The organism is Paraburkholderia sp. FW306-2-2C-D06C (assembly GCF_058781505.1).
The window spans coordinates 1-57,671 of record NZ_JBYSWU010000046.1 but is presented as its reverse complement, the minus strand read 5'-3'; the positions used below and the strand labels follow the sequence as shown (position 1 = coordinate 57,671).

The 57,671-nt window shown below is 62.4% G+C and carries 42 protein-coding genes and 4 pseudogenes (1 of these 46 running past the window's edge); 19 read left to right on the top strand and 27 right to left on the bottom strand.

Annotation, left to right across the window (positions count from 1 at the left end):
- The 4 genes from uvrA to AC3WLT_RS27825 all read right to left on the bottom strand — a co-directional run.
- A protein-coding gene (gene uvrA, locus AC3WLT_RS27840; protein WP_492594882.1) for an excinuclease ABC subunit UvrA crosses the window boundary here: on the bottom strand, positions 1 to 3,479 show its 5' portion. It extends 2,413 nt beyond the left edge of the window; only the first 3,479 of its 5,892 coding nucleotides appear in the window; its start codon is at positions 3,477 to 3,479; its stop codon lies off the left edge, out of view.
- A 367-nt stretch (positions 3,480 to 3,846) separates the two neighbouring features.
- Positions 3,847 to 5,385 carry a cysteate racemase gene (gene cuyB / locus AC3WLT_RS27835; protein WP_492594881.1) on the bottom strand — a complete coding sequence of 513 codons (1,539 nt, stop codon included), beginning with the start codon at positions 5,383 to 5,385 and terminating at the stop codon, positions 3,847 to 3,849.
- Positions 5,386 to 5,513: 128 nt separating this feature from the next.
- Complete coding sequence (locus tag AC3WLT_RS27830) at positions 5,514 to 5,828, bottom strand: single-stranded DNA-binding protein (RefSeq protein WP_492594880.1); 315 nt, start codon at positions 5,826 to 5,828, stop codon at positions 5,514 to 5,516.
- A 289-nt stretch (positions 5,829 to 6,117) separates the two neighbouring features.
- Positions 6,118 to 7,014, bottom strand: coding sequence for a LysR family transcriptional regulator (locus tag AC3WLT_RS27825; RefSeq protein ID WP_492594879.1), 897 nt, complete (start codon positions 7,012 to 7,014; stop codon positions 6,118 to 6,120).
- A gap of 150 nt (positions 7,015 to 7,164) precedes the next feature.
- Between AC3WLT_RS27825 and AC3WLT_RS27820 the strand changes: the two genes are divergently transcribed.
- Together AC3WLT_RS27820 and AC3WLT_RS27815 are read left to right on the top strand one after the other, a co-directional pair.
- Entirely contained in the window at positions 7,165 to 7,908 is a 744-nt protein-coding gene (locus AC3WLT_RS27820; protein ID WP_492594878.1) for an SDR family oxidoreductase, read from the top strand.
- A gap of 84 nt (positions 7,909 to 7,992) precedes the next feature.
- A complete protein-coding gene (locus AC3WLT_RS27815) occupies positions 7,993 to 8,229 on the top strand; it encodes a hypothetical protein (protein WP_492594877.1) in 237 nt (78 codons plus the stop codon).
- Between the two features lie 38 nt (positions 8,230 to 8,267).
- On the opposite strand, the gene AC3WLT_RS27810 is transcribed toward AC3WLT_RS27815, so the two are convergent.
- From AC3WLT_RS27810 to AC3WLT_RS27795, 4 genes are all read right to left on the bottom strand, one after another.
- On the bottom strand, positions 8,268 to 9,293 hold the full coding sequence (locus AC3WLT_RS27810) for an aldo/keto reductase (protein ID WP_492594876.1): 1,026 nt from the start codon (positions 9,291 to 9,293) through the stop codon (positions 8,268 to 8,270).
- A 141-nt stretch (positions 9,294 to 9,434) separates the two neighbouring features.
- Positions 9,435 to 11,168, bottom strand: coding sequence for a tetratricopeptide repeat protein (locus AC3WLT_RS27805; RefSeq protein WP_492594875.1), 1,734 nt, complete (start codon positions 11,166 to 11,168; stop codon positions 9,435 to 9,437).
- A 213-nt stretch (positions 11,169 to 11,381) separates the two neighbouring features.
- Entirely contained in the window at positions 11,382 to 11,951 is a 570-nt protein-coding gene (locus tag AC3WLT_RS27800) for a DUF4142 domain-containing protein (RefSeq protein ID WP_492594874.1), read from the bottom strand.
- A gap of 232 nt (positions 11,952 to 12,183) precedes the next feature.
- Complete coding sequence (locus AC3WLT_RS27795; protein WP_492594873.1) at positions 12,184 to 13,095, bottom strand: LysR family transcriptional regulator; 912 nt, start codon at positions 13,093 to 13,095, stop codon at positions 12,184 to 12,186.
- A gap of 99 nt (positions 13,096 to 13,194) precedes the next feature.
- Between AC3WLT_RS27795 and AC3WLT_RS27790 the strand changes: the two genes are divergently transcribed.
- From AC3WLT_RS27790 to AC3WLT_RS27775, 4 genes are all read left to right on the top strand, one after another.
- A complete protein-coding gene (locus AC3WLT_RS27790; protein WP_492594872.1) occupies positions 13,195 to 14,499 on the top strand; it encodes a CitMHS family transporter in 1,305 nt (434 codons plus the stop codon).
- A gap of 23 nt (positions 14,500 to 14,522) precedes the next feature.
- Entirely contained in the window at positions 14,523 to 15,881 is a 1,359-nt protein-coding gene (locus AC3WLT_RS27785; protein ID WP_492594890.1) for an acyclic terpene utilization AtuA family protein, read from the top strand.
- Position 15,882: 1 nt separating this feature from the next.
- Positions 15,883 to 16,191, top strand: coding sequence for an AtuA-related protein (locus AC3WLT_RS27780; RefSeq protein WP_492594871.1), 309 nt, complete (start codon positions 15,883 to 15,885; stop codon positions 16,189 to 16,191).
- A gap of 144 nt (positions 16,192 to 16,335) precedes the next feature.
- Complete coding sequence (locus AC3WLT_RS27775; protein WP_492594870.1) at positions 16,336 to 17,133, top strand: hypothetical protein; 798 nt, start codon at positions 16,336 to 16,338, stop codon at positions 17,131 to 17,133.
- A 48-nt stretch (positions 17,134 to 17,181) separates the two neighbouring features.
- On the opposite strand, the gene AC3WLT_RS27770 is transcribed toward AC3WLT_RS27775, so the two are convergent.
- The 15 genes and pseudogenes from AC3WLT_RS27770 to AC3WLT_RS27700 form a co-directional block, all read right to left on the bottom strand.
- A complete protein-coding gene (locus tag AC3WLT_RS27770; RefSeq protein WP_492594869.1) occupies positions 17,182 to 18,264 on the bottom strand; it encodes an asparaginase in 1,083 nt (360 codons plus the stop codon).
- Positions 18,265 to 18,390: 126 nt separating this feature from the next.
- Positions 18,391 to 18,672 (bottom strand): annotated as a pseudogene (locus tag AC3WLT_RS27765) (LysR family transcriptional regulator); the annotation flags it as partial.
- Between the two features lie 57 nt (positions 18,673 to 18,729).
- Positions 18,730 to 19,353 (bottom strand): pyridoxamine 5'-phosphate oxidase family protein, encoded by a 624-nt coding sequence (locus tag AC3WLT_RS27760; RefSeq protein WP_492594868.1) that lies wholly within the window; start codon positions 19,351 to 19,353, stop codon positions 18,730 to 18,732.
- A gap of 205 nt (positions 19,354 to 19,558) precedes the next feature.
- Positions 19,559 to 20,170: a type VI secretion system lipoprotein TssJ gene (gene tssJ / locus AC3WLT_RS27755; RefSeq protein ID WP_492594867.1), complete on the bottom strand. Its 612-nt coding sequence runs from the start codon at positions 20,168 to 20,170 to the stop codon at positions 19,559 to 19,561.
- Between the two features lie 54 nt (positions 20,171 to 20,224).
- Positions 20,225 to 21,205 carry a type VI secretion system baseplate subunit TssG gene (gene tssG / locus AC3WLT_RS27750; protein WP_492594889.1) on the bottom strand — a complete coding sequence of 327 codons (981 nt, stop codon included), beginning with the start codon at positions 21,203 to 21,205 and terminating at the stop codon, positions 20,225 to 20,227.
- Positions 21,206 to 21,294: 89 nt separating this feature from the next.
- Positions 21,295 to 23,118: a type VI secretion system baseplate subunit TssF gene (tssF, locus tag AC3WLT_RS27745; RefSeq protein WP_492594866.1), complete on the bottom strand. Its 1,824-nt coding sequence runs from the start codon at positions 23,116 to 23,118 to the stop codon at positions 21,295 to 21,297.
- A gap of 43 nt (positions 23,119 to 23,161) precedes the next feature.
- Positions 23,162 to 24,739, bottom strand: coding sequence for a type VI secretion system protein TssA (gene tssA / locus AC3WLT_RS27740; RefSeq protein WP_492594865.1), 1,578 nt, complete (start codon positions 24,737 to 24,739; stop codon positions 23,162 to 23,164).
- Positions 24,740 to 24,744: 5 nt separating this feature from the next.
- On the bottom strand, positions 24,745 to 25,824 hold the full coding sequence (locus tag AC3WLT_RS27735) for an AcrVA2 family anti-CRISPR protein (protein ID WP_492594864.1): 1,080 nt from the start codon (positions 25,822 to 25,824) through the stop codon (positions 24,745 to 24,747).
- Between the two features lie 20 nt (positions 25,825 to 25,844).
- On the bottom strand, positions 25,845 to 29,495 hold the full coding sequence (locus AC3WLT_RS27730; RefSeq protein ID WP_492594863.1) for an ImcF-related family protein: 3,651 nt from the start codon (positions 29,493 to 29,495) through the stop codon (positions 25,845 to 25,847).
- 91 nt (positions 29,496 to 29,586) lie between these two features.
- Entirely contained in the window at positions 29,587 to 29,877 is a 291-nt protein-coding gene (locus AC3WLT_RS27725; RefSeq protein ID WP_492594862.1) for a PAAR domain-containing protein, read from the bottom strand.
- Positions 29,878 to 30,413: 536 nt separating this feature from the next.
- Positions 30,414 to 31,607 carry a T6SS immunity protein Tli4 family protein gene (locus AC3WLT_RS27720; RefSeq protein ID WP_492594861.1) on the bottom strand — a complete coding sequence of 398 codons (1,194 nt, stop codon included), beginning with the start codon at positions 31,605 to 31,607 and terminating at the stop codon, positions 30,414 to 30,416.
- A gap of 26 nt (positions 31,608 to 31,633) precedes the next feature.
- Positions 31,634 to 32,647, bottom strand: a complete 1,014-nt coding sequence (locus AC3WLT_RS27715; protein ID WP_492594860.1) for a T6SS immunity protein Tli4 family protein — start codon at positions 32,645 to 32,647, stop codon at positions 31,634 to 31,636.
- Positions 32,648 to 32,745: 98 nt separating this feature from the next.
- On the bottom strand, positions 32,746 to 34,626 hold the full coding sequence (locus AC3WLT_RS27710; RefSeq protein ID WP_492594859.1) for an esterase/lipase family protein: 1,881 nt from the start codon (positions 34,624 to 34,626) through the stop codon (positions 32,746 to 32,748).
- An 8-nt stretch (positions 34,627 to 34,634) separates the two neighbouring features.
- Positions 34,635 to 35,981 carry a hypothetical protein gene (locus tag AC3WLT_RS27705; protein WP_492594858.1) on the bottom strand — a complete coding sequence of 449 codons (1,347 nt, stop codon included), beginning with the start codon at positions 35,979 to 35,981 and terminating at the stop codon, positions 34,635 to 34,637.
- 93 nt (positions 35,982 to 36,074) lie between these two features.
- Complete coding sequence (locus AC3WLT_RS27700) at positions 36,075 to 38,558, bottom strand: type VI secretion system Vgr family protein (protein WP_492594888.1); 2,484 nt, start codon at positions 38,556 to 38,558, stop codon at positions 36,075 to 36,077.
- Positions 38,559 to 38,854: 296 nt separating this feature from the next.
- On the opposite strand from AC3WLT_RS27700, the gene tssB reads away from it, so the two are divergent.
- From tssB to tssE, 8 genes are all read left to right on the top strand, one after another.
- On the top strand, positions 38,855 to 39,376 hold the full coding sequence (gene tssB / locus AC3WLT_RS27695; RefSeq protein ID WP_492594857.1) for a type VI secretion system contractile sheath small subunit: 522 nt from the start codon (positions 38,855 to 38,857) through the stop codon (positions 39,374 to 39,376).
- Positions 39,377 to 39,403: 27 nt separating this feature from the next.
- On the top strand, positions 39,404 to 40,951 hold the full coding sequence (gene tssC, locus AC3WLT_RS27690; RefSeq protein ID WP_492594856.1) for a type VI secretion system contractile sheath large subunit: 1,548 nt from the start codon (positions 39,404 to 39,406) through the stop codon (positions 40,949 to 40,951).
- Between the two features lie 125 nt (positions 40,952 to 41,076).
- Entirely contained in the window at positions 41,077 to 42,423 is a 1,347-nt protein-coding gene (tssK, locus tag AC3WLT_RS27685; RefSeq protein ID WP_492594855.1) for a type VI secretion system baseplate subunit TssK, read from the top strand.
- Positions 42,420 to 43,097, top strand: a complete 678-nt coding sequence (locus tag AC3WLT_RS27680) for a DotU/TssL family secretion system protein (protein WP_492594854.1) — start codon at positions 42,420 to 42,422, stop codon at positions 43,095 to 43,097. The genes tssK and AC3WLT_RS27680 overlap by 4 nt, the downstream gene beginning before the upstream one ends.
- An 11-nt stretch (positions 43,098 to 43,108) precedes the next feature.
- Entirely contained in the window at positions 43,109 to 44,866 is a 1,758-nt protein-coding gene (locus AC3WLT_RS27675) for an OmpA family protein (RefSeq protein ID WP_492594853.1), read from the top strand.
- A gap of 13 nt (positions 44,867 to 44,879) precedes the next feature.
- Entirely contained in the window at positions 44,880 to 45,365 is a 486-nt protein-coding gene (locus AC3WLT_RS27670; protein ID WP_492594852.1) for an Hcp family type VI secretion system effector, read from the top strand.
- A gap of 221 nt (positions 45,366 to 45,586) precedes the next feature.
- Positions 45,587 to 48,331, top strand: a complete 2,745-nt coding sequence (tssH, locus tag AC3WLT_RS27665; protein ID WP_492594851.1) for a type VI secretion system ATPase TssH — start codon at positions 45,587 to 45,589, stop codon at positions 48,329 to 48,331.
- A complete protein-coding gene (gene tssE, locus AC3WLT_RS27660; protein WP_492594850.1) occupies positions 48,328 to 48,762 on the top strand; it encodes a type VI secretion system baseplate subunit TssE in 435 nt (144 codons plus the stop codon). The genes tssH and tssE overlap by 4 nt, the downstream gene beginning before the upstream one ends.
- A gap of 21 nt (positions 48,763 to 48,783) precedes the next feature.
- Here tssE and AC3WLT_RS27655 read toward each other — a convergent pair.
- Both AC3WLT_RS27655 and AC3WLT_RS27650 read right to left on the bottom strand, forming a co-directional pair.
- Positions 48,784 to 48,903 (bottom strand): annotated as a pseudogene (locus tag AC3WLT_RS27655) (serine dehydratase beta chain); the annotation flags it as partial.
- An 85-nt stretch (positions 48,904 to 48,988) separates the two neighbouring features.
- Positions 48,989 to 49,288 (bottom strand): annotated as a pseudogene (locus AC3WLT_RS27650) (DUF3100 domain-containing protein); the annotation flags it as partial.
- A gap of 61 nt (positions 49,289 to 49,349) precedes the next feature.
- Between AC3WLT_RS27650 and epsC the strand changes: the two are divergent.
- Positions 49,350 to 50,882 (top strand): serine O-acetyltransferase EpsC, encoded by a 1,533-nt coding sequence (epsC, locus tag AC3WLT_RS27645; RefSeq protein WP_492594849.1) that lies wholly within the window; start codon positions 49,350 to 49,352, stop codon positions 50,880 to 50,882.
- A 417-nt stretch (positions 50,883 to 51,299) separates the two neighbouring features.
- Here the strand turns inward: epsC and AC3WLT_RS27640 are convergent, their stop codons facing one another.
- Entirely contained in the window at positions 51,300 to 51,530 is a 231-nt protein-coding gene (locus AC3WLT_RS27640) for a hypothetical protein (RefSeq protein ID WP_492594848.1), read from the bottom strand.
- Positions 51,531 to 52,001: 471 nt separating this feature from the next.
- Between AC3WLT_RS27640 and AC3WLT_RS27635 the strand changes: the two genes are divergently transcribed.
- Complete coding sequence (locus AC3WLT_RS27635; RefSeq protein ID WP_492594847.1) at positions 52,002 to 52,148, top strand: hypothetical protein; 147 nt, start codon at positions 52,002 to 52,004, stop codon at positions 52,146 to 52,148.
- 488 nt (positions 52,149 to 52,636) lie between these two features.
- Here AC3WLT_RS27635 and AC3WLT_RS27630 read toward each other — a convergent pair.
- Positions 52,637 to 53,393: pseudogene (locus AC3WLT_RS27630) on the bottom strand (IS110 family transposase); the annotation flags it as partial.
- A 589-nt stretch (positions 53,394 to 53,982) separates the two neighbouring features.
- On the opposite strand from AC3WLT_RS27630, the gene AC3WLT_RS27625 reads away from it, so the two are divergent.
- From AC3WLT_RS27625 to AC3WLT_RS27615, 3 genes are all read left to right on the top strand, one after another.
- Entirely contained in the window at positions 53,983 to 54,486 is a 504-nt protein-coding gene (locus AC3WLT_RS27625) for a hypothetical protein (protein ID WP_492594846.1), read from the top strand.
- A 617-nt stretch (positions 54,487 to 55,103) separates the two neighbouring features.
- Entirely contained in the window at positions 55,104 to 55,466 is a 363-nt protein-coding gene (locus tag AC3WLT_RS27620) for a hypothetical protein (RefSeq protein ID WP_492594845.1), read from the top strand.
- A gap of 72 nt (positions 55,467 to 55,538) precedes the next feature.
- Entirely contained in the window at positions 55,539 to 57,458 is a 1,920-nt protein-coding gene (locus AC3WLT_RS27615) for an AAA family ATPase (protein WP_492594844.1), read from the top strand.
- Positions 57,459 to 57,671 lie beyond the last annotated feature (213 nt).

The following is a 57,671-nucleotide window of genomic DNA, read 5'->3' as shown; positions in this document are numbered from 1 at the left end:
TGATCGCGCAGCAGCTGCGCGGCAATCGACTCGACACTCTGCGACGTGACCGGCGTGCCGTCGTGAATGCAATGTTGCAGACCGAGCTTCACATACAGCAGACGCAGGAAGTGCCACACTTCCGACGTGGTCGCCACGGTACTCTTGCGGCCGCCGCGCGACAAACGCTGCTCGATCGCGACAGTGGGCGGAATGCCGTACACCGCGTCGACTTCGGGGCGGCCGGCCGGCTGCACGATCGACCGCGCGTACGCGTTCAGCGATTCGAGGTAACGGCGCTGCCCTTCGTGGAACAGAATGTCGAAGGCGAGCGTGGATTTGCCCGAACCGGACACGCCGGTGATCACGTTGAACTTGCCGTGCGGAATATCGACGTCGAGCGCCTTCAGATTGTGCTCGCGCGCATTGACGATGCGCACCACGTCCTCGCCTTCGATCGCCCGGCGCGCACGCGCTGCACTCAGCGCCTTTTGCAACGGAATACCTTGTGGCGACGGCTCGGCCGCGGCGCTCATCGCGCGGTCGTATTGCAGCAGTGCCTCGCCGGTATGCGATTGACCGCAATGCTTGACGTCTTCGGGCGTGCCCGCGCACAGCACCCGGCCGCCGCCGTCCCCGCCTTCGGGGCCGAGATCGATCAGCCAGTCGGCCGCGCGGATCACGTCGAGATTGTGCTCGATCACGATCAGCGAATGGCCGCTTGCGAGCAGCTTGCCGAACGCCTGCATCAGCTTGGCGATGTCGTCGAAATGCAGGCCGGTGGTCGGCTCGTCGAACATGAACAGACGTTTCGCGACCGCCTGTTTTGCGCTGCGCGCGGTGCGCGCCTGCGCCGATTCCGCGAGAAAACCGGCGAGCTTGAGCCGCTGCGCCTCGCCGCCGGACAGCGTCGGCACAGGCTGGCCGAGCTTCACGTATTCGAGGCCCACGTCGACGATGGGCTGCAGCACGCGCAACACTTCGGCGTCCTCCGCGAAGTAGGCGGTGGCTTCGCTCACCGTCAGTTCCAGCACGTCGGCAATGCTCAGGGCGCGCGCCGGCTCGCCTCGCTCGATCTTCACTTCGAGCAGTTCGGCGCGATAACGGCGGCCGTCGCAATCCGGACAGCGCAAATACACGTCGCTCAGGAACTGCATTTCGATGTGCTCGAAGCCCGAACCGCCGCAGGTCGGGCAACGTCCTTCGCCCGAGTTGAAGCTGAACATGCCGGGGCCGTAACCGCGTTGCTTCGCAAGCGGCGCCTTGGCGAACAGCTTGCGGATTTCGTCGAACGCGCCGACGTAACTGGCGGGATTCGAGCGCGCGGTCTTGCCGATCGGCGACTGGTCGACGAATACGACGTCTGTGACCTGACCGGCGCCCGTCAGGCTCCTGAACGCGCCGGGCGATTCAGTGGCGAGACCGAAGTGCCGTGCCATGGCCGGATACAAAACGTCCTGCAGCAAGGTGGATTTGCCGGAACCCGACACGCCCGTCACGCAGACGAAGCGTTGCAACGGAATCTCAACCGTGACATCGCGCAGATTATGTTCGGTCGCGCCCTCGAGCACGATGCGCGGCGTGCCTGCATCCACCGGACGCTGCGACCAGTGCGCCGCGTCCGCCACGTGCCGGCGCCCGCCCAGGTACTCGCCGGTCAGCGTGCCGGACGAACGGATCGCCTCGGGCGAGCCGTCGTAAATGATCGAGCCGCCGCGTTCGCCCGGCCCCGGGCCCATGTCGATCAGGCGGTCCGCCGCGAGCATCACCGACGGATCGTGTTCGACCACCACCAGCGTATTGCCCGCATCGCGCAGCCGGTGCATTGCTTCGACGATCCGGTTCAGATCGCGCGGATGCAGGCCGATGCTCGGCTCGTCGAGCACGAACAGCGTTTTGGTGAGCGATGTGCCGAGCGCCGTGGTGAGGTTGATCCGCTGCACCTCGCCGCCCGACAGCGTGCGGCTTTGCCGGTCGAGCGTCAGATAGCCCAGACCGACGTCGCACAGATACTTGAGGCGCGTACGCACTTCGGCGAGCAGCAGCTTGAGCGCGTCGTCGAGCAATGCGCTCGGCAGGCTGATCTCGTCGAAGAAACGCCGGATGCGCTCGATCGGCAGCAGCATCAGATCGTGCACGGTCAGACCCGGCAACGCCTCGAGTTGCGCGCGCTGCCAGTCGACGCCGCGCGGCATGAAGCGCCGTTCGGGCGCGAGCACCGAGTCGGCATTCGCTCGGGTGCCGAGGCGCCACAACAGCGACTCCGTTTTCAGACGCGCGCCGCCGCAGGTTTCGCACGGCGTATAGCTGCGGTACTTCGACAGCAGCACGCGAATGTGCATCTTGTACGCTTTCGATTCGAGATATTCGAAGAAGCGTTTGACGCCGTACCAATGGCTTTGCCACTTGCCGTTCCAGTCTGGCGAACCGTTGATGACCCAGTCGCGCTCGGCATCCGTCAGTTCGCCCCACGGCGTGCCGCGCCGGATATCGGCTTTCGCCGCGTAGCGCATCAGATCGTCCTGGCACTCCTTCCAGGCCGGCGTCTGCATTGGCTTGATCGCGCCTTCGCGCAGCGTCTTGCGCGCGTCGGGGATGACGAGACCGAGATCGACGCCGATTACCCGGCCGAAACCGCGGCAGACTTCGCACGCGCCGTAAGCCGAGTTGAACGAGAACAGCGCCGGTTGCGGGTCGGCGTAACGCAGGTCGCTTTCGGGATTGTGCAGACCGGTGGAAAACCGCCAGATTTGCGGCTCCGCTTCGTTAGCCTCCGGCGCTGCCGGCGCTTGCGGCAGCACGTAGAGGTTGACGCGGCCACCGCCGCGTTTGAGCGACGCCTCGATCGCTTCGACCACCCGCTGCTTGTCGACCTGGCGCAAACGGAAGCGGTCGGCCACCACGTCCAGCAGCTTGCGCTTGCCGGTGGGCGAATCGACTTCGCGCTGCGCCTGCACCCGCGTGTAGCCGCTCGCGGACAGCCATTGCTCGACTTCCTGCTCCGACGCGGACTCCGGCAACTCTACCGGGAACGTGACGACCAGCCGCGGATCGTGCTCCGCGGTGCGCGCCAGCAGATCGGCGTAAATCGTTTCCGGCGAGTCGTGGCGCACCTGCTGCGCGGTCTTGCGATCGAACAGCTCGGCCGCCCGCGCGTAGAGCAGCTTCAGGTGGTCGTTGAGTTCGGTCATCGTGCCGACCGTGGAGCGCGAGCTGCGCACCGGATTGGTCTGGTCGATCGCGATGGCGGGCGGCACGCCGTCGACACGGTCGACTTGCGGCCGGTCCATGCGGTCGAGAAACTGCCGGGCGTAAGCGCTGAAGGTTTCGACGTAGCGCCGCTGCCCTTCCGCGTACAGCGTGTCGAACACGAGACTCGATTTGCCGGAACCGGACGGGCCGGTGACGACCGTCATTTCGCCGGTTCGCACGTCGAGATCGACGTTCTTCAGGTTGTGCTGACGCGCGCCGCGAATCTTGATAATGCCGTTAGATGCCAATTTATCCGACCGTCTGAATGAGTGGGCCACCTCTCACGGACGCCTCGCGACCGCGCAAGTTCGGGGCACCCCGGCCGCGCGGGACGACACGCGGAGGGCCGGGCTGCAACGGGATACTATACTGTATATTTATACAGTTTTCCATGACGCGGCACGGCCTCGCTGCGGCACCGCTTCCGACAATGACAGGCGACGCCGGAGGCGCGCCGTCTGGCCGGTCAGCGTGGGGGCAACATGGGTTGGGAGCGATTTGAAAGGGTGGCGCAAAGCCGTGAGAGGTGGCGCTCCGGCCGCGGCCGTACCGCCGCCGCGGGTGAAGCGATCGAACGCACTGCGAATTCATATCCTGCGCATCCGCAAGCCCGATCTAGCCGTAGACGCTCGCCATGCTGAACCGGTCCACCGTGAGGGCCGCCGAATTGACCAGAGTATCGGCCGGCGCATCGGCACCCGAACCATCAGCTGCCCTATTGCCGCCCAGCGCATAAGCCACACAGCGTCTCGCCAGCACCTCGGCGGGATCGATCAGCCGCACCACCAGTCCGCCGGGCCGCGCCAGCGTCGAGCCGCGCAGCAGCAGCGGCAGTTCGGTGCAGCCCAGCACGATCACCTGCACGCCTTGCGCGACCAGATCGTCGACCGCGGCGGCGACGTCGTCGCTGCACTCGCCCGACGTATGGCCGGCCTTGGCGCCATGGCGCCCGTAGACCGCGTTCATCAGCCGCGCCTGTGCCGCCGCGGACGGCACGACCTGCACGAGGCCGCGCACCTCGAGCGCTTTCTCGTAGACGCGGCTTGCGAGCGTGCCTGAAGTCGCCAGCATGCCGACTTCACGCAGGGTCGGGAACGACTCGCGCAGATAATCGACGGTACAGGTCGGCATATTGACGATCGGGATGTTCAGCGCAGGCTGGATCCGCTCGACAAACGCATGCGCGGTATTGCACGGAATCGCGATGATATCCGCGCCGCCCTCTTCGAGCGTCTTGCACGCCGCATAGAGGGCGAGTGTCGGATCGTCGCCGTTGCCGAGCAGGGCTTCGGTACGATCCGGAATCTGCGGATTCTGCTCGACCATGACCTTGATATGGTCCTGATCGCGCGCAGCCGGCGTGTTGCGCACCAGCTTCGCCATGAAATCGACGGTCGCCGCGGGTCCGACACCGCCCAGCACGCCCACCTTGAAGCGCCGCTGCGGCTGCGGGAATTGCGCCGCCGCGACGTAGCGCGCGTAGACCAGATTGGCGTCGACCAGCGGCACGTCCAGCGTGCCGAGCGCGCGCGCGACCATGGCGATTTCGGCGAGCCCGGGCAGGATGATTTGCGCGCCTTGCGCGACGAGGTCCGCGCAGGCCGCCCGCAGCAACTCGACTGGCCGGCCGTAGAGACGACCGCTATTGATGCCGTCGTCGCCATACACCGCGCTGGTGACGCGATCCACGCCGTGTTCATCGCGCGGATGCAGCACGTCGAATTGCGCGGCGTCGAAATAGCGCTCGAAAAGGCCGTTGCCGCGTATGTACTCGGAAGTAAGGACACCGACACGCCGAACCGACGGAAAGGCTTGCCGCACATGCAGCGAAAGCGCCAGCATGATGTCGGCGATCGGGAGGGACGCGTTCGCCGTCAGCTCGTCGATGAAGGTATGACTGAGGAAGCAGGGCAATACGATGGCATCGACTCCACGTTTTTCGAAGGTACGGATCGTGTCGAATACGTGGAGTTTGAATGCGGCGTTCGCCGCGTCGATCAAGGCCGAGCCATGCCACGGCTGTTGCTCGAGCACAAGGTCGAATCGTCCTGCGGCGCGCGAACGGCGCCAGGCGGCGGTCATCTTGCTCAATACGTCGGCGCTCGCCAGCGGCGCCGCACCGGTCACGATGCCCAGCGAACGATAGCGTTGCATGATGACCCCCGTCAGCTTGGTTGGCTTTGATATTAGGCCGCTTTTGCGCGGTTTGAAGATGACATTATGGGGTTGTGGTTTGACATGGGGTTAATGTTGATTCTTTCCTTTGGCAGCGGCAAAAAACATCAACCCTCGTCATCTCGCGAACCATAAGCCGCCAGCACCTTGTGTGCAACCATATCCATAGCCGGCTTGACCAGGCCATTCTTGTCAGTCCAGACCTTGGGCGTCAACGCCCCACTCAGCGCAACGCTATCGGCATCGCTCAGCGCCAGCAGTCCACGTTGGACATCGTCATCAAACGCAATCACATTGACGAAAATCGTATCGCCGTCATTGGTGGCAGCCCGCACCTTGCAGGTCACAAACCGCTTGCCATTTTGCCCCGTGCGAATCTGTGCCTCGCCGTACAACCGCCCGCCCACCAGTCCATCGATCATTGCCCTGCTCCTCTTATCCGCTCACCGTGCAAAAAGCAATATCGCCGGCACGGCACGTATGATCCCACTATAAACAGCGCCGCCGGCGCACAACAAGAAACCCGCCGCGCGTCAAACGCCAACAACCCTATCCACACCCCGCACCAATCGCCTGGCCAGGCGGGGCTGCCGCAACTGCTCGAGCCACCACCGCAACGCGCGCCCTTCCTGATCGCCGCGCCACGCGACATACATCACATGCGCACCACCGGCATCAGCAGTTCGAATAAATGGGACTTTTAGTAGACGGTCAATCCGCGCCGGCGGCTTCGAAGATATCGCGCAGCCACTGCGCAAACACCCGCACGCGCGACGACAACTGGCGGTTCTGCGGATAGAGCACCGACACCGGCATCGGCGGCGGCGGAAAATCCGCCAGGACGACCTTCAGCCGCCCTGAGGCCAGTTCTGCCGCCACACGGTATAGCGGCACCTGCACGATGCCGAGGCCGGCCACCGCCGAGCCGGTGTAGAGATCGGCGCCGGTCACCGACACCGCCGCCGGCAGATACACCGCCCTCTCGCGGCCGTCGACGGTGAATTCGAGCGGCACCGGTTTGCCGGTCGCGCTCGACAGGTAGTTGACCGCCCGGTGCATGGACAGCTCCGCTGGATCGGCAGGCTCGCCGTGGGCCGCGAGATAGGCCGGGCTCGCCACTGTCACTTGCGGCAGTTGCGCGACGCGCCGCCCCACCATCGACGAATCCTGCAAATTACCCGCCCGCAGCACACAATCGATCCCCTCGCGCACCAGATCGACCAGCCGGTCGTCTTCGCCGATCGTCAGCTCGATCTCGGGAAACTGCGCAAGGAACGCCGGCAGCGCCGGCACGACGAAGTGCCGCGCCAGTGTGCTTTGCAAATTCACCCGCAACAAGCCCTTCGGCGCGATGTTCGTGAACGAGCCCTCAGCCTCCTCCATATCGGCGATGAGCCGCACGCAGCGCCGGTAATACGCCTCGCCGTCATGCGTGAGGCGCACCGAGCGCGTGGTGCGCTCCAGCAGCCGCGCGCCGAGCCGCCGTTCCATGCGTTTCATCAGATTGGTGACGGTGGCGCGCGGAATCTGCAGATCGTCTGACGCCCGCGTGAAGCTCTGCCGCTCGGCAATCCGCACGAACACCCGCATTTCCTCGAAACGATCCATGTTCAACGCCTGTACGACGGGTCCGCCGGGAGGCCGCCGGGTAATTATTAAAGCAAATGGAATAATGATAGCAAGTGTAACCAGATTATCTCTAACAAGAAAACGTCCATGATTCGTCTCACCCACTCACCACACGGAAGGAAACGAATCATGAACACGATCAAAAACGCTCAAGTCGCCATCGTGACCGGCGCATCCCGCGGCATCGGCGCAGCTGTTGCGCAACGGCTCGCCAAAGACGGTTTCGCAGTCGCCGTCAACTACGCATCGAGCTCGACGGAAGCCGACGCACTGGTCGCCGAACTCAAGGCTGCCGGCGCCAGGGCGATCGCAGTGAAGGCCGACGTCTCGAAGCCCGACGAGGTACGCCGCCTGTTCGAAACCACCGAACAGCAACTCGGCAAGGTGGACGTACTGGTCAACAACGCCGGTGTTCTCAAGACCGTGCCGCTCGCCGACACCAGCGACGCGCTGTACGACCAGACCTTCGACATCAACGTGCGCGGCACCTTCAACACCTTGCGTGAAGCCGCGGCCCGAATCAACGACGGCGGGCGCATCGTCAACTTCTCGAGCACCACGCTCGCGTTGAACATGCCTGGCTATGCGGTCTACAACGGCACGAAGGCCGCCGTCGAAGCGTTCACGCATGTGTTCGCCAAGGAACTGCGCGGCCGCAACATCACCGTCAACGCCGTTGCGCCGGGCCCGATCGCCACGTCGCTGTTCCTCGACGGCAAGACCGAAGAGCAGATCCAGACCTTCGCGAAGATGCCGCCGCTGCAACGCCTTGGCCAGCCGGACGATATCGCGTCGGTGGTGTCGTTTCTCGCCGGTCCCGACGCCGGCTGGGTCAACGGCCAGATCCTGCGCGCCAACGGCGGCGTCGCGTGAAGTGCTCGAAGTGTCGGAGCGCGTACGCATCGACTTCGCCCGGCGGATCGGCATGGCCGATTTGCTGGAAGCAAAGATCAAGCGTTGAGCGCGATAGCTGGGACGCCGAGCTGGGAGCGCCAAACCGGTGACGCCGAACCGGGAGCGCCGAGCTGGGAGCGTCAAGCCGGTGACGCCGAAGCGGGGGCGCCCAAGGCGATGCACGAACCTTGGCGTTTCCACGCGATGCTCGCGCAGGGCTTTGCGTTCGACGCGCATCTCGACGCCGGCCGCCGCTACTACGGCGAACTATTCGCCGCTCCGGCCGAACTCGTGAAATGACGTCGGGCCGGAGCGCGTTGGCGCTTATTGCAAAGCGCTTAAACAGGCTTCGGATTGCGCTCGGCAAATCCTTCCTGATGCCAGTACGGATAAGCCGGACGCACGGCGCTGGCGGCATCGAGTTTGGCCACCTGCTCGGGCGTCAGATTCCAGCCGACCGCGCCGAGATTCTGCCGCAACTGCTCCTCGTTGCGCGCGCCGATCAGCACCGTGGATACCGTCGGACGCTGCAACAGCCAGTTCAGCGCGATTTGCGGCACCGTCTTGCCGGTTTCGGCGGCGACCTCGTCGATCGCATCGAGCACGCGGAACAGATACTCGTCCGGTACCGGCGGGCCCATGTCGGCGGTCTTATGCAGACGGCTCGTATCCGGCAGCGGCTGGCCGCGCTTGAGCTTGCCGGTGAGCCGGCCCCAGCCGAGCGGGCTCCACACCACCGCGCCCACGCCTTGATCGACGCCGAGCGGCATCAGCTCCCACTCGTAATCGCGGCCGACGAGCGAGTAGTACGTCTGATTCGCGACATAGCGCGGATAGCCGTAGCGATCCGCGATGTCCTGCGATTTCATCAAATGCCAGCCGGAGAAATTCGACACGCCGGTGTAGCGGATCTTGCCGGCGCGCACGAGATCGTCGAGCGTGGACAGGACTTCGGCGATCGGCGTCTTCGCGTCGAAGCCGTGCAACTGGAACAGGTCGATGTAGTCCGTTTGCAGGCGCCTGAGCGCCGCATCGACCGCCTGAACCAGATGAAAGCGCGATGAGCCGACATGGTTCGGATCATCGTCGAAGCGGAAGGTCGCCTTGGTCGAGATGATCGCTTTGTCGCGCTTGCCCTTGAGCGCTTCGCCGAGCACCGACTCGGAAGCGCCTTTCGAATAGATGTCGGCACTATCGAACAGGGTGACGCCCGCGTCGAAGCAGATGTCGATCAAACGGCGCGCCTCGGCCACGTCGGTGGCGCCCCACGCTTCGAAGAATTCGCCCTTGCCGCCGAAGGTGCCCGTGCCGAAACTCAGCACCGGCACCGTGAAACCGGACGCGCCCAAATGTCTGTATTCCATTGAAGAATCTCCATGGCATAGCCGTCGATACGTCGATAAACGGACATTCAGTCTACGCGCGTCTGCGCCAACGCGTCGGGCTCGCCGTGCGGTAACGCCCCCAACCTTTCGATCCTCCGTGAAGGATCGGTATTCGAGTTTTTATCTTTGGTCGACCGCCGGCACGGCCGGCGTACTCAATGCGGCCAGCGCGTCGCGCGCGGCCCGAATCACGCTGTCCCAATCGCCCAGGGCGGGCTGCCGGAACAGGGTCGCGCGCGGATACCACGGCGTATCCGTGCGCTCGAGCATCCAGCGCCAGCATGTGTCGAAGCGATTCAGAATCCATACGGGCTTGTCCAGCGCACCGGCCAGATGCGCGGTGGACGTGTCCACCGAAATCACCAGGTCGAGGTTCGCCACCAGTGCCGCGGTATCGGCGAAATCATCGAGTTCCCCGGTGTAGTCGACGACGCGGTGAGCCGATTCGTTGGCGGGCAGTTGCTGCGTCGCCGGACCTTTTTGCAGGCTGAAGAACCGCACGTTCGGCACGTCGAGAATCGGTGCGAGCCGCTCGAACGTGATCGAGCGGCGCGCGTCGTTCTTGCGGAGTTCGGCGACATGCGGCCGATTTCCGCCGGCCCAGACGAGTCCGACTTTCAGGCGGCCGTCCGCGTGTGCTTCGATACGGTCATGCCACAAGCGGGCGGCCTGGGCGTCGGCGAATAGATAGGGCGTCTGCGACGGAATGCTCGCGATGCCGGTTCTGAATGCGAGCGGCAGACTCAGCAACGGGCAGTGACAATCGAACGGCGGCAGCGCCTGGCCGGATTCGACCCATTGACCCACGCCATCGAGTGTGGACATGAGCCGCATCAACTCCGGCGGCACTTCGAGCACGACCTTGGCGCCGAGCTTCGACACCAGCGCGGCATAGCGGCAAAACTGCAGCGTGTCGCCCAGGCCCTGCTCCCCGTGCAGGAGAATGGTTTTGCCGTCGAGCGAAAAATCGCCCAGCCAGAGGGGTTCGGCAAAGCGGCGCTTGCTTTCCTTGATCCGGCTGCGTTCCCAACGCCACTCGTACTTCTGCCACCCCGCTTCGAGCCGCCCCATTTGCAGCAGACACAGCGCTTCGTTCCAATGCGTCTCGGCGGAAGCGGGATTCACCGCCAGCGCGCGCTCGTAGCTGAGCAACGCCTGCGCGTGCTCGTTGAGATCGATCTGGGTCAGACCGAGATTGTTCCAGGCGTCGGCAAACGCGGGCGCGAGTTCGAGCGCGCGCCGATAGCTGCGTTGCGCCTCTTCCGGCTGGTTCAGATCGCTGAGCGCATTGCCGCGATTGCTCCAGGCGTCGGGATAATTCGGCTGCAAGGCGAGCGCGCGATCGCAGCTTGCCAACGCATCGGCGGGACGGCCCAGATCGCGCAGCACGCAGGCGCGATTATTCCAGGCTTGCGCGAAATCCGGCCTCAAGGCGAGCGCGCGATCAAAGCTGCCGAGCGCCTCCACGGGCAGACTCAGACCCGCCTGCGCGTTGCCGCGATTGTTCAATGCGTCGGGAAATCTGGCCTGACGCGCCAGTGCGCGATCGGCGCTCGCGAGGCCTTCGTCGAAACGCTGCAACGCGTTGAGCGCATAGGCGAGATTCGAATGGATCGGCGCCTGTTTCGCATCGATGGCGATGGCTTTCCTGAGCAGCTCGATGCCCTCTTGCAGCCGGCCCGCTTGCAGCGCGAGCGCGCCCAGCAGTTGCAGCGCGCCGACATGGCGTGGCTTGAGTTCGAGAATCTCGCGATAGAGTTCTTCGGCCTCGGCGAATGCGCCGTTCTGCTGAAGCGCGACGGCTTGCCGAAGCATGTTGTCCAACTGTTGCGGCAGATTGGCAGGCTTGCTCATGGATGAGCTTTTATTGAATGCGTGTGGAATCGGAAGACAGCTTTCGAATTGCCGAACCGCGCCAAACGCCGCGCAACCCTGGCTCGAAAGAACGAAGCCGATTATCGCCGAAAAGAACGCATTCGAACTGCCGCAACCATGCGATTTGAATAACCGCCCGTGGAATGGGCGATTGTAGCGCGCGTCACGCCGCTACGTGACGCGCTTCAGGCATTACTGTGCTGCTGCGTGCAGATGCTTGCGCTTAGCCAGTTCCTGAGCCATTGCGTAGTGTTCCTGGATGGTCGGGAGCGCCTTCTTCGCTGCGTCCTTCAATTGTTCATCGCGGCCTGACGCGATTTCCGCCTGAAATGCCGAGAGTGCTTTTTGCTCGCCGGCGAGTGCGACCTGCTCGATGTAGACCTTGTCGAATTCGGCGCCGCGCAGGTTGTTGATGCTCGCGAGCACCGCGGTGTCCGGATCGTTCTTCGGCACGTCGACGCCGCGCGGGCTGGCGGCGCGCAGGGCTTCCGACAGTCTGGCGTTGTCGTTCGACACGCGTTCGGCAAATGCCTTGACGTCCCTATCGGTGGAGCGCGACGTGGCGATGCGCGCGGCATCGCGCTGCGTGGAGACGGCCCTGGTTGCATCCGCGATGAACGCCTGATCGGCGGCATGCAGACGGCCGGCCTCCGGCGTGGCCGCCGACGGCGCGGCTGGCGAAGTTTGAGCGCTGGCGGCGGTAGCGACAACCAGAAGACTGGCCATGCAGGCACTGGTGATGGCGAGGGGCAAGCGGATCATACGTTCTCCTTGTAGTGGAAGCGAAAGAACACCGATGCGCGGTGCATGGCTACTGGCTTGCAGTTGACTTGCTGGTGAGTAGCGATGCCACGATCGATCGCTGTGCATTCTAGGAGGCGCTTTACGTGGTGTGTGAAACGGTGCTGTCGTTTCTGTAACCGTAGGTAACGGTTTATTTTTTTGATTTTTTTAGTTTTTTTGCCTTACGAAGCGTGTATTTTTGCGGCCCGCCTTATCGCAGCCGCGTCGCAGATTGGCGTTCCAGTCTTTGCAACAGCACGGCAACAAAGGCATCCGTCGCCGGCGACAGCGTTCGTCCGCGCTTCTTGACTAACGCGATCGGCCGCACGAAGGCCGGATCGTCGATCGGTCGGGCCACCAGTTTCGGCTCCGCCAGCACTTCGCGCGCGGCGCCCGGCAGTATCGTCACGCCGAGGCCGCCGCGCACCATCGCGACCGCCGTCATCATGTAGGTGGGCTCGCAACTCACCTCGGGCGTGCAGTGAGCGTTCGCCAGCGCGGCATCGACGACCGCGCGCACGCTCGTGCCGCGCGCCGTCAACACGAGCGGCACGCTGACGAGATCCTTCAACGTGATGCGGCGCTTGCGCGCCAGCGGATGATCCTTTGGACAGACCACGACCAAACGGTCTTCCGCGACGTGCAGCACCTCGAGCGTCGAATCGGATAGTTCGCCGCCGGTCAAGCCAACGTCGACCTCTTCGTTGCGCACCAGCGTGTTCACCATGCCCGCCACCACGTCACGAATGTGAAATCCCACTCGCGGGAAATCGTGTTTGAACGCGCGAATCAGATCGGGCAGCAGGCTCGCCGCAAACGACGGCAGGCACGCAACGCGCACCGTCCCCGTCGAACCGTCGCCGAGCGCGCGGGCATCGAGCAGCACATGCTCCATGTCGTAGAGCGATTTTTGCAGCACCGGCAGCAGTTCGCGTCCTGTCGGCGTCAACGCCACGTTGCGGCTATTGCGATCGAACAGCCGCGCGCCGACCGTCTCCTCGAGGCGGCGGATTTGCACCGTCAAAGCAGGCTGCGACAGATGCAACTGCGCCGCCGCGCGCGTGAAGTTGCCTGTCTGCGCCACAGCGATGAACGCCCGGATATCGCGAAGATTCAGATCCATTACATTCCGTGATTGCTGCAATCAAATCATTTCAATTGCTTTATCGTCGTCACGAAACTACGCTGGAATGCACTAAAAAACAAGTTCGGAGACACGCAGATGCTGCCATTGCTGGGGCTCGCCACCATCGCCGTCCTGCTCGGGGCGATCCTTTCAAAACGCATGTCGCCGCTGGTCGCGCTGATCATCGTGCCGATTGCCGCGTCGCTAATCGGCGGCTTCGGGTTGCAAACGAGCAAATTCGTCATCGACGGACTCAAAAGCCTCGCGCCGGTAGTCGGCATGTTCGTGTTCGCGATCCTCTACTTCGGCACGATCACCGATGCCGGCACACTCGATCCGATCATCGATCGCATCCTCCGCGCGGTCGGCACGAAACCGACGCGCATCGTGGTGGGCACCACACTGCTCGCCCTGCTGATTCACCTTGACGGCTCCGGCGCGGTCTGTTTTCTGGTGACGATTCCCGCGATGCTGCCGCTCTACGACCGCCTGAACATGGATCGGCGCGTGCTGGCCGCGGCGGTGTCGATGGCGGCGGGCATCAACTTTCTGCCGTGGACAGGACCGATGATCCGCGCATCGGCATCACTTCATCTACCCATTTCCGCGCTGTTCAATCCGCTGATTCCAGTGCAGATCGCCGGCCTCGTGTTCGTCTTCGGCGTCGCGTTCTGGCTCGGCCGGCGTGAAGAAAAGCGCCTCGGCTTCTCCGCCGCCGACGGCGCCATCCCGATGCCGAAACGTGAACTCACGCCGGCGGAACAGGCGCTGCGCCGCCCGCAAAACTTCTGGTTCAACATTGTGCTGACGCTGATCGTGCTGGGCACGATGGTCGTGATGGGCGAGAAAATCCCGCCGGCGATCATGTTCATGGTCGGTTTGTGCATTGCGTTGATGGTGAACTATCCGAACGTGGAGATGCAGCGCAAGCGCATCGACGCGCACGCGCGCGCCGCGCTGATGATGGCGGGCATTCTTCTCGCGGCAGGCGTATTCACCGGCATCATGCAGGGCAGCGGCATGCTGAAGGCGATGGCGCAGGCTGCCGTCGGCTTCGTGCCGCCCGCCATGGCCGGCCACATTCCGGTTGCGCTCGGCCTCGTTGCGATGCCGCTCAGCATGCTGTTCGATCCCGACTCGTTCTATTTCGGCGTGCTGCCGGTCATCGCCGAAGTGGCGGCGCAACTCGGTGTGCCGGCAGTGCATGTCGGTCAGGCGGCGCTGCTCGGCCAGATGACCACGGGCTTTCCGGTCAGTCCGCTGACGCCCGCTACCTTCCTCGTGGTCGGCTTATGCGGCATCGATCTCGCGGATCACCAGAAATTTACGTTCCCGCTTCTGTTCGGCGCATCGATCGTGATGACGATCGCGTGTGTCGTGCTGGGCGTTTTTCCTCTATGAGCGCATTCACGGGCGATACCAGCATGGCGGCAACTTCACACGCGCGCGTTGTCCGGCTTGGCGCGGGCGCCGGCTATTCAGGCGACCGCATCGAACCCGCGGTCGAACTGGCGGAACACGGCGCACTCGATTACCTCGTATTCGAGTGCCTGGCCGAGCGAACCATCGCGATTGCCCAGCAGGCGCGGCGCAAAGATACTGAGCTTGGCTATGACCCGCTGCTGACGGCACGGATGAAGGCCGTCTTGCCCGTCGCCGTACGCAATGGCGTGCGGATCGTCTCGAACATGGGCGCCGCCAATCCGCGCGCCGCGGCGCGCGAAACGGCGCGAATCGCACGCGCGCTCGGCCTGCCCGGCTTGAAGATCGCCGCCGTCACCGGCGACGACGTGCTCGACGTCGTGCGGCAAGGCGATTTCCACTTCGAGGAATCGGGCGAAAGCGTCGCGTCATTTCATGACCGCCTCGTCTCGGCGAACGCCTATCTCGGCGCCGCGCCGATTGTCGAAGCGCTGGCGGCCGGCGCGGACATCGTATTGATGGGCCGGGTCGCCGATCCGTCGCTCTTCACCGCGCCGCTGATTCACGAATTCGGCTGGAATATGGACGATTGGGCGACGCTGGGACAGGCGACCGTCGTCGGCCATCTGCTCGAGTGCGCGGGACAGGTGACGGGCGGATACTTCGCCGATCCGGGCTTCAAGAATGTGCCGAACCTTGCGCGCCTCGGCTTCCCGATCGGCGAGGTCAGTGCCGATGGTTCCGTCACCATCACGAAGGTGCCGCATGCGGGCGGCTGTGTCACCGAGGCGACCTGCAAGGAACAATTGCTCTATGAGATTCACGATCCGCAACGCTATCTGCAACCGGATGTGGTCGCCGACTTTACGCAGGTTCGCGTGGTTCAGGAAGCGCATGACCGCGTGCGTGTCACCGGCGGCCGCGGCACGCCGCGCACGGATACGCTGAAGGTATCGGTTGCGTATGTCGATGGTTTTATCGGCGAAGGGCAAATTTCTTACGGCGGTCCGGGCGCTGTCGAACGGGCGCGGCTCGCACTCGATATCGTTCGGGAAAGGCTCGAACTGAGCGGCGTCGAAACGCGCGAATTGCGTTTCGACCTGATCGGCCTGAACGCTTTGCACGGCGAGACTGCGGGAACGCGCAGCACCGGGCCGCATGAGGTCCGCGCTCGCGTAGCCGGGCGCACGGCATCGGTCGAGCAGGCCGCGCAGATCGGCAACGAGGTCGAGACGCTTTATACCAATGGCCCGGCAGGCGGTGGCGGCGTCACGAAAGCAACCCGCGAAGTGCTTGCCGTGCAGTCGATTCTGTTGCCGAGGACGCACGTCAGCCCATCGTTCGAATTTGTGGAGACTTGAGATGAAACTGCGGGACCTCGCCCATTCGCGAACCGGCGACAAAGGCAATACGCTGAACGTTTCGGTGATTTGCTACGACGCGCGGCATTATGTGCATCTGCGGCAGCAGGTCAGCGCCGAACGCGTGAAAGCCCATTTGGCCGACGTCGTGCAAGGTACGGTGACGCGTTTTGAATTGCCGAACCTCGGCGCGTTCAATTTCGTGCTGACGGAAGCGCTAGGCGGCGGCGTGACGCGCTCGCTCGCACTCGATGCGCACGGCAAGTCTTTGAGTTCCGCGTTGATGGATCTGGAGATCGACGCACCGTAAGTATGCGGACGCAACAAACTGGAGCCGCCGCCCGGATCGCCGCAAAAAACCTGCCTGGCCCACTCGACAGCTGAAGAGGTTTCTGTGCAGCGCCGCGATGTTGTGCGAACATCCGGAAACCTCACTGCGGCACCGGAGTTGGCAATGACTGACCACGACACGCTGCATCCGTTACGTCCCTTCCTGAAGAATTACGTGTGGGAGCATGGCCGGGTCGGGACACGCTATCTCGACTGCGTCGATGGTGAAATCAAGTTCGACGACGGCAAGAAGTCACGTTTCGCCGCCGAAAAATATGTCTATGTGGCGCTCGGCAAAGACGCCGACGACGATCCGAAGGCCGAAGGCCCCGCCATTCAGGAGGCGGGTCTCGCCCGCTTCCTGCGCGCCGCCCAGTTCGGCAAACCGGAAGAAGCCGGTTCGGCGGCCGAGGTGCAACGCGCGGTGCACGATTGCGTCGAGCTCGGCATCTTTAGCGCCTATCAGCTCGATGCCCAGCAGGCGATGGCACGCTACGCGCAGGAAGCGATGTTCGACGACGAGATCCGTGCCGCCGTCGTCGCCGATATTCGGCGTGTGTATGTCGGCATGCGTGAACAACTCGCGCTTTATGACTTCACCGTGCTGCACGGCTTGCCCACGCCTCTGCTCTTTAGCGAAACACCGTTTATCGATTGGCGGGTGCGCGCGAGCCCGGCTCTGCCGCTCGTGTCGCTTCCGCTTGGGCCTTATTCCCTGCTGGTCGGCACGCCATCCGGAAGAACGAGCCGTGTCGCGCCGGTGGCGTGGAAAACCGCGGTCTCGATGGGCTCGTTGAAGGATCACAACCGGCATATGGTCGAGCGGGCGCGCTTGTGGCTCGTCGCCACCAACGACGATCAGCTCGTTGCCGTGCAAAGCCGCTTTAAGCCGGCCGACCCGGGCGGCGCGAAGCCCGCTTGACGATGACGCACACAACGCGCTAGCCAACGCTCGTACACGCGCCCTTACTTACTGCGGACGCGGTTCGAGCGCGAGCGTGATCGCAAGATGTCCGATCTCGATGCCGATCGTGTTGCGCATCGGCGGTGCGCGGTATGCATCGAGCGGGGCGCGTTGCTGCGCGCTGCCGATACCGAGTTGCGCAAGCAGTTCCGCGGCAAGCGCGTAAAGCACCATCAGGTTGCCGTCCTCGACTTTCACCGCAATGCCGAGCGCCCCTTTGGCGCCGAGCCTCGCGGTCTGCCCGGACGCGCGCACGCCGATCGCATAACTGCCGTCGGCGCCGACCTTGCCGACGAGTTCGCCGTCAAAGGCCCGCATCAGCGCCGTACAGAAGCGCCCCTCGCCTGCCACCAGTTCGGGGTAGGTCGTCATCGCGCGATAGATGCGGGCGAGCGCGGCGGTACGCAACGAAACCGAAACCGAAGCAGGCGCGGCGTCATGATCGGCGGCATCGGCAAGCTTCGCGAACAGACGCGCAAGACGATCGAGACCAAACGCCGGCGTCGGCAGATTGCAGCCGTCGGTCGCCCATTGCACGGCCTCGTCCGGAAGATCGCATACGTCGGCAACCGTATGCTTCACGCGAGCCTGCAACGGATGTTCGGGCAGGTGATAGTCCTTGAGCGCCGCGCCGATGGCCTGCGCGCCGGCCAGCATGCCCGCGTGCTTGCCCGAGCAATTGCTGCACACCGCGCCCGGTTTGAAGTCGCGCTTCAGCCAGTCGACATAAATAGCGTCAGACAAAGGAGGATGGCCGCCGCAACGCAAATCCGCCTCGCTAACCTGCGCCTTCGCCAGCATCTGGCGGGTGCGTTCGATATGGCGCGGCTCGCTGCTGTGAGAACCGCACATCAGCGCGAGGTCGGCTTCGTCGAAAGCAAAACGCTCGAGCGCGCCGGTTTCGAGCACGGCCAACGCCTGCGCAGGTTTTGCCGCGGAGCGCACCAGCGTCAAGCGCGACGGATCGCCGAACGAATACAGCAGGCGGCCATCGGCCTGAACCACCGCAACGTGAGCGATATGCGTGTTCTCGATCACGTCGCCGCGATAGACTGCGGCCGCGATCGGCCCGGTTTCGCGCTGACTCATGCTTGTGCTCCTCCTGTCTTTTCGATCGCGATGCAATCGCTATGTCGTGTCGTCAAGCGGGCGATTCTACGTTCGTCTTTCGCGCAAGCCAAATCCGCGCCGCGCGACGCGTCGAACCTCTGCTCACACCGTGTCGTGGATATACTCGACGAGGTCATCGATCAGCGCCCTCACCAGCAGCCACTGCACGTGCTTCGCATAGCCTTCGCCGGCGATCGTCAGACGTAACGCGCGGTGCTCTCGCACGAACAGCGAGCGGCCGAGGAAGTCTTCGAGCTGCGCGATCTGCCGGCTGACCGCGCTTTGCGTCCGATGCAGTTCCGCGGCCGCTTTGGTGAAGCTGGCATGCCGCACGGCCGATTCGAAGGCGATCAGGCATTGGAGCGGAGGTAAAGGAGCAATGCGCATGATGGTGACGACCGAGTGGCGTTGACACCATCATAGCGGGTCGAAGCCCGCGTCAAATCATGCGCGCGACGCTTTCCGCAGTTGCGCGAGTTCCGCCTCGAGCGCTTCGATGCGCCGGTCGCGTTCGTCCAGTGCGGCGGCCACGTCCGCTGCGTCGAAACGCTGCGGAATATGCTGCGGGCAGTTCACGTCCCACGCGCTCACCGTCATCACGATCGCGCGTTCGCCGCGCGCTTTGTACTCTTGCGGCATCAGCTTTGCCAGCAGCGCGGGATCGTCTTCGACCACGCGCGCCTCGCCCCAGATCTTGATGCGCCGCTGGTGTGCGTAGTCGATCAGGAACAGGTACACCTTCGGATTGTCGGCGAGATTGCCCTGCGTGATGTATTGGCGGTTGCCCGCGAAATCGGCGAACGCGATCGTGCGGTCGTCGAGCACATGCAGAAAACCCGCGGGGCCGCCGCGATGCTGAATGTAGGGTTGCCCTTCGTCGTTCGCGGTGGCGAAGAACACGCTCGTCTGGCGTTCGATGAAACTCGCGACATCCGGCGTGATACGGGTCTGCCAGCCGCGTTCGGTTTCCATGCGCGCATAGGCGGCACGCGAACCGTTGCGGGTCTGGATCGCCTTCACTGTGGGCGTGAAGGCGATGTCGCTCGAATACGGATGTGGGCGCATCATTGAACGGCTCCTTTTTCGCGGATGGCACGTCCAACGTTACAGGCTTCCATGTTCAAGGAGAACCCGGCGATATCGGGAACCCGTCTTTCAAAAACTGAGAACATGGCATGGCGCCTGGCCGGATCGAGACGACAGCATCTCCGGCCTGTCATTCGCGCGCGCTGGCGGCGCCTCGCAGCGCGCGGCGGAATGGCGGTTCTACTGTTCAGCCAGCCTGCGTGCCGTATTCCGTAATGACCGCCGGTTTCGGCTTTGGCGGATTCGGGACGCTCTGCAGCGGCGCGTCCCGCCTCACCGGTTCCGTTTTCGCGCCCACCAGTTGCAGTGTGTTGTCGCGCACCTCGATCTTCACCGGGTCGGTCTGCTTCCACTGTTTTTTCGGCACCACCAGCTTCCACGTCGAATCCTTGCCCGCGTCGCGGAAAAACGCGACCACGCCGACATACTCCGCATCGCTGTTCATCGGTTCGGCAACGCTTGCGCTCGCATCGGGCCGCAGCACGACATCCTTCGTCGCCAGCAGGTCGGCTTTCAGCGCGTCGAGATCATTCGTCTGCAGTTGCATGTAGTCGAGCTGCTCGAACGCCTGCGGCGTTTTCAACTGATAGATCCGCACCACCGTCGACAACGATTGTCCAGCGCCGTTTGTGTTTAATGACGACCGGCTGACGAGGTCCACGTTCATCGTCTTGATCTGCGTGGTGAACGCCCATTTCGCTGCGTCCACTGTGCTGTCCTTCACCGCCTGCCCAACTCCGCAGCCTGCGACGGCAAGGGTGGCCAACGCCACTGCGCCGGTTCGAAGTGCTCGCATCATCCTGTTGGTTCTCCTGGTGTTCCGTGTTCATGAATCGTCGAGTCGCTGACTGTGTCAATGCCCTGGACGGTGTTGAACCGCTTGCCGGTCACTGCCACCCGTCCAGACGCCCAGTTGCACCCGCGTGACCGTGTCCGTTCGACCACGTGCGCGCAGCCGCGGCAACTGCGTTGTGTAACCGAGACTGACCTGATCCGAATTCAATACCTGCGCAGGCATCAGTTCCGGGCGCACGTGCATCTCCAGATGCGCCTGCGCCTCGTAGCCGAGATAGAACCGCAGCAGCGCCATCACTTCGCAGTGATTGCCCTGCCCCGGCATCAGGCCGAGCACCGATTCGCGCGTCTGCGGGGTAATAACGACCCGCACCGAATTGCCCCGAGCGTAAAAACCACGGCCGAGCAGGCAGTTCTCGCCCAGCTCAGTCGGCTCGTAGTCTTCGACACTGATCCACACCGGGTAAAACTCCTCGACGGTGATCCGCGCATCCGGCACCGCGTGCTGCAGTACGCCCGCGAGCCCTTCGGCCGTCCGCGTCTTCTGGCCCGCGAGCCCCAGCATCGACAGTAGTTTTCGAGTGCCGACCGCCTCGCCGGTTTCCGGGCTGCCGATGCCCAGCCCGGCGAAGCTCAACAGGTAACGCGAGATATCGTCCGTTCCGCCGCTGCGGAAGCCGGCCGGGTAGCGGTACTTGCGCCACACACGGTAGTACTGCGTGACGACGCGGTGATGGAACAGGTCGAGGAAAGCCGACATCGGTTCGGCCCCCTCGCGATTCTGCGCAACCTCGTCGACGAAATACGACGGCATGCGGGCATCGACGCCGTAGAGTCCAAGAAACGTCGTGCGTACCGCGGGCGGCATCGCCGGGTTGTCCAGGTCGTATTCGACCTCATCGATCTCGCGGTTCGGAAAGCCGACACGTGCCCGCGAGCGGAACCTCACCGGCTCGGTCGCGGGCGAATCGGTGCTGCCGATCGGCGGACGAACAGGCGCCGCGAGTTCGATCAGTTCGCAGAAGCGGAAGAAATTCATCCGCGTCGCGTTGACGAGCAGCGCAGGCAGTAGCGACCGGTCCGCGTAGTTTGCGAACTCCCGCTCTGCAAGGTTCCCGTGCGGCCCGTTCAAAACGGCGCTCCTTCGCCCTTCGTGTCGGGCCACTCGATGCGCCGCCCGGTCGGTTGCGACACGATCACGAGCTTCGTGTACAGGTTCAGCGTTGCGTACAGCCCGAGAAAGCGGTTCAGCATGCCGCCGAACAGCTCGATATCGCCGTCTCCGGCAAACTGGCCGCTGTCGAGCGTGACCTCGATTTCGACGCCGCGCTGTAGCCCGCCCTTGACCAGCTTCTGCAGCAGCCGGTGCTGTACGTCGGTGATCGCATCGATCCTGCGTTTGTTCAGCTCACCGTCGGTCCAGTCGTACAGCGCGAGACTGCCGCGCAGAATTTCCGGATTGAGCAGTGACAGGTAGTTCGGCGCCAGGTGGGAGAGCACGCGCCACTGGAAGCGGTCGCCGGTCGGCGGGTACACGGGTAGCGTCGGTGCGGTCAGATTGCGCACCGAGCCGATATTCGTGAAGCCGCCGCGCATGCGCGTGATGCCGGCTTCGCGCAACCCCTTGCGCGGCAGCATGCCATTGGTGCCGGTGACGGAGAGCGACAGCGTTTCCTTTGGCAGCGTGTGCTGGTGTTCCCAGGCATGCCCGCCAAGGACGAGCCACGTGTCAAACCGGCCGGACGGACCGCGCCGCATGCGCGTATGGAAATACCGCTCCGGCATTTCATGGCGGAGCATGCCGCCGCGATGACGGAACGACGCGAACGGCGCATATTCGAAACGCTGGCCTGAGCCGGACTCGAAACCCTGCACTGTGTCGACCGAATACACCTCGGCATGCTTGCCGTGCTGCTCGAGCGCATGGACGCGGTATTCGGTCTCGAACTGCGTGGCTGTAATCGGCTCCGCCTCCAGTTCGAACAGGTTGATGATCGGCGTGCAGAACAGGCGCAGATTGTCGGCCGAAAAGCGCATGTCGTCCGGATACGGCTTCGCGAGCACAATCTCGACGTCGAAGTATTCGGCAGCCTGGGGAATTGCCTGCATGTCGAGACCGACGAGGTCGACGAACATGAATTTTTCTGGAAACGTGAAGTACTCAAGCAACAGCTGGTAGCCGCCGAATGCGTTGTCGGCCTTCGGCCACAGACGCTCGTCCGCGGCAAAGCCCGCGGGTTCTATATGCATGCCCCGCATCGGTTGGGGTGCGCCGGGGCGGTCCTCGGGGTAGCCCGGAATGCGCACCTGCACTGCCAGTGGATCAGCCGTTAGCGCCGCATATAGCGTCAGCGCTACCGGCCGGTCGGCATGCAGGTACAGCCGTAGACGCGGCACCTCAAGCTGTTCGCGCCGCGCCTGCGGCTGCAGTTCTAGCCGCAGACGGATCACCGAACGGCCGTCCTCGCGGGCGTACGCGTTCGCTTCGCTCAGGCGCAGCGGATACAGGTCGACCGCCTGGGTCGTCCGGTAGACGCATTCGACGCCTTCTTCCCCGATGCTCGAAGGAAGTCCCTGTGGGATCGGATCGGACATTACCTCGACTCCCGGCGCGAGCGTTTCATGTTTCTGCAGCGCGCCTGCGGCCGGCTGCAGTTCAAGAATCGACAGCGACGGAATCATGCGCAGATAGTGCGGCCACAGCATGCTGACCAGCCCCTCGGTCAGCTCGGGCAGTTCATCGTCCAGCTTGTGGCGAAGCCGCCCCATGAGGAAGGCGAATCCTTCAAACAATCGCTCGACATGCGGATCGCGCTCGCCGACGCGGTCGATGTTGAGCATGCGCGCGCGATCCGGAAAGGCGTGCGCAAACTCCTTGCCCGCCTCGCGCAGATAGCGCATTTCCGCGTCGTAGTAGCGGAGGATTTCGTTGTCTTTCGTCGGACTGTTCATCGGCTCAATCTCAGGTGGTGCTCATGCTCATTCAGGCAAGCGCTCATGCAATCGCAACCGCGCGCGCCGGATCGATTGCGGTCAAATCGCCCATCAGAACTTCGATGCGCTGAGCGAGTGCGGGCTTGTCTGCATCCTTGCGGTTTGCGCGGATTTTCAGAAGGCGCACCAAGTGATGCTTGGTTTCAAATGCCAGCGATGGTTCCCAGACCACCAGCTGGAAGCGCTGCGCGGCAGCGTCAAGCGTCGACAGCAGATGCAGCGCCGTATCCGGCCGTTCGGCGCGCTCGGCCACACGCGCCATCACCAGCTGACGCACGAAGCGGTCGCGTTCACCGTCCTGCGCGGGCAGTTGCTGCAACCAGGCGAGCGCTCCGTCGAGTCCCTGTTGAGCGGCCATGTCCGAGGCCTGCGCTTCGGTTTCCGCCCAGTCGGTACGCGCCGACTGGACGCTGACCGGCGCAACGGCCTCGCCCCGTTCAACGTCGCGCACGGTCGCGTACCGCGCAATCCATTCGAGCGTGGTGTCGTCGGCAAACAGCGAACCGTCCGAGAACGCGAGGCGATCAAGGCCCGGCAGGCGTTCGAGCATCAGCGCGCAATCGGTCGCGACCAGGTCGCGGACCCGTGCATATTCGCCGCCCGCCTGTTCCTGTGCGGTGAACGCGTAGTACTGGAGGTCGAGCCAGAAGTGGTTCGCGCCTTCGGCGAAGGCGGTTTCGACCCGGTCGAGCAGTTCCGGCCACTGCTTCTGCAACATAAGCCGTTTGAGATGCGCCCGCAGTTCGGCACGCGGAGCCACAAGTCGGGTCCTGCCGCTGACTTCGTGCGGCGGCACGTCGGTCAGCGTATCCCAGCGCACGCAACGCATAAGCCGGTACGCTGCCAGATAGCCCTGCGGCTGCTCGCGCAGAAAGTGCGCCATCTGGCGCGCACGGTCGAGCAGTTCACGAGTCGATGAGACTTCGGTTGCTACCGGCAGGGCCGCCACAGGCGGCCCGTTGCCCGATGACGGGTCATGCTTCGCACTGTCGGACGGCAGCGGCGTCTCCACGCATCCCTCGAAGCGGCGGAACAGCGCATCCAGTTCCGGGCGCGCGGCGTCGGGCCATGGCGCGGTGCGCTCGACGATCAGCGCGAGCGCCGAGAGCGTGCGTTCGAGCAGCGGGCCGGACAGTCCCTGCACCCGGTCGAGCCGGTCCGCAAAGGTGCTGCCGGCAAGCCACTCGAGTGCCGCCTTGCGGGTCTCGGCGCGGGCCGGCAGCATGGTCTCGCCGAAACGGTCAATGAGCGCGGACAGCAGCTCGAATCCCGACGCGACACCTTCGGCGCCATCGCGGCGCATGCGCCCGTAGACGTAGAAGACGGCAACGCGTGCATCCTTGCTGGTGCGCCTAAGCAGCCGTTCGGCGGTATCGACGATCAGCGTATCGTCGATATCGGACAGCTTCGCGACCTCATCCTTGATGGCGAGAAAATCGTCGTCGTAGGCAGGGTCAGTGCCGGCCGGGACGGCGTCGCTGATGGGCTGTAGCCAGTCGTCCCAGCGGCCCTGTGTCGAGCGGGCCAGGTCGGACGGCGTGCGTGCGCCGAACAGCGCGTTGAGGAGGTTCGTGAACATGTTGGTTAATGATCGGCCGGGACTGATTCGGTAAGCCGGTCGGCACGGATCAGCGTCGGCGCAATGAAGATCAGCTTTCGCAACGAGAACTGCGGGCCGTGCGCCTGCATCCGCAGGTGGCCGCGGCGCCAGTGTGGTGCGACCTCGCCGGGACCATAGTGGATCAACTGGGTCGGGCCCACGATGATCCTGTTGTAGCGGCTGGTCAGTCGCCGTTCCAGTTTCGATGCTTTTTTTCCGCCTACACGCGAGAGCCGCGCGGCGGTTTCGTTCTGGCGCAATTCGTCGGCGCGGATCGCACCTGGCGTCTGCAGGTACAGCAATACCTTGGCGCACATCTGCACCATGGCCACGGAAGTGGTGGCACCGGCGCCAATATGGGCGACATTCAGCACGTGATCGATCAGTGAATCGCGCTCGTCGGTGAAACAGAGCTGTAGCGCGTAAGGTAGATCCTGTGGATTACCTGGCGCGGTGCCGACCGCAAGAAAAACGATATCCCGACGCTCGCCCACATGAGTTTCGAAAATATAGATGCCGGTGGTCGTGCACGGACGATCGAGCGAGGACCACAGGGTTGGATCGACCGCCTTCGCCATCTCCGGACCGAAGCGCAGAAAAATGGCCGGCACCGGCATCCTGAAGAGCGACGCGGGCACGTCCTCGCCGATATCGGTCTGCGCGAGCCAGGTCTGCAACGCGGGGGTGGGTTCGATCACCGCGTGCGGCCTCACCTGGTAGAGCGCCGCGGCCGAGGCAAGCAGAACCGGCCGCTGCACTTCATCCTGCGTCATGGTGCGGAAGAACTGCGGATTGTTGATACGCACCGCCTCAACGAACAGCTCCGTTGCTGCCTGCCCCGCGTCGGGAGGCCCATAGGCGCCATTCGGTCGCAGATGCCATCGGTCACCCCGTTCACCGTCACGGCGTTCGAGGACCTTTGCCCATGCCTCCCAGGCGGGCACCAGACCAACGCTGGCGGCCCGCACCGGCGGCAGTTCACGGCTGGTGTTGCGCGTGTCAGCAGTTGCGACGAGAAATTCCCTTGCGCGCAGATCCAGTTCGCGCGCGAGCAGGTTCAGCACCGTCGTGTTCTGTCCAGATTTCATAGCGGTCTCTGGCCTCCCGGCAGGGGTGTTTCGGCGTGCCTGGCTGCATCGAGCATCGCCTTCGGAAGAGGCGGAGGACCGTCCGTTTGCGCAGTCTTCTTTGCGCCTTGTGCTACGCCCGGCCCCTTGCCCACAAAAATTCGCGCCGGCATCACGAAGCCCTTGAGCGCAAGCAGTTCCAGAGGCCCCTTGCCGACATCGGTGCGCATCATGTAGCTCAACGGATAGGCAAAGTCCGGTGAAGCCGGCATAAGGGGACCATGCGTATTCAGACTGTCGGCATCCAGGGCGTCGGCTTCGTCGCTATCGACGCTGTCATTCGCTGCGCGCGCCGCGCTTGCTGCACCCGGCGCGGCGGGTTGCGTCGCCACCTGCACGGACTTCGATGCCTTGGTGTCCGGAACGGCACGCCACGTCAGCTGGTACGTCGCGTTGTCGACCGGCTCAACTCTGGCCCGTTCCAGCATCCGCACCAACCCCCAGCGCCCACTGAACTCGAAGCTCTTGTTGGTCCCGGCTTTCTCGGTCTGCCATTGCAGCCGTGTGCCGAGGTTCTGCGGGCTGTTCGACGGCCATGTCAGCGCCTGCCAGGTCTCCTGCTGGTTGTAGTAGTGCAGTTTCTGACCATCGAGCGTGAAGACTGAATCCGTCACGCCGGGCGTCGGCACCGGTTTGAAATCGAAGCGGTATTGCGGTTCGCCCTGCGCGAGCAGGTGTCCTGCGATACGCTGCAGCGTGTTCACCGCCTTGAGGAACGTCGGATCGACGGACATCGTCGCACTGCCCGCTGCCGCCGGTACCCACTGATCGCCCTGCAGTTCGAGCACGCCCGCCAGCTGGGTGCTCAGGAACGCCGCGATCAATCCGCCCTGTGGTCGCAGGAAGCGCGCGAGTTCAGGCAGCGACGCATCGTTGTCGGTATTCGCAAACGGATATCGTCCCGCGAACGAACGGTTCCACGTCGCTACTATGGTCTGCCGCCATGCATCGTTCAGGCTTGCCTGCGCCGGCTGCAGGACCGTTTGCATGGCCTGCGTGACGGGTCGCACAAACAGCGCGTCACCCATACCGGCCCATTGCGCGCCAAGACTGGCGGCGATCAGTTGGGCATACGCCCGAGTATCGGCCAGCTCCGAGCCCTTGCCCTGGAACAGCGATTGCGCGATCTGCCTGGCCTGCGCATCCGCATCGGGACTGTCGCTGATCTGCTGCAGCTTCAGGCGCAGCGTGGTCACACGCTCCATAAAGCGTTGCAGGCTCAGGTCGCTGTTTGAACCCACACCAGCTGCGCTGTTGCCATTACCCTGTGCAACGAGCCGCAGGACCGGACCGAAAGAGGCGCTAAGCGGGCCGGCAGGATCGGGTTTCGCCGTCTCCGGTCCCTCGACCTTGCCGCCAAACACGTTCTGTGCTTTCGTCACCAGCGTGTCGGACAAGGATTCCTTCAGCGCTCCTGCCCCACCCTGGTACTCGAGCGACTTCATCAGCGCGATCACGGACGACTGCCGCGCATCGGCCATCAGCTTCAGTTGTTCGATCGCGGACGGCAGCGTCGTCGCCGGTTCCCACTGGAGCGTGTTCATGAAGCCTTGCCAGTGATCAGCGTAGTCGGCGAAGTATCGGCTCGTCAGCTCTGCCTTCAGCGCATCTGCTGATTGCGCCGGCTCCTGCCTCCGCTGAGCATTCAGGTTGTTGGCCAGCACCCAGTCGCCCGCGACCTCGCTGCGCTTCGCGGCTTCGTCAATCGCGGCGGCAATCGTGCCCTCGTAAGCCTGCCGCGTGAAAGCGCCGGGTACGGTTGCGCTCGTGTGAAGGAGTCCGCGCGTGTCGGTGCCCGCGGTCAGGGATGACAGCGTCTGGTCGGGATACCGGTTGCCGACCGCATCGAGGATGCTCTGGTAGATCGTGTCTTCGGAATTCTTCACGCCGATCACCGCGAGCAGCGTCTGGCGCGATGCGTTGACCAGTTCCGGACGCGGCTGGATGCGCCAGTCGGCGTGCGTCTTCAGGTGCTGTGCGTAGAAACCAAGCAGGCGCTCGGACACGTCGAGCTTTTCGCCAGTTGGCAGGCTGGCTTTCGTGCTCCAGTAACGCATGAGTAACGGCGTCATGAACCCCGCGTCGGCGCGGTCGGGTGCGGCCATCATCAGGTACGTCTTGAGCGCCTTGTGGCCGTCGAGCGCGAGCCGGTTGGTCTGGTCATCGAGCTGGGTGGTTTGCATCTGGCTGAGATCGACGAGCTCGGCTTCGAGATTCTGCTGGACCGGCGTAATGAGCGCGCGTCGGCTTGCCTGCGCGTAAGGTGTCCATAGCGCGGCGAGCACGTCGGGATCGTGGTTCAACCCGAAGCGGGTTAGCAAAGGGGCATGGTGTTGCGTCCGGTCCTCGTACAGCGCTATTCGCTGCTGCAACGACAACAGCGCACGCAGCCGTGCCGCCGAATCCGGCGCGGCGTTGAGCGTCTGTACCGCCTGCCTGGTGAGATGCAGGTCTCGTGCATTCATGAGACCTGAGACCAGCATGCCGGCGCTCCATACGCCGATCACGGTGAGCGCGAGGATCGCGAATAGGGTTATCGGATGCCAGCCGATGCGACGGCCCTGTTCGGTGCGCGCCGCCTCACCGATGTGCTGCCAAAGCGGCAGATCTGCGCTGGTTGGGGCGTCGCGAGTAGCGTTGAGCGGGTACGGCGAAAAGAAGACGCCACTAGCCGGCTGGTGGCGCTGTCCGCCGGTGAGCCCCGCAATCCAGCTGGCCAGCACCGAACTGCGGGCGTCAAGACGCTCGGACAGTTCCGCGGCATACCGGTCCTGGCCGTTGCGGCTCAGTTGTGCAACGCTGCGATCGGCAAGCCGGTGACAGACCGATTGCAGCGCGGCTTCGATCGTCTGGCGATCCGCTGCGCTCGGCAGTTCGCAGCCGATCACCGGCGAAGTACCGTTCATCACGGCATCCGTGTGCGCGACGTCGAGTACGTAGAGCGGTGCGGACCAGTGGAGCGCGTCGGCGATGCGCGCGAGGTTCACGCTGTACGCACTGCCGCCGCGGCGTTGATCAGGCAGATCACCCGTGCCGTCGAGCGTCAGCACCACTGCGTCAACTGGACGGCGACGACGCAGTTTATACAGATGGGTCAGCCAGCCCGCATCCGGCTGGCCATCAGAACCCGTGCGGCTCCATAGCAGCACGGCGTCATGTGTAACCAGCCAGCCGTGTTTGGCAAGCTCGGGCAACAACCTTCCGATCGCTGCATCGTCGCCGGTCAGCAGAAACCATGGGCGACAATAGCGCCAGCGCCACCCATATTCGTGTCGAAGTTCACGGCGAAGCGGCTTCAGTCCATTCTGTTCAGGCTTCCTTTTGTCGTTCGCGGCGAGAATGCTCGCCTGCGTGGTGCCGGCCATCTCTGGTTTCCGGAAATGCAGCCACTTCCCCAGCGCGCGAACCGCGTCCGACCAGCGGCCCAGGCGGTCAAACGACGCAATGATTGCCAGCACCAAGGCGCAAACCGCCACCATCGACAGCCAGAAGCTTCGCGCTTCCGACGTCCTGATACCCGCGTACTCGCCCCAGATCAAGATTGCGCCTGCGACGAGCAGCGCCAGGACGAGTATTGAGACAAGGTCTATCTGCAGCTTCTTCATCATTTAGAAATTACCTTCATGCGCATGCCCGGCATCCCACCCGGGACGCGCGGTGTCGCCCAGGCCGGCGACAACAGGAACGCGCCGCAACCGCTCAGACATCCATGTACGACGAGTACTGGGACGGAATTAGCAGGGGACTCAGTTCGCAGCGGCACACGCACAGGTCGTCACTTAATGCGCCTTCTCGTCCGTCAGGCCCCTTCATCGACAGACGTGGCCCGGCACAGACGATCCGTCCCATCGTCTTGCAAGACGGACACCACACCGGATCGCCCTCATAAGCCTGTTCGCGATCGCCTACCATGTCGTTTGAGTCGCCACCCTCGACGCTGCCAGCGGAGGTAGTTCTGTCGCCTTTCAGGATGTCGTAACGCCTCGTCACTTGCCCGCTCCTCGTTCGTTGTATCGTTCTACTGAGTCATCCCACAGCGACCCACCACTGCAACGCGTTTAGTCGAACACCGCGCGCCTCTGAAGTATCGCGTTACAGTCAGACTTAATCCTCTGGATGGGCTACCCACCATCGCTGCCAGTGAGCCCTATCTGTTGAAACAGGAGAAGCAAATCTGACTTGTTTCAAGTTTGGGTACCCTGCATATTAGATTTCGCACTTCCTAGCATATTGCAGGACGTGCCAAACAGGTCGTGACCCATGCAACTCATCAGGGAACAACTCGATAGCAGTATCGCGGAGAGCACGCAAAAAATGAGGCGCATGATTGACTTCAACATGAATTTGTCAGCCTGAGTCGGATTGATCAATTTGGATTCGAGCCATGAGGACGTTGATGCATAGGCCGAACCAGATGAGGATGCTTCGGCGGTCGCAACCAGCCATATCCCGATAGATATTCCGTGTGCATGAAGCAAGCCGCTTAATGCACTGGAACCGGACGAAAGCCCTTTTTGCAAGCATCATTACATCGCTCCCGGCCGCAGACGCATGCTGTTGAGCAACGTGTCCCACACCTGAATCGCGCCCGCTTCATCGACAGATGCAGACACTTCTTCCGGTTTCACGCCATCATCCTTGTCGGCATCGGTCAGCGCATCGCCGAGCATCAACTGGATTTCGGTATGTGGTTGTGCCATGGAATGGTAGACCCCCGGCGCCATCAGATAGAAGCGGAATACCTGTACCGGCCCTTCCTTGATGGACAACAGCACTTCTTCCGCATCCATCCCCGCAACCTGGCGCTTGCCTTCACGCAGCACGCGTACACGTTGGCTGTAACCCTGCGCACGCAACCGCGCACGCAGATCCGGCAGCGTCTTCAGCAGGGACGATTGCTGGTCCACATCCACCGCATCGCGCATCTTGATCACGAACATCGAAGATTGTCCCGGTTGCAGGATGATGCTCTGCTCGGCGACCTCGCTGTTGCGCGAAGCGCCACCGATCAGCGCGCCATTGATGCAGAAGCCGCGCTCGGTGGGAACCGTCCAGTTGTCGCGATAGGTAACGTTTCGGTACCACTCGCTTTCATCATCGATGACCTTCTGTACAACGCCACTGCCAAGCTTGAATTTCATCGAAAGCATGTTGCTGCCAGCCAAAACATAGCCTTCTCCCGTGTAAGAGAAATCAGGCGCATCCCCAAATTGTTTATAGATCATCAAACGTGATGTCTTGCTTGGGGAAACGGCATTCTCTAGCCACGGGATATCGACTTCTCTAATTCCATTGTCGCCATTCCTGATCATGTCGTCCGTCAGAGGCAAAGAAACTGTCCGTTTTTTGGCTCGCAAATCGTTTTCCCGCGTATCAACCTTGTGCCGGAACGTTCCATCGCTGACGTTTCTAGTGACGTCGATCCTGTCGCCAACGTACTCGTATTTTTCGTAGTACAACTCGCTACCACTCGGGCGGTCGATTACCAAACGGCCAATGCACCACGGGCGCAGATCACCCAGCATAGGGACGTTGTTCATCATGGGCTCTGCGGAAACCATCGGCGCACAGGCGGATAGCCAAAACATCGACATGAAAAGTGGCGCGCACAGCACGCGCCACGGAACCGGCCCCGCATTCATCGGGCGTTCGCCTTGATAACGGCTACGCACGGACGAGTCGCTCCGACGCAGAAAAATCCTCGCCAGCAGCCTGCTCACGCAGAACCCCCGATGTTGCTCCGCCATTACATGGCCCCCGGCCGCAGGCGCATGCTGTTCAGCAACGTGTCCCACACCTGAATCGCGCCCGCTTCATCGACGGATGCAGACACTTCTTCCGGTTTCACGCCATCATCCTTGTCGGCATCGGTCAGCGCATCGCCGAGCATCAACTGAATTTCGGTGTGCGGCTGCGCCGCCGAATCGGGATTACCCGGCGCTATCAGATAGAAGCGGAATACCTGTACCGGCCCTTCCTTGATGGACAACAGTACTTCTTCCGCATCCATCCCCGCAACCTGACGCTTGCCTTCACGCAGCACACGTACACGTTGGCTGTAACCCTGCGCACGCAACCGCGCACGCAGATCCGGCAGCGTCTTCAGCAGGGACGATTGCTGGTCCACATCCACCGCATCGCGCATCTTGATCACGAACATCGAAGATTGCCCCGGCTGCAGGATGATGCTCTGCTCGGCGACCTCGCTGTTGCGCGAAGCGCCACCGATCAGCGCACCATTGATACAGAAGCCGCGCTCGGTGGGAACCGTCCAGTTGTCGCGATAGGTAACGTTTCGGTACCACTCGCTTTCATCATCGATGACCTTCTGTACAACGCCACTGCCAAGCATGAATTTCATGGAAAGCATGCTGCTGCCTGCTAGTACGTAACCTTCTCCGTAAAAAGCAGAGTCGATTCTTTTTGCACGTTCCTTATAAATCAATAACCGCGAATTTGGCGTTGGAGAAACGGCTTGTTCTAGCCACGGCGTATCGATTTCCTTAATTCCATTATCGCCATTTCTGATCATATCGTCAGTCAGAGACAAAGAAACTGTCCGCTTTTTGGTTCGCAACTCGTTTTCCCGCGTATCAGCCTTGTGCTGGAACGTTCCAGGGCTGACGTTACTAGTGACGTCGATCTTATCGCCGACGTACTCGTATTTCTCGTAGTACAACTCGCTACCGTTCGGACGGTCGACTACCAAACGACCAATGCACCACGGGCGCAGATCTGCCAGCATAGGGATGTTGTTCATCATGGGCTCCACGGAAGCCGTCCGAGCGCAAGCGGACAGGCCACATATCAGCAGAAAGAAAGACGCGCGCAGCGCACGGACAGGGAACCGTCTCCAGCTCATCGGACGCTCTCCTCGATGCCGTGTGCGATCTGCGCCACGCTGTACAGCGTGGCCCAACGAGACCACGGATGCGCATAGGAGAGCTGATGGTCGTAGCCGCCCTGCACAAATACCATCTGCACGCCATTGGCCTTGCCCATCGACAACCCGGGTATCAACCCGCGCCCCTGCGCTGCAGCCGACCACGATGGCACGGTGCCGTCGCCGCCAATGATGCCGTTGCCCTTCTCGCCCGGCTGGGGCGCGACCGCCTTCTGCTGTACGGTGACTTTGACGATCTGGCCGCGCACACGGATCGTCAGCACACCATGATGATCGTCGTCGATCAGCTCGGCGGCTTCCAGATCCTTGGCGGTGACGCCGTCAGGAAAGTCGCCCCGCCATATCACCGTGCCCCAGGTTTGCAGCTTCTTATCAGGTAGCCCGGCCTCCAGCTTGGACGGCGCCTGTCCGCCATCGGTGGAATTGGGACTCAGTGCACCGTCCCCATACATTGCGTAAGTATTAGGGTGGTAGTTATTGATCAGGTTTCTTTGCCGATCCACGACCTTTTCCATGGTCGCTTTGAAGTACTCGTGCACGTCGATGGTTTTCCCCTCTCTCTTAAGCCTTTTCTTCACAACCCCTGCCGGGTCCAGAATCGAACTGTCTGGCAACAGGCCATACCAGGCATCGCTGATGTAAAGCTCATCGAGCGCGCTCGCCCGGGGCCAGGCCATGATTTCCTTGCCGCTTTTGTCCTCAAAAATCCACCACGGCTTTCGACCGTTGTAGTCCGGCATCGGAGAGAGTTCCATCGGGCCTTCCGCATTGCTGGCAATCGCAACAAACTCCGCGTCGTCTCTGCCCAGCAAGCTCTTGTCGACGAAGCCTTCGCCGCCCGTTCGGAACCGCTTGGCGAACACCGGCGCGCCGGTGGCAGGCTGCACACCGTGGATCACGCCATGGAAACGTTTGGCGCCGCCGAGGAACTGCGAGGCCATGCGCGCCACGAGGCCGCCCATCGAATGCGTGATGATGATGGCCTTGTCCGTATTGTTTTCCCGGCAGATCTCGTGGATGCCCATGATGCGCGTGACCTTTTTTGTCTTGGGATGCTCGAATTTCACGCCGTCCAGCACATGCTGTCCCGACACTTCGTTCGACTGCAGGAAGTTGTAGCCGATCGCATAGACCGGGTACCGGTACCGGACGAGCGACTGGAACACGTCCGAATCGGCCGTGATCGGTTCGCCGGGGCCGTGGCCGCCATAATCCGCAGGATCGGTGCCGAGCACCGCTTTCAGCGCGGCCTTCTCGCCCTTCTCGTCACCATGCGCCCACTCGCCTTGGGGCTGTCCATTGCGCATAGGCGCGTTGAGCGTGTGCTCCAGCCAGGCCAGCGTGGGCTGGTAACTCCAGCGATGCAGCGTGTTCCAGCCGCGCCGCTTCGCTTCCTCCTCGCTCAGCCCGCTGCCGCCCACCGTGACTGGCCCCCGCGGATCGACCACCGCCTGTTCGGGATCGAAGCGTGTCGCGCGCGTTACGGCACTCTGGAACCAGCCCGCGATCACGGACATCGCGCCGGAAATGCCCGAGAACACACCGTCCATATTGGGCGGATACCACACCGGTCCGCCGGTGTTCTTATTCGCCAGCAGCGTACCCATCACGCCGGGAAGGAAGATGACAGGAATCGCCGGACGCGGATCACAATGAATTTCCTTGCACCTCTGGTCGCCATCGGGCGTGAGCACGGCGCGCGCAAACGGGACGCCGTCGGCATCGAAGCTGCTGGTCAGCCGGACAACGTCACCGTCGCCGCTTCGCGCGCCGGGAGCCGCGGGACTTGCGCCGTCTTGCGTTGCCGTATCTTGATCGAATGTGCTGCCGCTCATCGGAGTTCTCACGAAATAAGGGGGCTCGAAGTTGCCCGGGATTGACGCGCTGCGACGGCATCGCCCCTACGAGTGGCCGGGAAGTGGTCCAGCGTGGTTTCACCGTCGCCTTGTTTGAGTACCGCACAATCGACATGCTTTCCGTCGCCGACAAGAACGATCTGTGCCGCAGTCTCGCCGGTCAGAGACGACGCGGCACAGGCCACCGCCAGCCACGGGGCAGCCGCGCCACCGTAGCCGACGCTCTGGTCGAGGTCCGTTGTGCGCGCCGTCAGGCCAAGCCTCCGTGACGGCTCACGCAATGCACCGGCCTGCGTCGCATCGAGGCCCGTTTGCCAGGCGCCCTCAATCTGCCCGGCTGGTACGCCGGCCCATTTCACGGCATGCGAAAGCGCGTCGGCAGGTTGATCGACGAGTCCGCGAACCGGTCGGTGCAGATCGGCCATGCGCGGCATCCGAGACTGACGAGCGAGCGCCTCCGGTACCAGCAACACGGCCGCGCCGGTCTCGGACGCACCAGCTGGAGGCGTGCCGGCGAGCAGCGGATGCAATTGGACGGCGATGACGAGCGTGGCATGCACATGTTCATTCCCAAGCATCTCGTCCAGCCACCGGTCAAGCATCATCAGGCTGGCGGGCGACTCCGCGGCAGGGGCGACCGGCGCCTTTCGAAGCGACCGGGCATGCCAGCACGCCTGCCAGAGCGAGTCGTTTTCCTGATGAGTGAAGCCGTTCGACACAGAGAGCCGGATGGTCAGGGCCACGTGGGCAGGAAGCGCCTGGATGCGCGGCAACAGATCATCGAGCAGTTCACCGAACAGCCATGCGGTCACCAAGCGGCGACGGTCGCGATCGCCCTCGCCGCCGCCGGAGGGTGTCGTGCGGATGCCGGGAATGACAAACCAGCGGGCCTTGACGGGCTCACCGTCTCGCGCGACTGGGTCTTGTGTTTTCAACACCACGGTGCCCTGTCTAATACGCTCGGCAGCATTCTCGTCACGCTCGGCCGAAAAGCGATGAGCCGCGCCCACGATGACTAGCGGGATGCTTGCAGCATTGAATACGCGCTCGTTGAATGCCTGCACCGCTTCGTCGCGCAGGGCAGTGTCCAGTTTCCTGCCTTCGTAAGCACTGTAGCGGCGCAGGACGATCCATGCCGGAATGCCTACCGGGAAAAGGACGACACACGTCCAGAATTTCCACGTCTGGGTTGGCATGGCTTTCGGCCAGAAAAAAAGCACGACAAAGACGCCGGTCAGCACCATCACGAAGAACGCCACCGTCCAGACGAATCGCGACGGCGCAGCGTCCTGCGCCACTTCGTTTGGCGGCAGCAGCGAAAAATCAACCGCCATGGTTCATCCGCGTCTGGACATAGCAAACGTCGCCGCGATACGGTCCGCTAGACCCTGGCTGACAGCGATAGAAGGAAAACGTGTCATTGCATATCACGCAGAGCCTCCCCGTTTGTTCAAAACACGGATCACAATGCTTTCGACATCGTGACTCTTCTGAACAGCAGTTCGACCCATTTCGTCGGTCAGGCCTTTGATGCGCGTGCCATCTTCACGCACGATCTCGTAACGTTGATGCTTGAGCACCTCGCCGGTGATCTTGTTGCGAAGAACGTAGGGGTCGTTAAAGGCCGTCTTGGGGAGGTTATTCATCTGCTGTGCCAGCGACGACGGCCCCTGCCGGCTGAATGCGGCCGACTTGATGGTCCGGTCTCCCCGCGTGCCGTCCTCGATACCAGTCGACGACAGGCGAAGATAGGAGCCGCCGCATTTGAGCAACAGTTCCTCCTTGGCCTCGATCACCACGCGCCCGTTGGCGCTGCTAATCGTCATGTTCTTGTCCGACAGCAGGCGCATCTCATCGCTCTGGGCCTGAATCTCGACCTTGCCCTTTGCCGCAAACAGCTTGATGCCGAGCTTCTGCGCGAAAACGGACACCAGTTCACCCGCCGCTACAGTGAACCGCTTCAACACGCTGAAATCGGCATGACCGCCCGATGTGGCGATCAGGTTTTCGGCGGCACTCAGTTGCAGGTCGGAGCCCGATGCCAGCGCCATGCCCACCGGTGCGCTGACGAGGATTCCAGCCTTCTTGAGATCCTTCAGCGTATCGTTGAGCAGCGCCTTCTGCCGGTCGTAGTCGGCGGCGATCGCCCGGGCGGCCTTTGCTGCTTCTGCCAGCGCTTCGCTTTGCTGCAGGGCCTGCTGGAGCAAGCTCTGCGCGGCCTCCATGTCGAGCTGTTGCCCACTCGCATTCGGCTGATCGTCCGCAGAGACAAATAGCCCCTTGCCGCCGCGGATCGCCCCCTTGCCTGACGTTCGAAGCTCGAATCCCGCCCCACGCTTCTGCCGCTTGCCGTCGACCATGTGCCCCAGGGTCAGTTGGCTCTTGCCGGAGTGCTCGGTGGAAAGCTTGACGTGCTCCTCGCCCTGCCAGTCTTCCATCTCAAACTTGTTGTCTCTCTGCGTACGAATCACGTTGCGCGAGAGCCACCGGTCCTGGTTCGTGATCAGGTCGGTCTGCTGGCTGTTGTGATGGAATTGCGAGATATAAGGCTTGTTCGGATCGCCGTCCCGGAATTCCAGCACGGCTTCTGTTTTCTCGAGCGCAGGAAAGTGAAACCCCGTCTGCAGCCCGCCCGCGAAGGGCTTCGCAAGCCGCAGCGGCACGCTCTCGCCCCCCGGGTTCCATTCATCGAAATCGCAGTCGAAGCGGACCGTGTAATAGCCTTGCTGCGTCAGATACGCATATTCGTAGTTGCCCGGCGAGGTTACCCGCGCGCTTAACGTGCCGTTGATCTTCGGCCACCTGTCGTCCCTGATCTTCAGGCGAAAACGCCGGTCGGACGGAATCGCCTTGTAGGTGTTGCGGTAGGCCTCATCGCGCGCACCCGCATGCACGACCTCGATCATGACCTGCCCGTTCGGGGCGTCCGGCAGTTCCTCATCCATCTGCAGGATTCGCCCGGGCCGCAGGTCGAGCGCATTGCTCTCGCCTTCGTACACGACCTGCCAGGCGATCGCCGCCTCATGGCGCAGTTGCGCCTCCCACTTCGCCCCGTCCTGATCGAGGTGATGGGTGCCGTAGATATACGGCTGGCCGTAGGTCGTCGTGTCCTTGCTGGCGACATTGGCTTCAGCCTTGAAGCGCTCCCAGGCCTGGTCGGGGTTGTAGTCGGCGACCAGGAACGATTCCGGTACGGTCCGCACATGCGTCTGTAGCGCCGACACTGCTTCGACACCGGACTCCATCCCCGCCATCTCGCGATACAGCACCTTCAGTTCCGGCTGGTAGATGTAGTGGTCGATATCGTCGGCAAACACGACGATGTCGCCATGCTTGCCCGGCACGATATAGCTGTAGATCCCTTCCTGTTCCATCAGGACGTGAATGTACGGCCAGTCGGCAATCTGGTACTGGAAGCGGAACTTGTGCTGGGGATACTGCCGGCGCAGCTTGAAGACGAACTGGTGACCCTTGAAGCCGTGACGGCGCAGGATCGACTCGATGATCTGCGGTCCCGTTTGATGCTGGTAGATGCGGCTCGTGCGCGTGATGTTCAGGCGCGCGATATGCGCCTCGACGACGAACCGGTAGCTGCTGAAGTCCTTCGTGGTCTTCGTTTTAGAGAAGCGGGTGATGCACCCCGAAAACACTCGTGGTTCGCTGCCGTCGACGGGAGCGATCGTGAAGCTGGCGTCGCGCCCGAGATAGTCCGAACGTGAGAGCTTGTCCGGATGCGTCAGCTCGATCGTGATCCGGTATGGCTCACCCATGCGCTCAACGGCCTTGAACGACACGACCGACAGGTCCTTCGCATTTACGGTGCCCGGCACATCGAGAAAATACGACTGTCGTCCGGTCAGCGCCTTTAGATCCTTTGCGTACGTTGCGACTTTACCAGGCAGGTCGGCCATTGTTCTTTCCCATTCGTTGCGCTGCTTCGAATCATTGAATTGACGATTCAATCGACCCAGGGCCGACGTTCGGACAGAGAAAGTAAACGCTTTTCGCGTTGCTGTGAAGCCGTATTTCGCTTTATTCAGATGAATTTTCACGACCCGGAAAACTCGGACATAAATCCAGAACTTTCCTATTCCAGAAGCCCAGCGTTGCGTGTTACTTATCTCGTCCTTATGTTTGTTGTACTGATAGTTATCTCAGAATTCAAAGCAATCTTGATGAACGTTAAACAGAGAAAAAGGATTTGAAGATGAGTGAAAGCTTCCAGAACGAGGTGCCCAAGGCACGCATCAATTTGAAACTCGACCTGCACACGGGCGGCGCCCAGAAGAAGGTCGAGCTGCCACTCAAGCTGCTGGTGATGGGCGACTACAGCAACGGTCAGGATACGCGCGCGCTGGCGGAGCGAACCAAGGTCGATATCAACAAGAACAACTTCAACGCTGTGCTCGCTGAATACCGGCCGAAGGCACGGATTGCGGTCGAAAACACGATGGCTGGCGACGGTTCCGAACTGCCGGTCGACCTTGAGTTTCGGTCGATGGACGACTTCAAGCCGGACGTCGTGGCCAGCAAGGTCCCTGAACTGCGTGCGCTGATGGCCGCCCGCAACCTGCTGCGCGATCTGAAATCCAATCTGCTCGATAACGCGACGTTCCGCCGTGAGCTCGAAAAAATCCTCAAGGACCCGGCGCTGTCCGAGCGTCTGCGCACCGATCTTCAGCAGATCGGTGCGTCTGCACCGCAGTCCGCCCTGCAGTCCAACCAGTAACCGTCGATCATTGAGGAGTTGTACACCATGACTAAAAACGAAACCCGTCTCCATGAATCGGCGGCAACAGAGACGGTTGTACTGGACGCACCCGGCAAGAGCGTCTATGAATCCCTCTGCGAAAAAATCAGCCTGACGCCGGTCACGGCAACCCGTCCGTTCGAATCGTTCCAGAGCGCGGACACGCTGTCGGAGTCGTCGCTGGACGAACGCGTCGCGCAGGGGATGAGCGTATTCCTCAAGATGATCCAGAACGCGTCGCAGCAGGTGGATCGTCTGGACAAGAGCCTGCTTGACTTTCATATCGAACATCTCGACCAGCAGATCAGCCAGCAGCTCGATGCGATCATGCACAACGAGACGTTCCAGCAGATCGAGTCGGCATGGCGTGGGTTGAAATTCCTCGTCGATCGCACCGACTTCCGCAAGAACGTCAGGATCGAAGTGCTCGACGTGTCGAAGGACGCGCTGCGCCAGGACTTCGAGGACACGCCGGAGGTCATCCAGAGCGGCCTGTACCTGCACACGTACATCCAGGAATACGACACGCCGGGCGGCCAGCCGATCGGCTCGATCATCTCGAATTACGAGTTCGACCGCAGCCCGCAGGACATCGCCCTGCTGCGCAACATCTCGAAGGTGTCGGCCGCTGCGCACATGCCGTTCATCGGTTCGGTCTCGCCGAAGTTCTTCGGCAAGGAGTCGATGGAAGAAGTCGCGAGCATCCGCGATATCGGCAACTACTTCGATCGTGCCGAGTACCTGAAGTGGAAGAGCTTCCGCGAATCGGACGATGCCCGATATATCGGCCTCACGCTGCCGCGCTTCCTCGCACGTCTGCCGTATGGTCCGGAGACGAGTCCGGTGCGCGCATTCAATTACAAGGAGGACGTCAAGGGTCCGGACCATACGCGCTACCTCTGGACGAATGCCTCGTTCGCGTTTGCAGCGAATATGGTCAAAAGCTTTATCAAGAACGGCTGGTGCGTGCAGATCCGGGGGCCACAGGCGGGCGGCCTGGTCGAAGATCTGCCGATCCATCTGTACGACCTCGGCACCGGCAACCAGGCAAAGATCCCGAGCGAAGTGCTGATTCCCGAGACGCGCGAGTTCGAATTCGCCAACCTCGGTTTTATCCCGCTGTCGTACTACAAGAACCACGACTTCGCGTGCTTCTTCTCCGCTCACTCGGCGCAGAAACCCACACTGTACGAGACGAAGGAAGCTACCGCGAACAGCCGGGTCAATGCACGTCTGCCGTATATCTTCCTGCTCTCGCGCATCGCGCACTACCTGAAGCTGATCCAGCGCGAGAACATCGGCACGACCAAGGACCGGCGGCTCCTCGAACTCGAGCTGAACACGTGGGTCAAGTCGCTCGTGACCGAGATGACCGATCCGGGTGATGACCTCCAGGCGTCGCACCCGCTGCGTGAAGCAAAGGTGATCGTCGAGGATATCGAGGACAACCCGGGCTTCTTCCGCATCAAGCTCTTCATCGTGCCGCACTTCCAGGTCGAGGGGATGGACATCAATCTGTCGCTCGTCTCGCAGATGCCGAAGGCGAAGAGCTGAGCCGCTGCCGCCATTTGTACGTAGGGTAGTTCGGCCGCGCGATGATCTTCAAGGCATTGCGCGGTCCGCATTCCATGCGGGGCCGATGATGTCTGATGCATCGCTTCGCGCACAAACCGATCACGATGAAAATAACAAGACCGCTGTGGGCCAAAGGGATTTTCATGACGCCCCAGCATTTCCAGCAGCAGGCGCTGTGGGGCCAGTTCACCAACGAGCGCATCGCACGCATTGCCAGTCCCGACCCGTGGGGTGTGAGCCGGGTCGCGTTCGACACCCAGGCGCTGTCGATCAACCGTCTTCAGCTCGCTTCGCTCGATCTGCGTCTGCCGGATGGCACGTTCATCGACACCGAAGCCGCAGACCGGTTGCCCGCGGCGCGAAATCTGGGTGACGTACCCACGCAGGCGGAGGCCGTCGTGGTGCTAGCTGGCCTGCCGCTCGTCGACGTACAAGGGGGAAACTGCATCGAGGAGGACCAGAAGCCAGCGCGGCCTCGCCGTTTCGGGCGCGAATACCTGCAGGTCGCCGATATCCACGGCGAAGGCAAGGAAGAAATCAGCGTCGAGCGGCACATGCTGGCGCTGCTGTTCGACTTCGAGGAACACGGCGACTATGTGACGTGCCCGGTCGGCCGGCTCGTGAGAAATGCGCAGGGTCGTTTCGAGATCGATCCGGCGTTCGTGCCGCCTTGCCTGTTGCTGTCGGCGAGCACCCAGCTGACCGGACGCATGAACCGCCTGAGCGAGATACTGAGCGCCAAGAGCGCGAGCCTGGCGGTGCGCCGCCGCGAACGCTCCGACCAGATTGCCGACTATGCCGTAGCCGACGTGTCCCTGTTCTGGCTGCTGCACAGCGTGAACAGCACATGGCCGGACCTAGCGCGCCTCTGTCAGGCGCCGGATCAGCATCCGGAGCGGCTTTACGGCGTGCTCGCGCGTCTGGCCGGGTCGCTGCTCACATTTTCGACGACGGAAACGCTGCAGGCCATTCCGCCGTACGACCATCACGCCCCGGAGCCTGTGTTCGCGGAGCTGGAATCGCTGATCCGCACGCTGCTCGACACCGTGATCCCGTCGCGGGTTGTGCCGATCGCACTGGAGCGCGCGAGAGGCACGGTCTGGGTCGGAAAGATTCAGGACGAACGGCTCGTCAACGGCGCTGACTACTACCTGTCGGTGCAGTCGGGTCTGCCGGCGCACGCGTTGCTCGAGCAGTTACCCCGCCTGTGCAAGGCCGGCGCGCCGGACGAAGTCGAGCAGATCGTCAATTCGGCGCTGCCCGGCATTCCACTGCGTGCCATGTCGCGCCTGCCGGCGGCGATCCCGATCCGCATCGAGAACCAGTATTTCGCGCTCGACAGCGCCCACCCCGCTTTCAAACGAATGGTTGCCGCCCACGCATGCCAGTTCTATGTCCCGGCGTCGATTCCGGACGTGTCGCTTGAACTCTACGCGGTATTGCCCACATGAATCCGTACGCCACAGCCGCCCCGACCGCCTCCATACCGTTGCTCCCAGTCGCTTTGCGAGACACGGCGTTGACCATCACACGGCTCGCCCACGACGCGGCGCCAACCGCCTTTGACGCATTCCGCCGGACATGCACGCAGCAGATCGAACGCCTGCGAGCCGACCTCACCACTGCGGGCCACCCGCGCGACGTCATTGAGGATGCAACCTACGCACAGTGCGCGCTGCTCGACGAAGCGGCGCTCAGCCGCCTGAAAGGTGTCGATCGCGACGCCTGGGAACGCGAGCCCCTACAGGTAAGCGAGTTCCAGAGTCACGATGCCGGCGAGGAACTGATCGCGCGCATCGAGCGGCGTCTGACGCAACCGCAGCCCGTACTGCCGTTGCTCGCCGTCTTCGCAGCAGTGCTCGACCTCGGGTTCAGGGGCAAATTCGCACTGGACGGTCGCGATGCGCGCGTTGCGCTCATGCGAGCGCTCGATGAGCGTCTGGGTCGCTATGACGAGAGAAGCGATACGTCAGGTCCGGTCGTAGTCAGAATGGGGAGCGGGCGCCGGTGGTTTGGCAACCTGTCACCGCTCGCGTGGGTCGTGATCGCAATCGTTGGCGCAGGCGTCGTCTATATCGCTCTTGATCAGTGGCTCACGGTTTCGATCGCCCGGATTACACATTGACGGGGCGAAGCTTGACTGGCTATCCATATCGAACGCTCATCGTCTGGGTCGCGATCCTCGCACTGATCTGGCTGGCACTGTGCTCGCCATGGTCGCCGGGATGGAACGTTTTCTTCACCGTACTGGCGGTGTTCGCCGCGCTCGTCGCCATGGTGATCGCGACGCGGCGCATCCGCACCCGGCGCGACGCCACGCTGCATGTTCTTTCCGCCATCGACGCAGCGCTCAGTTCGCTCCCCTCCGACATCAAGCGCAATACGCCGCTGGTGGTCGCTGTCAGCGACGCCCCGACGACCGAAGGAAGCCCCCGTGGGGAGGAAGTCCCCGTGGGGGACGGGAATGGACCGCTCGCTGATGCTTTCGGCACGGACCTCGTGCGCATCACGGACGCGGCGATCTGGGTGCGCTGCGAGGAGCCCACCCGCCTCGTGCATCTTGCGGATGCGCTCAAACGCTGGCGCGACGGACAAGGGCCTGATGCCGTCGCCTGTCTGATCTCGGCCGACAGGACAGTCAGCCAGGCGAGTCTGGCCGCAAGCCTGAAACGCTGGCGCTCGGCTATTGGGGAAGCGAGCCGCGCGGTCGGTTACCGTCTGCCGGTATGCGTCGCAGTGTACGCGGAGGAAATCCAGCGCGCGCCCGACGAATGCCCGTGGTTTGGCATTTCCAGCGGCGAGCCGCTGCGGATCGACAGCCTCATTACGCTGGTGGCATCGCGCGTCGTGGCGTACATCCGCATGGTGATTCCGATGAGCAGGGAGCCTCGCGCGCACCGCGCGGCGCAGCTTGACGGCCTCACGCGCTGGGCCTGCGATGTCGTCCTGCCCCAACTCGTTGATGCGCAGCGCAACAGCCATCCATTGCGCGTCACCGCTTTCGGTGTGACGGCAATCGAAGGTCGCCCCGCACCGGACTCGCTGTTTGGCCAGTTCGCCGCGTCCGCGACCGGCCTCACTCTGCCTGTTACGAATGGCGTTCGGCTGCGCTATCCGCTGCCAGAGCCATTGATCCGAGGCATTCCGTTTCAGCCGGTACGTCGCGCGTTACCTCGCGCACTGGCTCATGCGTTTGTCTGGCTCGCGGCGTGCTTCTGCGCAGCCGCTGCCGCTTCGGCCTGGCAGAACCGCGCGCTGGTCGAACGTGTGGTCGGCGACATGGACCGCTACAAGGCGATTGCGCCGACCCAGGATGCTGCGCGCGTCGACGCCCTGAAGGCGGTCAAACGCGACCGCGATGAGCTGGAACACTATGCGGGTTCCGGCGTGCCGCCGCGACTGGGGCTCGGTTTCTACCGTGGCGCTCCCCTCTTGCCGCTTGCAAACGATCTCATCGCCAGCTATCAGCCACCCGCACCGCCGCCTTCGACGATCGAGCTGGACAGCCTGTCGCTGTTCCGCACCGGCCGCGCGATGCTGAATCCGGGCTCGAACCGTGTGCTGGTCGGAGCACTGGACATGATCAAGGCGCATCCGGACAAACGTGTGCTCGTCGCCGGTCACACCGATTCGGTCGGCAACCCGGCCAGCAATCTCAAGCTTTCGGAGGCTCGTGCAGCGTCTGTGCGCGACTGGCTCGCGGATGCGTCGGGCATTCCGGTATCGCATTTCGCGATCCAGGGTTATGGCGATACCCGGCCGAAGGCCTCCAACGACACCGAGACGGGGCGCGCGGCGAACCGCCGTGTCGAAATCACCCTCGTCCCCGACTGCCGTGACATACACGACAGTCGCAATGATTTAACCCCCCAGGGCCATCCGGCCTGTTCATAGAAGGAGTAATGCAATGGCAATTCCGGCATACATGTGGATCAAGGACGATGGCGGCGCCGACATCAAGGGCTCGGTGACCGTCGACGGCCGCGAGGGCAGCGTCGAGGTCGTCGCACTCGATCACGGCGTGAACATTCCGACCGACGCCAACACCGGCAAGCTCACCGGCACCCGCGTTCACAAGCCGCTCAAGTTCACCAAGGAGACCGACGCGTCGACGCCGTACCTATACAAGGCGGTGACGAGCGGCCAGACGCTCAAGTCTGTCGAGATCAAGTGGTACAAGATCGACGACGCGGGCAAGGAGAAGGAGTACTTCAATACCAAGCTCGATAACGTGAAAGTCGTCGCAGTCAATCCGAAGATGCTCGACATCAAGAACCCGGCCTACGAGAAGCACAACCACCTCGAAGAAGTCGAACTGCGCTACGAAAAGATCACCTGGTCGTACAAGGACGGCAACATCATCCACGCCGACAGCTGGAACGAACGCTCGTAAGACGTGGTTCGCCGGCGCCATGGCCCCTGCTCCACCATGGCGCCGGCGATTGCGATCGGACTGCACCGACCCGGTTCGATCGCCACCACGAACGCTCATAAAACAGTCTCTCAAGGGGGCTGGCACTGGCCCTCCTGATTTCGCTCATCAGTTCTGTGTCAGCCCTGTTTCGCCAGTCTGCCTCGCGGACTGGCGCTTTTTTTGTTCATTTCCCTCAAGTCATGACCCATCGCGACCTCTCCCCGTTCCTGCGCCGTCTCAACGATCATTGCGCCCACGCGCTCGCCGATGCAGCGAGTCTGTGTGAAACGCGCGCTCACCGGGATATCGAGGTCGAGCACTGGCTGATCAAGCTGCTGGAACTCGGCGAAGGCGACCTGGTTGCCATCGTGCGTCGATATGAACTCGACGTGGACGGCATCTGGAATGGTCTGCTCAGTTCGATCGACCGCCTGCCGCACGAACTGCGCGGCAAACCGGGACTGTCACATCGTCTGGGGCAACTGCTCGAAGCGGCGTGGATGCGTGCGTCGCTCGAAGCGACGGGCGAAACGCAACCGGCTATCCGCTCGGCCCATCTGCTTGCCGCGCTCGCCGACGCGCCCCATTTGCTGCGCGCGCCGGACGCATGGGCGCTACTCTCGGTGTCCGCCACGCAGATCGAACGCCTGCGGCCGGAGCTCGACCGGGTCTCGGTTGAAGCCGCGGCAACCATGAACGGCAATGCCGCGCCTCCTGAGGCAGCCGGTACGGCCGATAGCAAGCCACAACACGAAACATCCGCCCGCTCCCCTCTGCTGAACGCATTGGGCCAGGCCGGTTCGGAAGCACTGCAGCGTTTCACGATCGACATCACGCAGAAAGCGCGTGACGGCAAGATTGACCCTGTGTTCGGACGCGATGTCGAGATCCGTCAGATGGTCGACATCCTCGCGCGGCGCCGCAAGAACAATCCGATCCTCGTGGGCGACCCCGGCGTTGGCAAGACCGCGCTCGTCGAAGGCCTCGCACTGAAGATCGCTGAAGGCGACGTACCGGCGGTGATCCGCGACGTCGGCGTGCTGACGCTCGACCTCGGGCTGCTGCAGGCTGGCGCCGGCGTCAAGGGCGAATTCGAGCAGCGCCTGAAAAATGTGATCGAAGCCGTCCAGCAGTCGCCGACGCCGATCCTGCTCTTCATCGACGAGGCGCATACACTGATCGGCGCTGGCAACACCACCGGCGGGGCCGATGCGGCGAACCTGCTTAAACCGGCACTCGCCCGCGGCGAACTGCGCACGATCGCCGCCACCACGTGGTCCGAATACAAACAGTACTTCGAACGCGACGCCGCGCTCGAACGCCGCTTCCAGATGGTCAAGGTCGATGAACCCGACGACGACAACGCATGCCTGATGTTGCGCGGCCTGAAGGAGCGCTACGCGCAGCACCACGGCGTGCATGTCACCGATGCGGCCGTTGGCGCTGCCGTGCGTCTGTCGCGGCGCTATCTGACCGGCCGCCAGTTGCCGGACAAGGCGGTGGATCTGCTGGACACGGCCGCAGCTCGCGTGCGCATGAGCGTGGAGGCGACGCCAGTCGCGATTGCCGCCTGTCATGCCGAACAGGCAGCGCTCGCGGTCGAACGCAGGGCGCTGGTCGAAGATCAGGGCGCGACCTGCGCCGACGTCCGCGAACGGCTGGCGGCAATCGATGCGCGACTGAATGCACTGGCCGTCGAGTTGGAAGCGCTTGACCGGGCGTTTGCGGAACAGAAGGAAGCCGCCACCACGCTCGTCGCGTTGCGTGAGCAATGGCATGCGGCGACGGACCAGGCGATCCGCGAAGATCTGCAGCGCTCGATACGGGCCGCGCACGACGTGATGGCGCGGCACGAGCCCGATGCGCTAATCCACGCGGAAGTGGACGAGGCTGCGATCGCGCGCGTGATTGCCGACTGGACCGGCGTGCCGGTTGGCTGCCTGCTGGAGGATGAACTCGCCACGCTGCTCGATCTGGAGGCGCGACTCTCCCGTATCGTGGTCGGGCAGGATGATGCCCTCGCCGCGCTCGGCAAGAGCCTGCGCGCCGCGAAGGCCGGCCTCAAATCGGAGGAGGCGCCACTTGGCGTGTTCCTGCTGGTCGGGCCGTCCGGCGTCGGCAAGACCGAAACCGCGCGCACGCTGGCTGACCTGATGTTCGGCGGGGAGCGAGCACTCGTTACGATCAATCTTTCTGAGTATCAGGAAGCGCACACGGTCTCGCAGCTGAAGGGGTCGCCGCCGGGCTACGTCGGCTACGGCCAGGGCGGCGTCCTGACCGAAGCCGTGCGTCAACGCCCATACAGCGTGATCCTGCTGGACGAAGTGGAAAAGGCTCACCGCGACGTGCTCAATCTTTTCTACCAGGTATTCGACCGCGGCTTCATGCGCGACGGCGAAGGTCGTGTGATCGACTTCCGCAACACCGTGATCCTGATGACGTCCAATCTGGGCAGTGACCAGATCATGGCCGCGACTGACGCCCCGAAGGAAGCTCCCTTGGGGGGAGCGGTCAGGGAAGCGGGCGGAGAAGTCACCACCGCCATGCTCATGGAGGCAATCCGTCCGCTGCTGGTCGAGCACTTCCAGCCCGCCCTGCTCGCGCGTTTCCAGACGGTCATCTACCGGCAACTGTCGGCCGGGGCCCTCGCGTCGATCGTGCGGATGAAGCTCGACAAGGTGGCGCAGCGCATCGGGCAACGGTTTGGCGTGCCTCTCGTATGTGACGAGACATTGGTGGCCGAACTCGTGCGGGCGTGCCAGTTGCCGGACTCGGGGGCGCGCAACATCGACAGCCTGCTCGATCAGCAGATCCTGCCGATACTGTCGCGGGAGCTGCTGATGCGTGTCGCCAATCAGCAACTGCCGGAGGCAATACGTCTCGGGTTCTCCGAAGAAGATGGCATCGCCATTGAGTTCGATGCACTGACCGGGGCATTGGCATGACCCGTGGCGGACCGGGACTGTTCGAAGCGGTGACGGGGCACTTCGCGAACGGCGCAGCCATTGATGACTTCGACGCTGCGACGCAGACGTTCCTGTCGGTCCAGGACAACGTGCAGCGCATCCTGAACAGTCGCCGCAACGGGCTCGCGCACCTGCCGGACTATGGGCTCGACGATCTGTCGGAGATCTACCGCCACCTGCCGTCTTCCGCGCATAAGCTCAGGCACGCGATCGAAGTAACGCTGCTGAAATATGAACCGCGCCTGAGATCGATAGACATCACGATCGAGGACACCGAGCCGGGCATGCTGCTGAGCTTCACGATGAGCTGTTACCTCCATCAGGCGGGACTCGTGCGGTTCGGTACGCATTTCACACCCGATGGACAGACACGACTCAGGATGCTGAAGGCAGATCACGATCGCGACTGATGACTTCGCATCAAGACAATCCAGCAGCCCTTGCTGTCCAAGAGTCGTCGCGAACATCAACGCTGCCTGCATTGGGCCGACCGTGTGCGAGCTCGACGGACCGATGCCGATTTTGAAAAGATCGAAAACGCTTACTGCCATTTGGTCATCCTGCCGCGAGGGCATCGGGCGTTGTGACGTGGACTCCGCATGACCGACGCGCAGTCGGCCATGCGAACGCGAGGGGTCAGACGTGAAAGATTTGAGCGACAAGCGTGGCGCCGAGGAACGTCCCTGCGTTCGCTACGAACGAGACCAGAACGATTCTCCAGCCGAGCCGACGGAACGCCGGGACGTCCTTCGCGATGGAGAGCCCTGCAAACGTCAGCATCGGAGTGGTGACGCCAAGGAAGTCGTTCTTTGCGCTGAGAGTCGCGATTTGCGCGCCCCAAGGGCACAGCGGCGAAGTGAGGAACATGGCGACCAGCGATACCCAGCACACAGCAGGAATCTTACGGCCGGTCGCATTGCAAATTGCATCCCCTACGCGGTACTTCGACAGCACGGTGCTCTCACACGCGACATACGCAGATGGGCTCGCTTCGCAGATGGCGGCTGAGCTGGTCCGGCTGGACAGCACGCTACCGAACTTTGCGGACGAGTTTCGTCAGGTCATCCAGCGCGGCGGTATCGACGCATGCGCCGCGGCGGACGTACACAAGGTCGCAACGTCCAATCCTGCATGCCCCAATGCGCTTACCGCCTTCCTCTCCTTTCGGGGTATTCAGGCGATTCAGCTTCATCGTATTGCCCATGCGTACTGGGTCGCCGGAGAGCGCACGTTCGCCGTGCTGCTTCAGAACTGGGGCGCAAAACTGTACAACGTGGACATTCATCCCGCCGCGCGCCTCGGCAAGGGCTTATTTGTTGACCACGCGATGGGCATCGTCATCGGCGAGACGGCCGTGGTTGAGGACAACGTGAGCATGTGGCACGGCGTCACGCTGGGAAGCACGTTCAGCGAGGCCGGCGACCGTCATCCGAAGGTTCGCCAGGGTGCGACGCTGGCGGCGCATGCCGTCATTCTCGGAAACGTTGAGATAGGCGAAGGGGCGGTCATCGCAGCGGGCAGCGTCGTTCGTTGTTCGATTCCCCCCGGAATGGTGGCTGCCGGGATCCCGGCGAAGGTCATCAAGGCGGTCTCCGGCACGTACGCTGCCATCACCGCGCCTGCCAACAACCAGGACAAACGTATGATTCCTCCGAATCAGCATCGCTTGGGCATCGACCACCCGGTGGTCTCTGTGAGAAATCACCCCGAGGCCGTTGAGAAGTTCAAAAGGCTCGGCTTTTCACCCAGCCCCATCTCCTACCACCCGTGGGGCTCGGTACTTACTTTGATGATGTTCGAGAACAATTTCATCGAACTCATCGGCATCGATGACCCATCCAGGTTCGGCACTGGCGAGGTGGACGGGTTTTGCTATGGCAGAACCCTTGGACAGTTTCTCGAACGGTCTGAAGGCCTGAGACTGGTCGCACTCCACAGCAAAGATATCGAAGGCGACTTCGCGGCTGTCAAAGCGACTGGCTTGCCGGTGCAGCAACGCGTCGACTTTCGCCGGAAGTTGACCAAACCGGATGGAACACCCGATGAAGCCGTTGTGTCGTTGGGCATGGTGATGGACACTGAACTGGGTGACGCGTCCAACTTCTTGTGCCAGCAACACCGCCCGGAATTCATCTGGCGCAAAGATTGGCAGCACCACCCCAATGGCGCCACGGCCGTCGAGGAGGTTGTTTATGTCACCCCCGACCTCGGCCTGCTGGAAACGCGATGGTCAAAACTGTTTGGGCCGGAAAACACGTTCCGCGCTGACGGCCATGTCGAATCGGACACAGGATGCGGGCGGCTCGTCGCGCTGACGCAACCGCAGGCGAATGATCGCTTCGCGTCGGTCGGCATGCCAGTGAGATACATCGAAAAACCGCATGGCATCGCCTTGCAAGTGCGCGTGCGCGATTTGCAATCGACTGAACACATTCTTTCCGAGAACGGCGTAACACATGCGGGAACCGCGCGCGGTATCGCCGTCACGCCAGAATCTGCTGGCAACACCATCATCGAGTTTGTTGAGTGAGCGTCAGGTGGTTTCTGCCTGGTTTGGCAGCGATGGAGTCGTTGAGCCCTCTTGCTGAATGCATCGCTATTGTTCTTGCCACGCGGCAACTCGGGGAACAACCTGCCAGTCGCCATTGCTGTCTGGCGCGAAGCGACAAACTCCGCCCAGCCGAAGTCAAGAAGCGTCTGGTGCACCGGTAGCCAGCGCTGTGAAGCGCGCGCGACGGGTCGACGTTCGCGGCAGTACCTTACGTCGTGCTCGATAGTCAGGGTTATATCAACCTGAGCGCCTACGCGTGGGTTCACGGTGGGTTTTCGAAGCGTCACCGTGCGTCACACGGCGTCACACGGCGTCACACGGCGTCACACGGCGTCACGTGACTGGCAACGTTACAGTAACGGCGCGAGCGTTACCTGATTAATGTGCCGCGCTCGCTCATCTTCGGTGGCCACCATGCCCGCCATAGAAGCCGAAGCCGATGCCGACATCGACGGCCGGCGCCGCGTAATAGCCAGGCGCATAGCCGTAGTAGCCAGGTGCATAGCCGTAGTAGGCTGGCCCATATTCATATGCGGGCGCTGGCGCGTACCCATAACCGTACGGCGGAGCGACGACGCAGCCCGCGAGGCCAGCCGCCAGTGCGAAAATGCTGAATAGTCTGATCATGATGTCTCTCCCCACCTAAATTAGATGGGTATGGGGTGGCATTGGTTCGGAACTGACGGGGAGGGCCGCAACCAGTTGTATCGAAAAGTTACGTATGACGCGAAGGAGATCGTCGCCTCGCGCAAGCTGACGGCAGAGTCTGCCCGCGCTCTGTGACAGAACGTGTCCCAAGGGACAAAAGCGCGTTGTCCCTTGGGGCGTCCCGATTCGGGACGCCTGCGGCCACGAAGTGGAACAGTCCCAAAAACGGAACTCTTCCGAAACTGGGACTGTTTTGGGACGCCATGCAACGCAGCGCAACGCGATGCAACGAAGATGCTTGAAGGAATGCATGCAGGATGCTTCAAGCATCTGCTATCGGAGTGCTAGCAACTGCTCACGGATGCTTGCACCAATGCCAGCACCCAAGGTAGGCATCGGCACAAGCTTTCGCCTAAAATTTAAGCGTGGCTGTGACTTTTGGAGGCTGCCATGAGTGACTCGATGTTAGCGATTTTGATGGGGATCATCGTGGTTGTGTTTGGCACCGCGATCTGGGTCGCATCCGAGAATCGGGAGCGACTAACCCATTGGTTCCAGGAACATCATCTTCGGGACTTGATGCACCACAAGCATTGATGGCGCACCCAAAGGACATTTCAATGTTTGGCGGGTTCTTTGGCGGGTAGAAATGAAAACGGGCCTAAAGGCCCGTAGTCATTGGTTTCCTGGCGGAGAGACGGGGATTCGAACCCCGGATAGGTTATTAACCTATCGACGGAAATCGAAACATTTATTATCTATCAATGACTTAGGAGTAGCATGACGTGCCATTGGCTCCATAACCTTGCAGGTACAAAGTCATGATTTTATTGGCTTATCCATCTCGCAATGGCACAGCCGCCGACGGCTCTCGCGACGTGCAGAACCACAAATTATTACAGCCTTCGCGTGCAGCCGCATACATTGGTAAAGCGACTTCCGCCCAAGACTCTTACCCGTCACAATTCATCGGCCAGATGCGGCATCCGGCCCTCTACACGAGCACCACCGGTTGCAGTGACACAGCCTTCCGCCCCTTGGCAGATCCGATTGTCGTGGCATCACTATCACCATGCGTTACGATCTCAGACCGGTTTTATCTCTGCGCCACCAGGAACAACGCCGTCCTTCAGGTAGCGCCATAGCGCGATCACGAGTCGCCGCGCGACTGCGACGATGGCGATCCGCCTCGCCCGGCGGTTGGGCCCGGTGCCCTGGGTGCGCTGGTTGAACCACCTCGTCAGCGCACTCCCGGGTTGATAGCGCAGCCACTGCCAGGCCGTCTCGATAAGCTGCGTGCGCACCCATCGGTTGCCTTGCTTGCTGATGCCCTGGTCTACCGAGGTCTCGGCGCTGTCGTACGGTTGCGGCACCAGCCCGACACATGCACCGACCTGCCGCCGGTTATTGAAATCGCGCCAAAAGAGTTCGAGCACCAGACGTGATGCGCCGATTTGACCAATGCCTCGGAGCTGCGTGAGGTGATTAATGCGTTCACGCACTGGCACTGGCAGGCGCTCCTGCAAGGTCCCCTCCAGCGCGGCCAGTTGACGCTCAGCCAGCGCGATCCGTTCTGCCTCGCGTAGCAACCGTTCGCGCAGCTCCGCTGGTAAGGCCGCACCGTCGTGACAAATGATCTCTCCGCGTTCCGAGGCGGTCAGCAAACGCCTTATGGTCGACTTCGCCCCAGCAGCCAAAGGTTATCAGCAGTTTTCTCATGCGATCGCGATGCTGCAGCACTTCCTTTTGCAGTTGACCTCGATCACGCATGAGATGACGCGAGGCCTCGTCTTGTAGCGACGGTACACGAACCATACGCATGCGATCGCGTTCGCCATGCAGGCGTGACGGCGCGCTGTAGAGGATGCCGCGCACGGTGAACGTGCTGCAGCGGGTCACAAGCGCTTCTTCCTCGGCGAAGTCAGTGGTGCGACGTTCAGGCAGATCCAGCAGTTGTTCGCGCTCGATGCGAAACGCCGCGGCGTTGCGCCGGTTCCGACGGAGCACCACCTCGCGTACGAATTCATCGTAGGCGGGTCGGTCAGCGAAGTCGCGACGGCCACGAAGCATCAAGGCCTGGTCGACCGCTTCCTTCAGATACCGATGCGAGGTTTCCACACCATACTCTCGGTCGACTATCCAGGCAAATGAAACGCTGCCACTGGACGTCTCTCATCGATAAATGCGCTCCGGAAGTAATCCGCTCTGCTGCGGTCGCCTGTTTGTGACATCGCCCGGGCCAGACGCGCCCCCCAGTTGGGATTGCGCTCATGTGAGCCACCACCAATAGCGTGCACCTGACTTGCGTTTGCAAAAACCCATGTGATCCTGAATCTGTCCTCGCACTCGATCACGCAGGGACCGTCAGCCAGCGGGCATCCCTTCGATGCCCTCTGGCTGACAAACATTCACAACCAGATGGGATATTCAAATGCCAAATGCAAATCTGAAGTGGTTCGGCGCTGCAGCCTTCGCCGCCGCGCCGGCCAGTGCCTTCGCCAGCCCGGCCGGCGGATCTTCACGCCCCGTCACCGGGTTCGACCTGATAGATCGCGGCCGCGGACCGGCAAACATCGTGACACCTGGCAACGACATGCCAGCACAGCACCGTCACACCCAGCAGGTCACGATCACCGTGCTGGATCCAACTGGCACCGTTGGTCCGGACGCCGCCTGCACGCTCAGCAACGACAAGGACTCGTGGTGTGGCCAGACGGGAGGCACGCTTACGCTTGGCCGATCAGTTGGGCACCTGCGCGTCACGTGCGTTACTGATGGCAAGACAGTCGCGTCGGCCACGGACCCCGCGGCACCGGCACAGATCAGTGTAGCCACAGGACCGTTCGGCCATGCCGCGGCAACCGTACCACAGTATCCCGGCGCGCTCGTCCTTGCTCCGGCAAGCGCAACCGTCGCGTCGGCCGCCTATCGCTGAGCAGCCGGCCTCCCTTCCCACACCTGAGCCAACCCATGGTCTCACTCCCACAAGGACATCCCTATGGGCAATCCCCGAAAGGGCCTCTGGCAGATATTCGTAGATGAATGCCGGCAGTGCCTCATCGACTACTCGACGCCGCTCATCGTCTTCGCACGGTGGATACGGCGCCATACGCGCAAGTGAAACGTGACGGGTACACGCACGGAGATCCCGAATGGAAAACACACGCTTTACCGCAGCCAACGGCTGCGAGGTCATCAAGGTCGTGACCGACTCGGGTGTCACAGGCTATATCGACGCCAGCATCCCCCTCGATGCGATTGAGGCCTGGCACCGGCGCCTGGGTGCCGACCTCAGGCGCCCGATCGCACACTCGAGACGAATCCTGCGGCAGAACCGACGCCGCGTGTTCAGGCCGGCGCGAACCCGCACGTGCCGGCGGCGTCCAGGTCCGAGCCTGTGGCTGCCCAGACGCGGTCGCCCGCTCATCGTGCTTCGCTAGCGCAATCCGACTTGCGTTCCCGTCTGGCCATGTGAACCTGGATCTGTTCCGGCCCGCCGTCTGGTTGCGGTGAGCCGGACAGATCCAAGCCACTACCTATATGGAGCTTCCTATGCATAACGATCAACAGCACACGTCGTTTTTCAACTTCATCCACCCGGATCACGCGTGCCTGCCCCGCCCCGTCAGGATGTTCTGGAACACCGCGGCCGTACTGGTCTTCTTTATGCCAGCCTTCATGGCCTGCACCTCATGCCTTGGAATCGTGCTAGGACTCGACGCACTGCAGGGGGCTTGCCCGGCGCTGGTACAAGGTCTCGCCCTCGTAGTACTCGCAATGATCAAGGCCGGCTCCATTGCGTTCGCGGGTCTGTTCGTCACGGTTGCTTTCTGCGAACGCCATGGGCTGGCGCAACTTATCCGCGATGAGCTGTACGACACGATCGAGGAGGACGTCATCCCCTCGCTTCGCTAGGCACCCTGTGTATCTCTGCGCCTGTGACCAGTCTCTTCGCGATCATCGCCCCGCTTCCACGGAGAATCATCCATGAAAGACGCCATCGTATCTACGGCCCGCCTGTTTCCACCCATCCTGACCGGGACCCTCGCAGGTGCCGACCTTGGGTCAGTTCTTCACCTCAACGACATGCGGTTGCTATTCGCCATGCTGGTCTGCGTCGGCCTTGCGCTCGCGCTCCACCGCTACGTCCCCATTGCCCGCTGGCTGATGGCGGCAGGGACCGTGGCCGTCCTGCTGTTTGCGGTGGCTCAGTCTTCCGTACAGACGGCAGTCTTGCTCGGTGTCGGCATCGTATGCCGGCTGGCGTTAAACGCCGTGTACCGGTATCTTCAGGCTCTACGATCCGCCCCGCGGCCCGTAGAACAACCCACCCTACGCTCCCCTGCGCAGGCAGTCTCCGGCCAGCCCACGCCGCAGCGGGCGAATCTTTTGGACGGACGTGTGCAGCGGGCGCGATTTTCTTTTGACGCTATAACGGGCATGGCCGAAACGAAAGACCGGCTGCTCAATGCGGCACGTGACATCCTCACTCGCCCGGAGCAGGCAAGAAACGGCATCCTGCTCTCCGGTGAGCCAGGCAACGGCAAGACGATGTTCGCAGAAGCGTTGGCCGGTGAGCTGGGGATTCCGTTTTTCTCGATTTCCTACCAGGACATCGCCTCGAAGTGGATCAATGAGACACCTGAACGTGTGAAGGCGGCCTTTTCCCAGGCAACACGATTAGGACACGCAATTTTTTTCATCGATGAGATCGACGGATTTATCAAGTCACGCAATGACGCCCATGCGATGGATCGCGATCTCACCAATACCATGCTCACCGAGATGGTCCGCGTTCGCGGCACACCCGTTGTGCTCGTCGCCGCCACGAATGACCTCAGCTGGCTGGACGGGGCCGCGATCCGCGAGGGCCGCTTTGACTTCAAGGTGGAGGTCCCGCCACCAGATGCGCCGGCCCGTGAAGCGATCCTTCAGCGTTCAGTCGGCAAGACGCTTGGGTCGAACGCGCTCAGCGTACCGGTGCTCAAGAGTCTCGGAAAACGCTGGGCAGGCTTCAGTGCCGCGCGCCTGACAGCTATCGGACCGCAACTCGCCGACATGCGGCGGGAAGGTCTCTTTGGAAACGGCCAGGTGTCATTTGAAATTGCCATGCAGGCCATGCGCCGTGTCCAGGGTTCGAAGGGACAGCTGCCGGAGAAAGTCAAGGCAATCGAAGCGATCATCATGCCCGACGGGTCGCGCGACCACCTGAAGCGGCTCGGGCTGCGCCTGAAACATGTTCACCGGATGGAACAGCTCGGTAGTGCGCTGCCAAGGGGTGTGCTGTTCTATGGACCGCCGGGCACGGGCAAAACCCAGGCTGCAATGGCACTCGCAAAATCCAGCGGCTGGGCATTCCTCAAAACCACCGGCGCAGAACTGCTCCATAGCCATACCGCATGGGACCGGCTCTACCGTCAGGCGAAGGACCTCCGACCATGCATCGTGTTTGTCGATGAGGCGGACGACGTGCTTAGTGACCGGCGTATGTCCGGCGTTGCACCCGTGACCAACCGGATACTTGCCTCGATCGACGGCGCCGATGGCCGGGTGCCTGACGTACTGGTGATTGCCGCAACCAATCATCCTGAAACGCTGGATCCAGCCGTGCTGCGCGGCGGTCGCCTTGAGCAGAAGATCCGCTTTGATGTGCCCTCACGCGAATCGCTTTCGGCTTACATACGTGCCCAGCTGAAGCTCAAGGCTGGTGACACATTTGCATTCTCGCGGCATACGGTGGAATGCGTGACCACTGGTCTCGAAGGTTGCTCGATCGCTGACGCTGACGCCGCGCTGCAACGGATCGTCGACGAAGCAGCGGCGCGGCATATCGAGTCGGGAGCCACCACCATCACGACAGCCGACGTGCGTGCGGCACTCTCGACCCTAGATGTTTCTATCGGCTGACTCACTGCAGCGTATTCGCGTCGGTTGCCATGGCGAGTGTGGTGGCGGGCCTATAAGTCGCGCGCTCCCGCTCGTTCATGTTGGTCTGGAACTGGACGCTATTCTTCCTGACCGCCATTACCATCACACCGGGACACTAGGGTCTGTTTACATTTGAAAAAATGTGTTTACATCCTGTCTTTTGCGCTACGAGACGGGATGGTACGCACGTTA

What these genes read in the sequence shown, in the direction of transcription:
- tssC (WP_492594856.1), top strand. Translation starts at nt 39,404, where the DNA reads ATGACTAAAAACGAAACCCGTCTCCATGAATCGGCGGCAACAGAGACG.
- AC3WLT_RS27670 (WP_492594852.1), top strand. Translation starts at nt 44,880, where the DNA reads ATGGCAATTCCGGCATACATGTGGATCAAGGACGATGGCGGCGCCGAC.
- AC3WLT_RS27780 (WP_492594871.1), top strand. Translation starts at nt 15,883, where the DNA reads ATGAAACTGCGGGACCTCGCCCATTCGCGAACCGGCGACAAAGGCAAT.
- AC3WLT_RS27795 (WP_492594873.1), bottom strand. Translation starts at nt 13,095, where the DNA reads ATGGATCTGAATCTTCGCGATATCCGGGCGTTCATCGCTGTGGCGCAG.
- AC3WLT_RS27705 (WP_492594858.1), bottom strand. Translation starts at nt 35,981, where the DNA reads ATGGCGGTTGATTTTTCGCTGCTGCCGCCAAACGAAGTGGCGCAGGAC.
- AC3WLT_RS27620 (WP_492594845.1), top strand. Translation starts at nt 55,104, where the DNA reads ATGCATAACGATCAACAGCACACGTCGTTTTTCAACTTCATCCACCCG.
- tssG (WP_492594889.1), bottom strand. Translation starts at nt 21,205, where the DNA reads ATGAATTTCTTCCGCTTCTGCGAACTGATCGAACTCGCGGCGCCTGTT.
- AC3WLT_RS27640 (WP_492594848.1), bottom strand. Translation starts at nt 51,530, where the DNA reads ATGATCAGACTATTCAGCATTTTCGCACTGGCGGCTGGCCTCGCGGGC.
- AC3WLT_RS27710 (WP_492594859.1), bottom strand. Translation starts at nt 34,626, where the DNA reads ATGAGCGGCAGCACATTCGATCAAGATACGGCAACGCAAGACGGCGCA.
- AC3WLT_RS27770 (WP_492594869.1), bottom strand. Translation starts at nt 18,264, where the DNA reads ATGAGTCAGCGCGAAACCGGGCCGATCGCGGCCGCAGTCTATCGCGGC.
- AC3WLT_RS27680 (WP_492594854.1), top strand. Translation starts at nt 42,420, where the DNA reads ATGAATCCGTACGCCACAGCCGCCCCGACCGCCTCCATACCGTTGCTC.
- AC3WLT_RS27760 (WP_492594868.1), bottom strand. Translation starts at nt 19,353, where the DNA reads ATGATGCGCCCACATCCGTATTCGAGCGACATCGCCTTCACGCCCACA.
- AC3WLT_RS27715 (WP_492594860.1), bottom strand. Translation starts at nt 32,647, where the DNA reads ATGAACAACATCCCTATGCTGGCAGATCTGCGCCCGTGGTGCATTGGT.
- tssE (WP_492594850.1), top strand. Translation starts at nt 48,328, where the DNA reads ATGACCCGTGGCGGACCGGGACTGTTCGAAGCGGTGACGGGGCACTTC.
- AC3WLT_RS27820 (WP_492594878.1), top strand. Translation starts at nt 7,165, where the DNA reads ATGAACACGATCAAAAACGCTCAAGTCGCCATCGTGACCGGCGCATCC.
- AC3WLT_RS27775 (WP_492594870.1), top strand. Translation starts at nt 16,336, where the DNA reads ATGACTGACCACGACACGCTGCATCCGTTACGTCCCTTCCTGAAGAAT.
- tssB (WP_492594857.1), top strand. Translation starts at nt 38,855, where the DNA reads ATGAGTGAAAGCTTCCAGAACGAGGTGCCCAAGGCACGCATCAATTTG.
- tssF (WP_492594866.1), bottom strand. Translation starts at nt 23,118, where the DNA reads ATGAACAGTCCGACGAAAGACAACGAAATCCTCCGCTACTACGACGCG.
- epsC (WP_492594849.1), top strand. Translation starts at nt 49,350, where the DNA reads ATGGCGGCTGAGCTGGTCCGGCTGGACAGCACGCTACCGAACTTTGCG.
- AC3WLT_RS27635 (WP_492594847.1), top strand. Translation starts at nt 52,002, where the DNA reads ATGAGTGACTCGATGTTAGCGATTTTGATGGGGATCATCGTGGTTGTG.
- AC3WLT_RS27730 (WP_492594863.1), bottom strand. Translation starts at nt 29,495, where the DNA reads ATGATGAAGAAGCTGCAGATAGACCTTGTCTCAATACTCGTCCTGGCG.
- AC3WLT_RS27800 (WP_492594874.1), bottom strand. Translation starts at nt 11,951, where the DNA reads ATGATCCGCTTGCCCCTCGCCATCACCAGTGCCTGCATGGCCAGTCTT.
- AC3WLT_RS27810 (WP_492594876.1), bottom strand. Translation starts at nt 9,293, where the DNA reads ATGGAATACAGACATTTGGGCGCGTCCGGTTTCACGGTGCCGGTGCTG.
- AC3WLT_RS27790 (WP_492594872.1), top strand. Translation starts at nt 13,195, where the DNA reads ATGCTGCCATTGCTGGGGCTCGCCACCATCGCCGTCCTGCTCGGGGCG.
- tssA (WP_492594865.1), bottom strand. Translation starts at nt 24,739, where the DNA reads ATGTTCACGAACCTCCTCAACGCGCTGTTCGGCGCACGCACGCCGTCC.
- cuyB (WP_492594881.1), bottom strand. Translation starts at nt 5,385, where the DNA reads ATGCAACGCTATCGTTCGCTGGGCATCGTGACCGGTGCGGCGCCGCTG.
- AC3WLT_RS27615 (WP_492594844.1), top strand. Translation starts at nt 55,539, where the DNA reads ATGAAAGACGCCATCGTATCTACGGCCCGCCTGTTTCCACCCATCCTG.
- AC3WLT_RS27805 (WP_492594875.1), bottom strand. Translation starts at nt 11,168, where the DNA reads ATGAGCAAGCCTGCCAATCTGCCGCAACAGTTGGACAACATGCTTCGG.
- tssJ (WP_492594867.1), bottom strand. Translation starts at nt 20,170, where the DNA reads ATGATGCGAGCACTTCGAACCGGCGCAGTGGCGTTGGCCACCCTTGCC.
- tssH (WP_492594851.1), top strand. Translation starts at nt 45,587, where the DNA reads ATGACCCATCGCGACCTCTCCCCGTTCCTGCGCCGTCTCAACGATCAT.
- AC3WLT_RS27825 (WP_492594879.1), bottom strand. Translation starts at nt 7,014, where the DNA reads ATGGATCGTTTCGAGGAAATGCGGGTGTTCGTGCGGATTGCCGAGCGG.
- AC3WLT_RS27700 (WP_492594888.1), bottom strand. Translation starts at nt 38,558, where the DNA reads ATGGCCGACCTGCCTGGTAAAGTCGCAACGTACGCAAAGGATCTAAAG.
- AC3WLT_RS27785 (WP_492594890.1), top strand. Translation starts at nt 14,523, where the DNA reads ATGGCGGCAACTTCACACGCGCGCGTTGTCCGGCTTGGCGCGGGCGCC.
- AC3WLT_RS27625 (WP_492594846.1), top strand. Translation starts at nt 53,983, where the DNA reads ATGCCAAATGCAAATCTGAAGTGGTTCGGCGCTGCAGCCTTCGCCGCC.
- tssK (WP_492594855.1), top strand. Translation starts at nt 41,077, where the DNA reads ATGAAAATAACAAGACCGCTGTGGGCCAAAGGGATTTTCATGACGCCC.
- AC3WLT_RS27830 (WP_492594880.1), bottom strand. Translation starts at nt 5,828, where the DNA reads ATGATCGATGGACTGGTGGGCGGGCGGTTGTACGGCGAGGCACAGATT.